Source organism: Achromobacter sp. 2789STDY5608621 (assembly GCF_001299375.1).
Lineage (GTDB): Bacteria > Pseudomonadota > Gammaproteobacteria > Burkholderiales > Burkholderiaceae_B > Achromobacter > Achromobacter insuavis.
In genome coordinates this window covers 56044-113374 of record NZ_CYTU01000010.1, presented here as the reverse complement: position 1 = coordinate 113374, position 57331 = coordinate 56044, and the positions used below count along the sequence as shown (strand labels likewise).

Here is a 57331-nt window from a genome sequence, read left to right as displayed (position 1 = left end):
GACCCCTACCGCGCCGCGCCGCTCGAGACCCGCGCGCAATTCCTCGAAAGCATCGCCGAAGGCATCCTGGCGCTGGGCGACGCGCTGATCGAACGCACCCACCTGGAAACCGGCCTGCCGCTGGCCCGCCTGCAGGGCGAGCGCGGCCGCACGGTCGGCCAGCTGCGCCTGTTCGCGCGCGTGGTGCGCGACGGCTACTTCCTGGACGCCACCGTCGACCCCGCCCAACCCGACCGCCAGCCGCTGCCGCGCGCCGATCTGCGCCTGGCCAACGTGCCGCTGGGCCCGGTGGCCGTATTCGGCGCCAGCAACTTCCCGCTGGCGTTCTCGGTGGCGGGCGGCGATACCGCGTCGGCGCTGGCCGCCGGCTGCCCGGTGATCGTCAAGGCCCACAACGCCCATCCCGGCACCTCCGAAATGGTGGGCCGCGTGATCCAGCAAGCGGTGGCCAAGCACGGCCTGCCCGAAGGCGTGTTTTCGCTGCTGTTCGGCGCCGGCAACGAGATCGGCACCGCGCTGGCGACGCACCCGGCCATCACCGCGGTCGGCTTCACCGGCTCGCGCCGCGGCGGCCTGGCCCTGGTGGCGGCCGCCAACGCGCGCCCGGTGCCGATCCCGGTGTATGCCGAGATGTCCAGCATCAACCCCGTCTTCCTGCTGCCCGCCGCCCTGGAAGCGCGCGCCGAGACCATCGCCAAGGGCTTCGTCGAATCGCTGGTCATGGGCGTGGGCCAGTTCTGCACCAACCCCGGCCTGGTGATCGGCATCGAAGGCCCGGCGCTGGAGCGCTTCCGCCAGGCCGCCGGCCAGGCGGTGCAGGCCAAGGGCGCCGCCACCATGCTGACCCCCGGTATCTTCTCGGCCTACGCGCAAGGCGAACAGGCCCTGGCCGGCCACGCCAGCGTCGCCACGCTGGGACGCGGCGAAGCCTCGCGGCCCGCCGCCAACGCCGCCGGCCCCGCCGTCTTCGGCACCGACGCCACCCGCTTCCTGGCCTCGCCCGAGCTGGAGGCCGAAGTGTTCGGCCCCGCCTCGCTGGTGGTGGCATGCCGCGACGCCGCGCAGATGCGCGCGGTGGCCGAGCACCTGGAAGGCCAGCTGACCGCGACCCTGTTCGTGGACGACGCCGACGCCGACGTCGCGCGCGGTCTGCTGCCGGTGCTCGAACGCAAGGCCGGCCGGATCCTGGCCAACGGCTATCCCACCGGCGTCGAAGTCAGCCATGCGATGGTGCACGGCGGCCCGTTCCCGGCCACCTCCAATCCCGCCTCGACCTCGGTCGGCGCCACCGCCATCCGCCGTTTCCTGCGTCCGGTCTGCTACCAGGACCTGCCCGACGCGCTGCTGCCCGACGGCCTCAAGCGCGCCAATCCGCTCGGCCTGCCGCGCATGACCGACGGCGTGCTGTCGGCCTGACGGCACGCCCACGGGACGGCGGCGCCGGCGCCGCCGTTCATTCACCCCTGCCTCGGTCCGATTTACCGACCCCGCGCCTCTCCGGGTGGGGGGCCGGCGCCACACGCCTTAACGAGATCTTGAGATGGGCCTTCCTAGAATCGCTAACGATTCTCATTGGCACTTTTCCTGGAACCCGACGATGGCGCAGTACAAACCCTCTCATCCCGGCGCGATGGCGCTCAAGACCCTGGGCGTGGCGCTTGGCGCCGCCGCCAGCGCGCAGGCGCAACCCGCCAACGACAACGCCACGGTGCTGGCGCCGGTGACGGTGCAGGCCGACAGCCCCGCGCCCTACAAGACGGAACGGGTGCAATCCGGCAAGTTCACCGAGCCGCTCCTGAACACCCCGCAGAGCATCACCGTGGTGCCCCGCGAGGTGCTGGAGGAACAACAGGCCCAGAGCCTGCAGGACGTGCTGCGCAACGTTCCCGGCATCACCTTCAGCTCCGGCGAGGGCAACCTGGGCTGGGGCGACATGTTCACCATCCGCGGCTTCTCGGCGGAACAGAGCATCACCGTGGACGGCATCCGCGACGCCGGCATGTCCAGCCGCACCGACATCTTCAACCTGGAGCGCGCCGAGGTCTTCAAGGGCACCGGCTCGATCGAGTCCGGCGTCTCCGCGGTAGGCGGCAGCGTCAACCTGGTCAGCAAGGAAGCCCGGCTGGGCTCGTTCTACAAGGCGTCCGGCGGCCTGGGCACCGACCACTACCGCCGCATCACGGCCGACCTCAACCAGGAACTGACCGACAGCTCGGCGCTGCGCATCAATCTGATGCGCCACCACAACGGCGTGGCCGAGCGCGACGTGACCGAGTTCGACCGCTCCGGCATGGCGGCCTCGCTGGCGATGGGGCTGGGCACGCCCACCCGCGTCACCCTGAACTACCTGCACCAGGAAGACAACAACATTCCCGACGGCGGCGTGCCGATCCAGCGCGGCACCGGCGGCCAGCGCATGCCGAACGTGTCGCGCAACGCCTGGTACGGCGATCCGTCGCTGTACACCGAACAGACCCGCACCGACCAGGCCACCCTGAAGGCGGAACACGATTTCAACGACCGCGTGCGCCTGTCCAACATCAGCCGCTGGGAACAGACCGACCGCATCGGCGTGCTGTCGCCGGCGCGCCTGAACAGCACCTCGCGCACCTCCTACGGCTACGCCGGCGCCGGACCGCTGGTCAACAGCGCTGACGGCATCCCCTCGTACAGCGGCTATGTGCCGCTGGACAACCCCAGCCCCTATGGCCAGCTGCGCGGCAACGACTTCGGCACCTCCAAGCGCTACACCATCCTGGCCAACCAGACCAACCTGAGCCTGGATTTCCAGACCGGCGCCATCAAGCACCAGCTGGTGACCGGTGTGGAGTTCTACAAGGAAACCTACGGCGACCACGAACGCACCATCAAGGCGCCGTCGACCAACCCGACCTTCGACCTGCGCAACAACGGCGGCGTCGACATGGGCGGGGTCGACACGGTCAAGGGCGCCGACGGCAACCGCGCCGAGGTCTTCAACACCGGCCTGTACGTGGGCGACACGCTGACGCTGACGCCGCAATGGCTGCTGCAGGGCGCGCTGCGCTATGACCGGTTCCGCGTCACGCAGGTCACCGGCTCCGCCGGCAAGCACAGCACCAACCGGGTCGAGGACGGCGCCTGGAGCGGCCGCCTGGGCGTGACCTACAAGCCGGCGCCCGAAGCCAGCCTCTACGCCGCCTACAGCCAGGCCGCGCAGCCATCCGCGCTGGGCGCCTCGACCAACAACAACATCTACGGCGCCACCGGCGGCGACAGCTACAAGCCGGCGGTGTCCAAGACCTACGAGCTGGGCGGCAAGTGGGACCTGGCCCAGGGCGACCTGTCGCTGACCGGCGCGGTGTTCCGCACCGAGCTGTCCGACTCCTGGGAGTATGGCGACGACGCCACCGACGTGGTGCGCGCGCTGCCCGCCAAGCGGGTCGACGGCATCGAACTGGGGCTGGCCGGCAACCTCACCCCGCGCTGGTCGGCCTTCGCCGGCGTCAGCGCCATGAAGAGCCGCATCACCAAGGGCGCCAACAGCGGCGAGGAAGCCAAGAACGTGCCCGACCTGACGTTCAACCTGTGGACCACCTATGCCGCCACCGACAAGCTGTCGCTGAGCTACGGCGCGCAATACGTGGGCAAGCGGCGCTACACCGACAACAAGTACGTGGGCGGCAAGAACAACAACAGTTCCACCGTGTCGGGCCCGTCCGGCACCCATCCCATCTGGGTGCGCGACGACGAGAAGGCGCCGTCCTACTGGCTGCACTCGGTCGCCGCGCGCTACCGCGTCGACAAGTCGCTGACCCTGGGCATGAACGTGGAGAACCTGTTCAACAAGTTCTACTACAGCCGCGTCGGCGCCTCGCTCGACGGCTTCCAGCTCTATGGCGTGCCGGGCGCGGGCCGCACCGTGACCTTCACGGCCGACCTGTCGTTCTGAGGTCCACCCGGAACACGCTGCCCTGCCCTGGCGCCGACCGCAGCGAGACGCGCCAGCCCTGGTGCTCGCAGATGCGCCGCACCAGGGACAGGCCCAGCCCCAGGTTGCCGGCATCGGGCTGCGCGCCGCGCACGAACGGGCTGAAGACGGCTTCCTGCCGTTCCAGCGGGATGCCCGGGCCGTCGTCAGCCACCTGCAGGTAGTCGGGGCCGGCGCTGATCGTGACCCGCGCGCCGGGGCCGGCGTACTGCAGCGAGTTGCGGATCAGGTTGGACAGCAGCGCGCGCAGCAAGGGCGCGGGATAACGCGGCGCGTCGGCCTCTCCGGCCGCCGCCGGCGCATCGCCTGGACCCGCCATGCTCGCCTGCGCCGGCGCTTCGAGCACCAGCGACATGCCACGCCGTTGCGCCATCGCGCTCCAGGCCGCCAACTGTTCGCGCGCCGCGCCGCCGGCGCTGTCGCGCGCGAACTGGTCGCCGGCATCGCGGCCGCGCGCCAGCATCAGGTAGGTGTCGAGCCGTTCCCCCATGTCGGCCGCGGCCGCGGCGATGCGCCGCACGCGGGCGCTGCCGTCGGCGTCCAGGCCGGGCTCGTCCAGCAGCAGCTCGCAGGAGCTGGAAATCACCATCAGCGGCGTGCGCAGTTCATGGCCGACGTCGGCCGTGAACAGCTGTTCGCGCCGCAACGCCTGTTCGAGCTGGTTGTAGGTGGCGTCGAAGGCGTCCGCCAGCCGGCCGATCTCGTCCGGCGGATAGTCCGCCGCCAGGCGGGTCTGGGGCGGCTGCGCGCCGCGCGCCGTGACCTGCGCCGCCAGCCGCGCCAGCGGCCGCAGCATGCGCCGGGTCGCCAGCGTGCCCAGCACGAACGCCAGCACCAGGCCGCCGGCCAGGCCGCTGACCACGGTCCAGTGCGAAGTGGACTGGTTGCGTTCGTACTCGGTGTAGTCGCGCAGCAGCATGTAGCGCTGGCCGTCCTTGTCGTCCACCATCACGTGCCAGACGCGGCCGTCGCGCTCGATCTTGTGAAAGCCCGGCGCCAGCCCGCGCAGCCATTGCGGAAACGCCGCGCCGCCCGGTTCGCCGTGGAAGAACCGGTGCGGCCGGCCCGGGTCGATGCCGGCCAGGAAGTCGCTGCGGACGCGCTCGACCGCCATGCCCATGTCGATGCGCTGCAGGTGGACTTCGAGCGTGTTCACGCTCCAGATCGAGACCCAGGTCAGCACGCCGCCGACCAGCAGCGCCAGCAGCAGGTAGGTGCGCACCAGATAGCGCGCCAGCCCGCGCCGCGCGCTACGCATCGTCAACGGCCCGCAACTGGTAGCCGATGCCATGCACGGTGTGCAGCAGCGGCGTGGCGAACGGCTTGTCCACCACCTGGCGGATCTGGTGGATATGGGTGCGCAGGCTGTCGCTGTCCGGCGGCGAATCGCGCCACAGCGCCTCTTCGAGCCGGCCGCGGTGCACCACCGCGGGACTGGCGCGCATCAGCAGCATCAGCAGTTGCAGCGGCGACGGCGGCAGCCGCAGCGCCTGCCCGCCGCGCGCCAGCGCCAGCGTGCCGGTATCCAGCGTCAGGTCGCCGACCCGCAGCACCCGCGCCGCGCCGGCGCCGCTGGCGCGGTGCAGCAGCGCCTTGGCGCGCGCGGCCAGCTCAGCCAGGGCGAACGGTTTGACCAGGTAGTCGTCGGCGCCGGCGTCGAACCCCGTCAACCGGTTGTCCAGGGTATCGCGCGCGGTCACCATGATGACCGGGGTATCGCAGCCGGCCTCGGTGCGCAGCCGCCGGCACAGGTCATAGCCGTCCAGCCGCGGCAGCATCAGGTCCAGCACGATCAGGTCGAAGCCGCCCTCGGCCGCCATGGCGTAGCCGCGCAGCCCGTCCTCGGCGCAGTCGACGATGTAGCCGCGGCGCGTCAGGTGGTGCGTGATGTTGGCGAGGATATCGGGGTCGTCTTCGATGACAAGAACGCGCATGGGGCGGAGCCGGGAATGGAAATCAATCTCAGATTGTAAGCGCGACCGCGATCCGGCCACGCACGCGAACCGTTTCGCGGCGGGGCCGCCACAGCCTGGCGAGCGTCTTAACGAATTCTTGAACCCCGATGGCGGAGACTGCCTGCCGATAGGAATGGTTCGCGTTACCCGCAAGCCCGCGGGGCGTGTCGTGGCCACTGGATCGGGATCTCCCATGCGTTTGAAAATCATGTTCCGCGCGGCGCTGGCCGCCACCGCCCTGCTCTGCGCCCTGCCCGGCGCCCAGGCCCGCCAGGTGACCGACCTGGCCGGCCGCGTCGTCACCGTGCCCGATCATCCGCAGCGGGTGCTGCTGGGCGAAGGCCGCTTCGTCTTCGCCATGGCGCTGCTGGATCGCGCCGACCCGGTGGCGCGCGTGGTCGGCTGGCAGGGCGAACTCAAGCAGCAGGATCCCTATTCCTGGCAACAACTGATCAAGCGCTTCCCCAAGGCGGCCGACGTGCCGCTGATCGGCACCACCTCGGAAGCCAGCGTCAGCCCGGAGAAGATCGTCTCGCTCAAGCCGGACGTGGCCATCTTCAGCCTGAGCGGCCATGGCCCGGGCCGCAACAACCCGATGATCGCGTCGCTGCAGCAGGCCGGCATCCCGGTCGTGTTCATCGACTTCCGCCAGCATCCGGTCAAGAACACCGTGCCCAGCCTGCGCATCCTGGGCCAGGCGCTCGACCGCCCGGAACAGGCCGAGCGCTACATCGCCTTCTATGAGTCGCACCTGGCCAAGGTTCGCGAGCTGGTGCAGCCGGTGCCGCAGGCCGAGCGTCCGCGCGCATTCGTCGAGATGCTGGCCGGCGTCTGGCCCGCCTGCTGCCACACCACCGGCAACGGCAGTTTCGGCGACCTGCTGGAAGCCGCCGGCGGCGTCAACGTCGCCGCCCCGGTGCTGCCGGGCGCGATCGGCGACGTCAGCATGGAGTTCCTGCTCAAGGCCCAGCCGCAGGTCTACATCGCCACCGGCAGCCGCTCCGACCCCGGCCGCCCAGGCCTGCTGGTCGGCCCCGGCGCCGCGGCCGAGGTCTCCGCCGCCAGCCTGTCCACCGTGCTGCAACGCGACGGCATCCGCGACCTGGACGCGGTCAAGCGCGGCCGCGCCTTCGGCATCTGGCACGCGTTCTACAACTCGCCCTACAACGTCGCGGCGATCGAAGCGATGGCCAAGTGGCTGTACCCCGAACGCGCCGCCGCGCTGGACCCGGACGCCACGCTGGCCACGCTGTACCGCGACTTCCTCGACGTGGACGGCGCCGGCACCTACTGGACCGCACCCTCCGCCCGTTGATGGCAAGCAGGCACGCCATCATGCAGACTTCCGCTACCGTCCTCGCCGCCGACGGCGTCCTGGACGATCCCGTCGCCCGCTACCATCGCACCCGCCGGCGGCGGCTGGCGCTGGCCCTGGCGCTGGCCGTGGCCATCGCCATCAGCCTGCTGGCCGACATCGCCACCGGCCCGGCCGGCCTGGCGCCGCTCGACCTGCTGCGCACCCTGCTGCACCCCGACGCCGCCGACGCCGGCACCCGCGTCATCGTCTGGCAATTCCGCCTGCCCTACGCCCTGATGGCGCTGCTGGTGGGCCTGGCCCTGGGCCTGGGCGGCGCCGAGATGCAGACCATGCTGGACAACCCGCTGGCCAGCCCCTATACGCTGGGCGTATCCGCCGCGGCCGCGTTCGGCGCCTCGCTGGCCATCACCCTGGACTGGCACGTGCCGGCGCTGCCGCCCGGCATGGTGGTGTCGCTGTCGGCCTTCGCCAGCACCCTGGTGTCGGTGCTGATCCTGGAGCGCGTGGCGCGCTGGCGCGGCGGTTCGACGCTGGGCGTGGTGCTGTTCGGCATCGCGCTGGTGTATTCGTTCCAGGCGCTGGTCATGCTGCTGCAGTTCATCGCCAGCGAGGAAGCGCTGCAAGGCATCGTGTTCTGGACCATGGGCAGCCTGGCGCGCGCCACCTGGACCACCGTCGGCGTGATGGCGGCCGCGCTGGCGCTGGCGCTGCCGTTCTCGTTGCGCGACGCCTGGAAACTCACCGCCGTGCGCCTGGGCGAGGAACGCGCCGCCAGCTTCGGCATCGACGTCAAGCGCCTGCGCCTGGTGAGCCTGCTGCGGGTCAGCGCGCTGGCGGCGCTGGCGGTGTCGTTCGTCGGCACCATCGGCTTCGTCGGCCTGGTGGCGCCGCACATCGCCCGCCTGCTGCTGGGCGAGGACCATCGCTACTACCTGCCCGGCAGCGCGCTGGCCGGCGCCCTGATCCTGTCGCTGGCCTCGGTCGCCTCCAAGACCGTGCTGCCCGGCGCCCTGATCCCGGTCGGCATCGTGACCTCGCTGGTCGGCATTCCCTTCTTTCTCACCATCGTCATCCGCGCCCTCAAGCGCGGCTGACGCCTTTCCCTGTCCCCGGAGACGCCTCCCCATGCAATACCGTTACCCGCTCGCCCTCGTCGCCCTGCTGGCCACCGGCGCCGCCCACGCCGCCGATCCCGCCTGCAGCATCGACGTCGAAGGCCAGCCCGGCAAGAAGTTCGCGCCCAACCACATCGTGGTGCCCGCGACCTGCAAGGACTTCACGGTGCGCCTCATCCACACCGGCAAGAACAGCAAGGAAAAGGCCGGCCACAACTGGGTGCTGACCAAGACCGAGGACATCGACGCGGTCATGGTCGACGGCATCAAGGCCGGCGCGGCGCACGACTTCCTGGCGCCCGGCGACGGCCGCATCCTGGCCAAGACGCCGATGCTCGGCGGCGGCGAAACCGCCACCGTCACGTTCCCGGTCAGCCGCCTGGCCGCCGGCCAGTCGTACACCTTCTATTGCTCGTTCCCGGCCCACGCCCAGCACATGCGCGGCACGCTGGCGCTGCAGCCCTGACGCCATGGCCTCGCTGGAGATCCGCTCGCTGACCGCCGGCTACGGCAACCGCCCGGTGCTGCGCGGCCTGCGGGCGGCGCTGCTGCCCGAAGGCACGCTGACGGCCCTGCTGGGACCGAACGGCAGCGGCAAATCGACGCTGCTCAAGACGCTGGCGGGGCTCAATCCCATGCTGGGCGGCGACCTGCGGCTGGACGGCGCGGATTTCGCCGGCCTCTCTCCGGCCCGCCGCGCCGAGCACGCCATGTACATGCCCCAGGCCCTGCCCAAGGGCGTGCACATGACCGTGCTGGAGTCGGTGCTGGTGGCGGCCCGCTCGGGCCGCGCGCGCCAGGGCGGCGACGCCTTGATGCGCGAGGCCATGCAGGTGCTGGCCGAACTGGGCATCGGCCATCTCGCCAGCCGCTACCTCGACGAGCTGTCCGGCGGCCAGAAGCAGCTGGCCTCGCTGGCGCAGGCGCTGGTGCGGCGGCCGCGCCTGCTGCTGCTGGACGAGCCGCTGTCGGCGCTGGACCTGAACTACCAGTTCCATGTCATGGACGTGCTGCGGCGCCAGACCGTCCGCCACCGGCTCATCACGCTGGTGGTGCTGCACGACCTGAACATCGCGCTGCGCCACGCCGACCATGCGCTGCTGCTGCACGGCGGCGTCCTGCTGGCCGAAGGCCCGCCGCGGCACGTGGTCACGCCCGATACGCTGCGCCGCGCCTATGGCGTGCTGGCGCGCGTGGAGCGCTGCCCGCAAGGCCAGCCCCAGGTGCATGTGGACGGGCTGGCCCATCATGGGTTGGCCCATCATGGGCTGGCCCATCAGGGGTTGGCCCATCATGGGCAGGCCGCCGCCTAGATCAGGAACTGCCGGTACGCCTCGTTCGCCGTCTCTTCCCAATGCGCGTAGCCCAGCTGCGCCAGGAAGCGGTCCAGCGCCGCGTCGTCCGCCAGCGGCGCCTGGATGCCCACCAGCACCGAGCTGAAGTCCGCGCCCTGGTTGCGGTAGTGGAACAGGCTGATGTTCCAGTTCGGCGCCATCGCCGACAGGAACTTCATCAGCGCGCCCGGGCGCTCCGGGAATTCGAAACGGAACAGCCGTTCGCCGCCCGCCAGCGGCGAGCGTCCGCCCACCATGTAGCGGATGTGCTGCTTGGAGACTTCGTTGTGGCTCAGGTCGCTGACCGCGAAGCCTTCCTGCTCCAGGCCGCGCATGATGTCCGCGCCCTCGCCGCGGCGCGCGATCTGCACGCTGACGAAAATGCGGGCGGTGTTGGCGTCGGCGATGCGGTAGTTGAACTCGGTCACGCTGCGCGCGCCCATCACGGCGCAGAAGCGGCGGAAGCTGCCGCGTTCCTCGGGCAGCGTCACGGCGAACACGGCTTCGCGCGCCTCACCCACCTCGGCCCGGTCCGCCACGAAGCGCATGCGGTCGAAATTCATGTTGGCGCCCGAGGTGATCGCCACCAGCGACTGGCCCTGCGCGCCTTCGCGCTCGACGTACTGCTTGAGCCCGGCCAGCGCCAGCGCGCCCGCCGGTTCCAGCACGCTGCGGGTGTCCAGGAACACGTCCTTGATCGCCGCGCAGACCGCGTCGGTATCCACCAGGATGACCTCGTCCAGATACTGGCGGCACAGGCGGAAGGTCTCCTCGCCCACCAGCTTGACCGCCGTGCCGTCCGAGAACAGCCCGACCTCGGCCAGGCTGACCCGCTCGCCCACCTGGATCGACTGCGCCATGGCGCTGGAATCGACCGTCTGCACCCCGATCACCTTGACCGACGGATCCACCGCCTTCATGTACACCGACACCCCCGCCGCCAGGCTGCCGCCGCCGATCGGCACGAACACCGCGTCCAGCCGCCCCGGGTGCTGGCGCAGGATCTCCATGCCCACCGTGCCCTGGCCGGCGATGACGTAGGGATCGTCGAACGCCGGGATGAAGGTCAGGTCCTGGTCGCGGGCCAGCGTCTGCGCGTAGGCATAGGCATCGCTGTAGGAATCGCCCGCCAGCACCACCTGCACCGTCGGGCCGCCGAAGGCGCGCACCGCGTCCACCTTCACCTGCGGCGCGGTCTGCGGCACCACGATGGTGGCGCGCACGCCGAGCCGGGCGGCGGAGATCGCCACGCCCTGGGCGTGGTTGCCGGCCGAGGCCGTGATGACGCCGCGTTCCAGCGCCGCCTGCGGCGTGTTGCGCATCTTGTTGTAGGCGCCGCGCACCTTGAACGAGAACACCGGCTGGTTGTCCTCGCGCTTGAGGTGCACGCGGTTGCCCAGGCGGCGCGACAGGCCCTGGGCCAGGTCCAGTTCGGTCTCGCGGGCGATGTCATAGACCCGCGCCGTCAGGATCTGGCGCAGGTATTCCATGGGCGCGGCATGGCCCGGAGTGAAGGGGTCGGTCTCGGACGTCTTGGCGGTGGCGGCTTGCGGTTGTTGCATGAAAACTCTCTGCGGCGTGGGGGCTGGGCCCGGCAGAGGCGGCAACAAAAAACCCGCCTCGTGGGGCGGGTTTGTTTGACTGACTGCGGTCGCGCGTTAACCCACCATTCCAGGAATGATGGTAATAATCAGCGAAATGCGGACGGCGCGGGAAGTCATGGGCCGTAGCTTCCCGCATGCGCGGCCGTTTGTCAAATCGGCCTTTCCGGCGCGCTTGCGGCCGGCCTGCACGGATGCGGGCTTGGGAGGTGCCCGCACAGGGCGCCTGCACCGGGGGCCTACAGATAGGCGCCCACCTGCGGCGGCAAGTCATCGATCGGCCGGTGCTTCGCCAGCTGCGCCAGCACGCCGCGGAACATGTTCTTCCTGCCGGCCGCGTCCGGCACCCGCCGCACGAACAGGTATTCGAAGTGCGCCAGCAGCCGGCGCAGCAGGCCCGCGTCCAGCGTCAGCAGGATCTGGCGCAGGTCGTCCGGCAGCACCTCGTCGGGCGAGGACAGGAACAGGCCCATCTGCGCCCGCGTCAGGGGCTTGGTCCGGTACAGCGTCTCGCAGGCCGTCAGGCAGGCCTGGCGGTCGTCCAGCGCCAGCAGCGTGGTGCACTTGAGCACCATCAGGAACACCTGGAACTCCGAGCCGGCCTCGGCCAGCTCGATGCCCTGGTCGAAGTAATCGATGGCCTCCCGCAGGCGCCCGCGGTTCAGCCGCAGCTGGCCCAGCACCGCGAAGGCCGACGCGAACGCGGTGCTGCGGGCGAAGGCCTCCTCGGCCAGCGCCTCGGCCAGTTCCAGATGCCCGTGGCTGACGAAGCACAGCAGCTTGGCGGCCGCCAGCGCCAGCATCGGGTTGTCGCGCACGTGCGGCAGCGCCTGGAACACCAGCGCCTCGATCTGCGGCTCCAGCGCGGCCGGATCGGCCGACAGGTCCAGCACCAGCCGGGAATACAGGTGCGAAGCCCACATCAGCGCCGTCTGCGGATCCTCGGGCTGCTCGGCGCGCAGCTTGCTGAGCTCGGCCTCCGATTCGAGCCAGCTCTGCGGAGTGCGCGACAGGAGCACGGCGGCGCGATGCAGGCGCAGCTCGATCGGTTCGTCGGTGGGGCCGGCCACGCCGCCCCGGGCGCGCGCCAGGTTGCGCCAGATCTCGCTCTTGATGGCGGCGGCGAACGTCGCGGCGGCGGTGCGGCCGACCTCGGCCTCGTCGGTCGGCGCGATGGTCCAGCGCTCGGCGCGCAGCGCGGCGCCGCTGGCGGCTTCGCGCAGCACCACGGCGCAATGCACCCCGGCGTCGTCCTGGCGCAGCCCGACCTCGACACGGAACGGCGCGCCGGCTTCGTTGGCGGCCGCCAGCGACAACAGGCTGACGCCGCGCTCGCTCGGCAGCCGCGCCCGCAGGGCGCCGGCCAGATCGGTCAGGAAGGCCCGCACGCGCGGCTCGGCGCGCAGGGCCTCGGGGCCGGCCGCCGGGCCGATGGCGACGTAGACGTCGCCGCCCGGCCCCGCCTCGCGCGCGGCGACCCAGCTGTAGCCCTCGCCATAGCTGGTGGCGATGAAGCGCGGCGCGCGGGCCGAATCGCCAAGCTTGCCGCGCAGGCGGTTGATGAGCAGGTCCACGCTGCGCTCGAGCGCTTCGGCGTCACCGCGCTGGGTCGCGTCCAGCAGGCGCTGGCGCGGCAGGATCTGGCCAACGTGTCCGGTGAGCAGCGACAGGGCCGCGCTCTCGACCGGCGTGAAATGGATCGTCTTGCCATCGGTACGGCTGGCGTAGCGAAACTTCGGATCGAACAACAGATTGCCAAACCGCATGCATCCCTCCACGCCGGGGCTGTACAACGCCCATCGTCATCCGGCGCCCCGCGCTTTCCCGCCCGCCAGGCGGCGCGGGAAGTTGCCGAATATTAGCCAATACTTGCAGGCCGATACCAGCAGGTTGCGCCGATTTGGCGCCATTCCTGGGGGAAAAATCCGGTTTTTCGGCCCCAAACGCACGGCCCGCGGACGATTGGCGCCCATTTCCGCGCCCGCCGGGCGGGCCACAGTATTACAATGTTTGGTTCGTGGCACTCGCACTTTCCAGGCGGTCGGGCAATTGGACCAGCAATAAAGGACGGGCGGCGCCATGTTGAGCCGATCGGGGCCTGGCCCGGGTCTGCCCATACGAACCCACTCTCGACAACATCTACCGGCTGACGCCGCATAGCATGTTCGGGTTTGCGCCTAGCGCCACCGCCGAACAGATTCAAGGATCATGTCTCTTACTCCGAAGATTATCTATACCCTCACCGACGAAGCTCCGGCGCTTGCAACCCGTTCCCTGCTGCCGATCGTCCAGACCTTCGCGAAGTCCGCTGGCATCACGGTCGAGACCCGCGACATCTCCCTGGCGGGCCGCATCATCGCCCTGTTCCCCGACTACCTGGATGACAGCCAGAAGCTGGGCGACGCCCTGGCCGAGCTGGGCGCCCTGGCGGTGCAACCCGAAGCCAACATCATCAAGCTGCCGAACATCAGCGCCTCGATGCCGCAGCTGAAGGCCGCCATCAAGGAACTGCAGGAACAAGGCTACAAGCTGCCCGACTACCCGGACGCCCCGGCCAACGACACCGAGCGCGACGTCAAGGCGCGCTACGACAAGGTCAAGGGCAGCGCCGTCAACCCCGTGCTGCGCGAAGGCAACTCCGACCGCCGCGCCCCGCTGTCGGTCAAGAACTACGCCCGCAAGCACCCGCACAAGATGGGCGCCTGGACGGCTGACTCCAAGTCGCACGTGGCGCACATGGACAGCGGCGACTTCTACGGCACCGAAAAGTCGGCCCTGATCGCCGACGCCGGCGACGTCAAGATCGAACTGACCGCCGCCGATGGCGCCAAGACCGTCCTGAAGGAAAAGACCCCGGTCAAGGCCGGCGAGATCATCGACGCCGCCGTGCTGTCGACCGCCAAGCTCAAGACCTTCCTGCAGGCCCAGATCGACGACGCGCGCGCCCAGGGCGTGCTGTTCTCGGTGCACCTGAAGGCCACCATGATGAAGGTCTCCGACCCCGTCATCTTCGGCCACGTGGTGTCCGTGTTCTACAAGGACGTGCTGGCCAAGCACGCCGCCGTCCTCAAGCAGGCCGGCTTCGATCCCAACAACGGCATCGGCGACCTGTACGCCAAGATCCAGTCGCTGCCCGCCGACCAGCAGGCCGCGATCACCGCCGACATCGACGCCGCCTACAAGACGCTGCCGCAGCTGGCCATGGTGAACTCCGACAAGGGCATCACCAACCTGCACGTGCCGAGCGACGTCATCGTCGACGCCTCCATGCCCGCCATGATCCGCGACTCGGGCAAGATGTGGAACGCCGAAGGCAAGCTGCAGGACGCCAAGGCCGTCATCCCCGATCGTTGCTACGCCGGCGTCTACCAGGCCGTCATCGACGACTGCAAGCAGCACGGCGCCTTCAATCCGGTCACGATGGGCAGCGTGCCCAACGTCGGCCTGATGGCCCAGGCCGCCGAGGAATACGGCTCGCACAACAAGACCTTCGTCATCCCCGCCGCCGGCACCGTGCGCGTCACCGACGCCTCGGGCAAGGTGCTGCTGGAGCAGGCCGTCGAGGCCGGCGACCTCTGGCGCATGTGCCAGACCAAGGACGCCGCGATCCAGGACTGGGTCAAGCTGGCCGTCACCCGCGCCCGCGTCAGCCAGACGCCGGCCGTGTTCTGGCTCGACGAAAAGCGCGCCCACGACGCCCAGGTCATCGCCAAGGTCAAGCAGTACCTGAACGACCACGACACCAACGGCCTGGATCTGCGCATCCTGCCCCCGGTCGAGGCCACCAAGTTCTCGCTCAAGCGCATCCGCGAAGGCCTGGACACCATCTCGGTGACCGGCAACGTGCTGCGTGACTACCTGACCGACCTGTTCCCCATCATGGAACTGGGCACCAGCGCCAAGATGCTGTCGATCGTGCCGCTGGTCGCCGGTGGCGGCCTGTTCGAAACCGGCGCCGGCGGTTCGGCGCCCAAGCACGTGCAGCAGTTCCTGGAAGAAGGCTTCCTGCGCTGGGACTCGCTGGGCGAGTTCATGGCCCTGGCCGCTTCGCTGGATCACCTGGGCCGCGCCTACGACAACGCCCGCGCCCTGGTGCTGGGCAAGACGCTGGACCTGGCCACCGCCAAGTTCCTGGACGAAAACAAGTCGCCCGACCGCAAGGTCGGCGGCCTGGACAACCGCGGCAGCCACTTCTACCTGGCGACGTACTGGGCCCAGGCCCTGGCCGAGCAGACCGACGACCGCGCGCTCGCCGCGCTGTTCGCCCCGGCCGCGGCCGCCTTCGTCCAAGGCGAAGCCAAGATCCTGGAAGAGCTCAAGGCCGCCCAGGGCAAGCCGGTCGACATCGGCGGCTACTACCAGCCGAACGAAGACAAGGCCAGCCGCGCCATGCGCCCCAGCGCCACGCTGAACCAGGTGCTGGCCAACATCGGCTAAGCCCCCCGCCCCGGGCCGCCTGGCCCGGTGGCGCAAAAAAGCCGGCGGTTCCGCAAGGAACCGCCGGCTTTTTCTTTGGCCCGCGTTTTATGCCGGGCCGCTCAGGCCTGCGACACCCTGCGCGCCCGGCGGATCTGCAGCCACTGCAGCGCCACCGGAATCAGCGACAGGCCGATGATGATGACCGACACCCAGTGCAGATTGGCGCGCACCCAGGCGATCGAGCCGAGCCAGTAGCCCGCCAGCAGCATCGAGCCGCACCAGAGGATGGCGCCGACCACGTTGTAGATGAAGAAGGTGCGGCGCGGCATCTGCGACAGCCCGGCCACGAACGGCGCCAGCGTGCGCACGATCGGCACGAAGCGCGCCACCGTGATGGTCATGGCGCCATAGCGGGCGAAATAGTCGCGCGCGCGCTCCAGGTGGTCCGGCTTGACCCAGCGGCTGTGCGCCAGTTTTTGCCCCCAGCGCGACGAAGCGATGGCGTAATTGAGCGCGTCGCCAGCGATGGCGGCAAAGGTGATCGCCGCCAATGAAATCATGGGATCGATGCCGGCCAGGCCCAGGAAGGCGCCGGCGGCGAACAGCAGCGAGTCGCCCGGCAGGAACGGCATCACCACCAGTCCGGTCTCGATGAACACGATGGCGGCGATGATGCAGGTGCCCAGCACCCAGTTCTGCGCCAGCAGCGCCATCAGGCCCTGCTCGCTGGTCAGCCACGAGAACAGCTCGGTAATACTCATGCGGATCCGGTCCTAGTTGCGGCGGCCGGCGCTGCCGGCCCGCGGATGAAAACGCCGAGTATGCCGCGGGCCCCGTCGATATTTCATCAAATTTGGCCGGCTCGGCCGCCATGGGGCCGGCCTGCGGACCCGCGCGCGGGCTAGCGCTCGGCCAGCAGCCGGTCCAGCCGCAGGCGGCCGCGCTCGTCGGTGAGCCGCCGCATGGCGCCGTAGGCCGCGCCCATGGCGGCCATGCCGCTGGCGCCGCACAGCAGGAACATCAGCAGGATCTGGTACTTGGCCGCGTCGATCGGATCCATGCCGGCGATGATCTGCCCGGTCATGATGCCGGGCAGCGTGATGATGCCGGCCGCCGACATCTGGTTGATGCTGGGCACGATGCCGCGCCGCACCGATTCGCGCAGCAGCGCGGCGAAGGCCTGGTGCGCGGTGGCGCCCAGCGACAGGCGCGCCTCGATCGCCAGCCGGTCGCGCCGCACCCCCGACAGCACGCCGTCCAGCGCCAGGCTGGCCGCGTTCAGCACGCTGCCGAGCACGATGCCGACCAGCGCAATGGTGTAGCGCGGGTCGTACCAGGGCTCGGGCCGCAACGCCGTGCTGAGGATGAACAGCGCGGTCACCACCGTGGTGGCCACCACCGCCATCGCGCCCACCTGGCCGTTGCCATGGCGCGCCAGCCGGGCCTTGGGCCGGGCCGCGACCTCGCGCGCCGCCAGCGCCATCATCACGGCGACCACCAGCGCGGTCAGCCACGGCGCCGCGTGCGCGAACACGATGCGCAGGATGTGGCCGACCAGCAGCAGCTGCACCACGGTGCGCAATGCCGCCCACAGCACCTGGCGTTGCAGGTTCAGCCGCAGCGCGAATGAGATGCCGGCCGACAGCAGCACCAGCAGCGAGGCGATGACCAGGTCCAGCGCCTGCAGCTTGATCACGTCCATTGCGGCTCCAGCCTGCCCTGCTCCATGCGCCAGCCGCGCCGCGCCATGCGCCGCGCCTGCTCGGGATTGTGCGTCACCATCAGGATGGCGGCGCCGCCGTCGAGGTAGCGCCGCAGCTCGGTCTCGACCCGCGCGGTGGCCTCGGGATCGAGCGCGGCGGTGGGTTCGTCCAGCAGCAGGGCCCGCGGCGCCAGCGCCAGGGCGCGCGCCAAGGCGGCGCGCTGGCGCTCGCCGGTGGAGAGCTCCTGCACCAGCGCGTCCATTTTCCCGGGCGCCAGGCCCAGCCGCTGGAACAGCTCGGCCGCGCGGGCCGCATCGGTGTAATGCGGCGCGACGTGGTCGTCCCACCAGCCGGCCTCGGCCTGACAGTAGATCACCTGGCGGCGCCAGGCATGGCCGCGCATGCCCGAGCGCGGCGCGCCGTCCAGTTCCACTTCGCCATGGCCGGGATCGAGGTCGGCCACCTGGCGCAACAGCAGGGATTTGCCCGAGCCCGAGGGGCCGGTGATGGCGGCGCACTCGCCCGCCGCGAGGTCGAGGCTGACGGGCGACAGGCGTTCGCTGTAGACGCCGCGCAGCCTGAGCACAGGAGGTTTATCTGACATGGCGGCAAGCATAACCCGCCGGCATGGCGCGGGCAGGCGCGCCGCATGAGCTTATGCGCGGCGGCCATGTCCCTATGCGCTTCGCCACCCTGCATATGGTCGCCGCCTGCTTGGCTTTGGCAACGCATCACGCCAAAAAACCATTTGCTAGAGTGTCTATATTGCAAATGAAAATCATACCTACTCAGATGTTTGATTCGTGCAATACCGGCGCTGGAAATCCTTTGTTGATGCGGTGGACGGATGGGCAGGCCCGCTCGTCGTGTCCCGTGCCGCCTGATTAGGCGCCACGGCCGGCCCTGTCCCGCGGCGCCCCGACCGGGCGCCGCCTGTGAAACGCAGACTCAGCAAAAGGCGTCAGCATCATGAACCGTGAAATCTATGACTTCGTCGCGATCGGCCTAGGCCCCTTCAACCTCAGCCTTGCCTGCCTGTCGGCCCCGCTGCCTGGCGTGCGCGCCCTGTTCCTGGACAAGAAGCCCGGCTTCGACTGGCATCCCGGCATGCTGATCGAGGCGTCCACGCTGCAGAATCCGTTCCTCGCGGACCTGGTCAGCCTGGCCGATCCGCGCAGCGAATACAGCTACCTGAACTACTGCAAACAGACCGGCCGCATCTACTCGTACTACATGCGCGAGAACCACTACCTGACGCGCGCCGAATACAACCGCTATTGCAAGTGGGTCGCCGCGCGCCTGCCCAACCTGCGCTTCAACAGCGACGTGCAGAGCGTGCTGCACGATCCCGAGACCGACACCTACCTGGTCACCGGCCAGCACAGCATCAATGGCGAGCGCTTCATGGTCCGCTGCCGCAAGCTGGTGCTGGGCCTGGGCTCGCAACCGGTGCTGCCGGCCTGCTGCGACCGGCGCGAGGCGCCCTATGTGCACAGCGCCGAGTACCTGCGCCACAAGGAGGCGTTGCAGCGCCGGCAGTCGGTCACCATCGTCGGCAGCGGGCAGAGCGCGGCCGAGGTCTTCCACGACCTGCTGCGCGACAGCGACGAGCACGACTACAGCCTCACCTGGATCACGCGCTCGCCGCGCTTTTTCCAGATGGAGAACACCAAGCTCACGCTGGAACTGATTTCGCCGGACTACACCAACTACTTCTACGACCTGCCCGAAGCGCGCCGCCGCCAGATCCTGGCCGAACAGAGCAGCCTGTACAAGGGCATCAACGCCTCGCTCATCAACCAGATCTACGACCTGCTGGACGAGAAGATCCACAACGGCGACCGCCGCTACACGCTGCTCACCAACGCCGAACTGCGCGCCAGCCGCTACGACCGCCACGCTGCACGCTACCACCTGGAGTTCCGCCACGTCGACACCGGCCAGGCGTTCTCGCACGCCGCCGACGGCCTGGTGCTGGCCACCGGCTACACCCGCAGCATCCCCGCGTGCGTCAACCCGATCAACGACCGCATCGCCTGGGCCGAGGACGGCGGCTACCGCATCGCGCGCAACTACACCATCGACCACGGCGGCAACGAGATCTTCGTGCAGAACAGCGGCCTGCTCAGCCATGGCGTGACCAATCCCGACCTGGGTTTCTGCTGCTACCGCAACTCGCAGATCCTGCGCGAGCTGACCGGCCATGAACACTATGCGATCGAGCCGCGCACCGCGCTGCAGGATTTCCGTCCGCCCGCCAGCGGCGTGCTCGGCCATCGCGCGCCGCAGCCGGCGGTGGCGGCGTGCCGCGGCGGCGTGGCGCCGGAACTGATGCCCATGCTGGACGGCCATCGAGCCGCCACGGTCTGACCCGCGACCGCACGAGGAGCCGCCATGATCACCATGACCGCCGCCTTCCTGGGCGAGATCGACCGCCACGCGCGCAACCACTATGACGAGGGCCACGGCCTGGCGCTGCGCCCGCTCGATCCGGCCACCGACGCCGCGCTGCTGCGCCAGTGGTTCGCGATGGACTACGCCCATTTCTGGTCGATGCAGACCTTCACCGACGCGCAGGTGCGCGAGTTCTATGAAGCGCTGGCCGACAGCGGCCACGCCGGCGCCTGGCTCGGCAGCCACGACGGCCGCCCGGCGTTCCTGGTGGAATGCTACGACCCTGCCTACGACCAGGTCGGCGATCACTATCAGGTGCGGCCCGGCGACCTGGGCATGCACATCTTCATCGGCCCGCCGCGGGTGCGCATCCCGAATTTCAGCCGCAACGTGCTCGCCTTCGTGATGCGCTTCATGTTCGAGCGCCTCCAGGCCCGCCGCGTAGTGGTGGAACCCGACAGCAACAACCGCAAGATCCATGCGCTCAACCTGGCCATGGGTTTTGTCTACGCCGGCCAGGCGCGTTTTCGCGAGAAGACCGCCAGCATCGCCTTCTGCACCCGGCAGCAGTTTGAACAGGCCCAACTCCAGGAGTCATCCCTATGAGCACCCAGCCCCACCCCGCCCAGATCGCCAGCCACCTCGCCCCCGAGGTCTGGGAGAAAGTGAACCGCCTGCTGGTGAAGAAGGCCATCTCGGAATACGCCCATGAATGGTTGCTGGAACCCGAGCGCCTGGGCCCGGCCGAGGCGCCCGGCTTCGACCGCTACCGCCTGGTGCTGGCCGACGGCCACGCCGAATACCGGTTCGACGCGCAGCTGATGGCCATGCGCCACTGGCGCATCCCGCCCGAGTCCATCAGCAAGACCATGGCCGGCACGCCCGCGCCGCTGGACGCGCTGCAGTTCGTCATCGAGATCCGCGACAAGCTCGGCATGCCCGAGGACCGCCTGCCGATCTACCTGGACGAGATCACCAGCACGCTGCACGGCAGCGCCTACAAGCACACCCGCGCCGCGCCCCCGGCCGCCGAGCTGGCGCGGGCCGACTACCAGACCATCGAGACGTCGATGATCGAAGGCCACCCCAGCTTCGTCGCCAACAACGGCCGCCTGGGCTTCGACGCCGAGGACTACCACGTCTACGCGCCGGAATGCGCCAGCCCGATCCGCGTCATGTGGCTGGCGGTGCACAAGGACAACGCCCACTTCGCGTGCCTGTCCACCATGGACTACGACAGCCTGCTGCGCGACGAGCTGGGCGCCGATACCGTCGCCCGCCACACCCAGACGCTGCGCGACCAGGGCCTGGATCCGGCCGACTACTTCCTCATGCCCTCGCATCCGTGGCAATGGTTCAACAAGCTGTCGCTGGCCTTCGCCCCCTATGTGGCCACGCGCAAGATCGTGTGCCTGGGTTATGGCGATGACGACTACCTGGCGCAGCAGTCGATCCGCACCTTCTACAACATCAGCCAGCCCGGCAAGCACTACGTCAAGACCTCGCTGTCGATCCTGAACATGGGCTTCATGCGCGGGCTGTCGCCCTACTACATGTCCGGCACCCCGGCCATCAACGAATACCTGCACGGGCTGATCTCGGCCGATCCGTGGCTGCGCCGGAACGGCTTCACCATCCTGCGCGAAGCGGCCTCGCTGGGATTCCGCAACTACTACTACGAGGCCGCCATCTCGGTCGACACGCCGTACAAGAAGATGTTCTCGGCGCTGTGGCGCGAAAACCCCACCGCGCTGATCGGCGCCAACCAGCGCCTGATGACCATGGCCGCGCTGCTGCACGTCGCCCCCCAAGGCGGCGCGCTGCTGCCGGAACTGATCCGCGCCTCGGGCCTGGACGCCGCCGCGTGGCTGGAGCGCTACGTCGACGCCTATCTCACGCCGCTGGTGCATTGCTTCTACGCCCACGACCTGGTGTTCATGCCGCACGGCGAGAACGTCATCCTGGTGATCGAGGACCATGTGCCGGTGCGCGCCTTCATGAAGGACATCGCCGAGGAATCGTCGATCCTCAATCCGCACGCCGCGCTGCCCGAGAACGCCCGCCGCCTGGCCGCCGACGTGCCCGAGGAATACAAGCTGCTGACCATCTTCGTCGACGTGTTCGAAGGCTACTTCCGCCATCTGGCGCAGGTGCTGGCCGACAGCGGCGTGATGGCCGAGGACGCCTTCTGGAAACTGGTGGCCGGCCGCATCACCGCCTACCAGGAGGCGCATCCGGAACGGCTGGAGAAGTACCGCCAGTACGACCTGTTCGCCCCCGAGATGATCCATTCGTGCCTGAACCGCCTGCAATTGGCCAACAATCTGCAGATGGTCAACCTGGCCGACCCCATCGGCAGCTTCCAGATGGCGCCCAACCTGGCCAACCCGATCGCCCCCTACCGGCCGCAATGGCTGGGCCAGGGCCAGGGCCAGGCCGACACCGCGCGGGCGCTTGCGTGAACCGCGACCTGGACGATCTGCTGGACCTGACCGGCCGCCTGGTGCCCGGGCTGTCGGGCCAGGTCGCGCCGGCGGCCGGCCCGGGCATCCGCCCGGGCGCCGACAACGCCCAGGCCATCGCGCAATTGCGCGATGTCTGGGGGCAGCGCTATCCGGAAGCGGGGCCGCACTATCTGGCCCTGCGCTGCTGGGGGCTGCTCATCTGGCAGCCCGTCTACCTGAGCGTGATCGCCGCGCATCGCAGCGCGATCGTGCCCGACCTCTCGAGCATGACCCAGCCGGTGCCGGACGACGGCTTCATCATCGGCTACACGCTGGACCGCCACGAACCCCTGCGCGCCTGCCTGCGCCAACGCATGCAGGCCGCCGCCGCGCAGCTGCGCAACATCTGCGCCACCTTCTACCGCGAGCTGACCCAGGTGCTGCGGGTCAGCCCGCGCGCCGCCGAGAGCATGCAGGCCGACTGCGTGCTGTATGCCCTGCTGGCCGCGCGCCACGACGATGGCGCCGAGGCCAATGACTGGGCGCGGCGCCAGGCCATCGAATGGATGGACCTGCTGGGCCTGCAGGGCCGCAGCGGCTACCTGACCTGGCAGCGCGCGGCGCAGCCGGTCATCGCCGTTGACCGGCAGGTCTGCTGTCACTACTTCCGCAGGCGCGATGGCGACTATTGCAGCACCTGCCCCAAACTGGATCTTGCCGAACGCATTGCCCGGATCGACGCCGAGAGCGCCATGCCCGCCTGACAGCGGCCCGGGGCCTTGCGGGACGGCACAAGGAGTCGGATATGACGGACATTGGCCGCCTCGAGCATGTGCAGCAGGCCCTGAGCCCGCTGCACGTTCGGGCCTATTTCGACGAAGCCCTGTTCGCGCGCGAACAGGAACGGATATTCAAGCAATCGGCCCTGTACGTGGGCCACGAGAAAGGCGTGCCCGAGCCGGGCGACTGGCGCCGCCTGCCGCACGAGGAAGGCGGCCGCGTGCTGGTGCGCAACGCGCGCGGGGTGGAACTGGTGTCGAACGTCTGCCGCCACCGGCAGGCGTTGATCCTGGGCGGCGAGACCGGCGCGGTGACCGGCCCGGGCAATCCCGCCGGCAACCTGTCGGCCAGCGGCGGCAACATCGTCTGCCCGCTGCATCGCTGGACCTACGACAACCAGGGCCAGATACTGGGCGCGCCGCAGTTTCCCAGCACGCCGTGCCTGAACCTGCCGCGCTTCCCGCTCAAGAACTGCCACGGCCTGCTGTTCGAGGGCCCGCGCGACCCGCGGGACGACCTGGGCCACCTGTTCGCCCGCCCCGAGTTCGATTTCTCCGACTATGTGCTGGACCACGTCGAGGTGCACCAGTGCAACTACAACTGGAAGACCTTCATCGAGGTCTACCTGGAGGACTATCACGTCGGGCCGTTCCACCCGGGCCTGGGCCGGTTCGTCACCTGCGACGACCTGAGCTGGGAGTTCGGCCGGCAGCACAGCCTGCAGCGGGTGGGCGTGCACGACTCGCTGGAGAAGCCCGGCTCCGACGTCTACCGCGACTGGCACGATACGCTGATGCGCTACCGCGGCGGCTCGGCGCCCGATTACGGCGCGATCTGGGTGACCTATTTCCCGACCCACATGATCGAGCTCTATCCGCACGTGCTGGTGCTGTCGACCCTGTACCCCAAGAGCCCGCAGGAGACCATCAACATCGCCGAGTTCTACTACCCCGAGGAAATCGCGCTGTTCGAGCGTGAATTCGTCGAGGCCCAGCGCGCGGCCTACATGGAAACCGCCATCGAGGACGACGAGATCGGCGAGCGCATGGATGCCGGCCGGCTGGCGCTGCTGCGCCGCGGCACCTCGGAAAGCGGCCCCTACCAGTCGCCGATGGAGGACGGGATGCAGCATTTCCACGAGTGGTACCGCGACGTCATGGGCGACGAACTGGGAGATTGCGCGGCGCCCTGAGGCGTTGGTGGCGGGAGGCAAAGGCCCGGGCAGATAGCGGTGCCGGAACACTACGGCAAAAAACCGCAACAATGAGAACATATGCTATTCTCATTCTCACATTTGGCGAGGCTTTTCGCCCCGCCAAAGGGCTCATCCCGTAACGCGAGTGACGATCTTGAACCCATCTGCCTCCCCCGCCCAATTCACCGTCGCCGACTTCAACCGCATGGGCAGCCAGAGCGGTTTCCGCTACCGCCTGCCGCAGCTCTCGGGCGCGGTCCGCGCGGACCCGGAAACCCTGTGCATCGCCGAAGGCCGGGTCGACACCTATGCCATCCGGCCCGGCCTGACGCTGGTGCTGTCCGACGTGCGCGTGCACCAGCACTACGAAGCCACCTCGATGATGTCGCCGCGCTTTTCGGCCATCGTCATGCTGCAGGGCCACGCCCAGACCCGCATCGATCGCCATGACGACGTCCGCCTGGCGGCGCACAGCGGCGTCAGCGCGCTGTACGGCGACACCGTCGCCATGACCGGCACCCATGCCGCCGGGCAGCGCTTGCGCAGCGTCAACCTGTCGCTGTCCGATCCCGACGGCGCCGGCGACGACCAGACCAGCGAGATGATCTGGAAGGCGCTGCGCTCGCCGTCACTGCGGCTGCGCCGCTGGCAGGTGCAGGGCCATCTGCTGCAGGCCATCGAGCATCTGCTGGACTGCGGCTGGGACGGACCGCTGCAGAACATGCTGCGCGAAGGCGTCGGCACCCAACTGCTGGCCCATGCGCTGGCCACGCTGGAGCAACGCGCGCCGGCCGAGAACGCCGTGTCGGAACGCGACCGCCAACTGCTGGAACGGGTGCGCGAGCGGCTGCACAGCGCGCCCGGCGAAGAGCACACGCTGGACGACCTGGCGCGGCTGGCCTGCATGAGCCCCAGCACGCTGCGCGCCAAGTTCCAGGCCACCTACCAGCGCTCGGTCTTCAGCTGGCTGCGCGAACGCCGGCTCGAAGTGGCCCGCGAGCAGCTGGCCCAGGGCTGCAGCGTGCAGCAGGCGGCGCACTTCGTCGGCTACCGCCACGCCACCAACTTCGCCACCGCGTTCCGCGAACGCTACGGCATCGCCCCCAGCGAACTGAACTGAGCGCCGGCCGTGGACGGCTTCCGGCGGCGCCCATTGGTCTTACGGCATTGCCCATTCCTGCAATCCGCGGTGACGGGCGACCATGCGGCAGAGCTTCCCCTCCCGGGAAGCGCCCGCCCTGGATGCTCCCGTGTCACGCCCCCAACCCCTGCCCTCGTTTCCCGTCATGGTGCTGATGCTGGGACTGCTGTCCTGTGTCGCGCCCGCCACCATCGACGCCTACCTGCCCGCCTTCGGGGCGCTGGGCCGGGAATTCGACGTGCCGCAGGAAACCGTGCAGCTGACGCTGGGCGTCTACATGGCTTGTTATGCGTCGATGCTGCTGCTGCACGGCACGCTGTCGGACTCGCTCGGCCGGCGGCGCATCGTGCTGGCGGCGCTGGCGGTGTACGTCTGCGGCTCGCTGATGGCGGCGCTGGCGCCCGGCTTCGGCTGGCTGCTGGCCGGGCGCGCCGTGCAGGGCCTGTCGGCGGGCGCCGGCATCGTGGTCGGCCAGGCCATCATCCGCGACTGCTACGACGGCGCGGTGGCGCGCCGCGCCATGTCCTACCTGATCCTGGTGTTCAACCTGTCGCCGGCGCTGGCGCCCATCCTCGGCGGCTACCTGGCGGCGCACCAGGGCTGGCGCGCCGTCTTCCTGCTGCTGACCGCGCTGGCCGGCGCGGCCTGGCTGCTGTGCGCGCGGCGCCTGCCCGAGACCCTGCCGCCCGAACGCCGCCAGCCGCTGGCCTGGCGCACACTGGCCGCCAACTACGCCCGCGTGCTCGGCAACCGGCGCTACACCGCGCTGGGCCTGGCGTTCAGCCTGCTGTTCGCCGCCCAGGGCTTCCTGATCGGCGCCGCGCCCGACTTCATCAGCAATGTGCTGGGCCTGCCGGAGACCGACTTCGCCTATCTGTTCGTGCCGCTGGTGGTCGGCGCCATGGCGGGCGCCCTGGTGGCGGCCCGCAAGGCCGGCCGCTGGTCGGATGGCCGCATCACGCTGCTGGCTTTCGTGCTGATGGGCGGCAGCTGCCTGGCCTACGTGCTGTACATGGCCGCGGCCGAGCCGCCGCGCCTGCCCTGGGCGGTGCTGCTGCCCGGGCTGTTCACCTGCGGACTGGCCATGGGGGTGCCGGCCATGACCCTGCGCATCCTGGGGCATGTGCCGGACCTGTCGGGCACCGCCGCCTCGGTGCTGGGCTTCATGCAGATGCTGACGTTTTCCGTGGCCAGCGGCTGGGGCGTGCCGCTGGTCTATGGCCAGCCGTTGCGGCTGGCGGCGGCCATGCTGGTTTTCGTGGCGGCCAGCGCGGCCGGCTGGGCCTGGCTGCACCGCTGCGCCGCGCCGCTGGCGGAGGCGCCGGCCAAGGCAGGATAGCCCGGCGGCATTTGTCATACGCATCCCATCGCGGCGCATACATTAACCCAACGGTAAAAATCAATAATTCTCATTACCAAACCTTACCGCTGGAGCTTGTCCTCATGCTGTCCGTTCCGCCTTCGCCCGCCGCGCAGCCGCGCCGGGTGCGTCCCCTTGTCCACGCGATCCAGACAGCCCTGCTCTGCTCCGCACTCGCCCATCAGCAAGCCGGCGCCCAGACCGCGGCTTCCGCCGGTTCGTCCGGCGACGTGGCGCAACTGCCCGCCGTCACCGTCAGCGGCGCCGGCATCCCGGGCACCACCGAAGGCACCCATTCCTACACCACCGATGCCATGAACACGGCCACCGGCCTGACGCTCTCGCCGCGCGAGACGCCGCAGTCGGTCAGCGTGGTCACGCGCCAGCAGATCGAGGACCAGGGCCTGCGCGACACCGGTTCGATCCTGGCCAGCGCGCCGGGCATCTCGGTGACCCGTAGCGACAGCAACCGGCTGTCGTTCTCGTCGCGCGGCTTCTCCATCGACAACTTCCAGTTCGACGGCCTGAATTCGCCCATCCTGAGCCAATGGAACTACGGCGCCACCGACATCGACGCGGCCATCTACGACCGGGTCGAGATCGTGCGCGGCGCCACCGGCCTGATGACCGGCTCGGGCAACCCCTCGGCGGCAGTCAACTTCATCCGCAAGAAGCCGCTGCGCGAATTCGCCCTGTCCGGCAGCGCCAGCGCTGGCAGCTGGGACTACGTCGGCGGCGACCTGGACCTGTCGGTGCCGATCACGCCGGACGGCCGCATCCGTTCGCGTTTCGTCGCGGCCTATAACCAGGGGGACGACTACGTGACCTTCCTGGACTCGCGCAAGCGCACCTTCTACGGCGTGGTCAGCGCCGACCTGACGCCGGATACCGTGCTGACCGCCAGCGTCGAATACTTCCGCAACCAGAGCAACGGCTTCGGCAGCGGCTTCCCGCTGTTCTACAGCGACGGCTCGCGCACTGACTTCAACCGCTCGGTGGCCAACAACACCCGCTGGGCCCGCATCGACACCGAGTCCACCACCACTTTCGTCGACCTGACGCACCGCTTCGCCAACGACTGGAAGGTGCGCGCAGCCTACAGCCACACCGACGGCGACTACCGCATGAAGCAGCTGTACCGCGGCGGCTACCCCAACAAGGTGACCGGCGCCGGCATGACCAGCTCGTTCAACAACTACGACGGCGACCGCTCGCGCGACGACATCCACCTGACGGTGTCGGGTCCGTTCCAGCTGCTGGGCCGCAAGCACGAGCTGGCGCTGGGCTGGATGAGCGTGAACGACCACAGCAACATCGGCCAGTACCTGATGACGGGCGCCAAGCCGGCAATCGGCAGCTTCCTCGACTGGCGCCAGGACCATATCGCCGAGCCCACCTGGTCCGGCACCAAGACGCCCGCCGACGACCTGCGCGTCAAGCAGACCGGCGCCTACGCGGTCGGCCGCTTCTCGCTGGCCGACCCCCTGCACCTGATCGTCGGCGGCCGCTGGAGCAACTGGGAAACCAACCAGACCTACTTCGGCAGCAAGCGCGCCTACAAGATCAACGACCAGTTCACGCCCTACGCCGGCCTGCTGTACGACATCAACAGCACCTACACGGCCTACGCCAGCTATACCGAGATCTTCCAGCCGCAGAACGCCCGCACGCCCAACGGCTCGATCCTGCCGCCGATCGACGGCAAGAGCTACGAGGTCGGCCTGAAGGCGGCCTACCTGGAAGGCCTGCTGAACGCGTCCGCCTCGCTCTACCAGACCCGCCAGAACAACCTGGCGCAGGCCATTCCCGGCGAGTCGGTCAGCGGCATGCCGGGCACCCAGGCCTACCGCGCCGCCACCGGCGCCAAGGTCGAAGGCTTCGAGCTGGAGACCAGCGGCCAGCTGAGCCCGGGCTGGAACATCGGCGCCAGCTATACCCATTTCACCTCCAAGGACGCCGACGGCAAGCCGATCAACACCAGCCATCCGCGCAGCCTGTTCAAGGTCTACACCACCTACCGCCTGCCGGGCGACCTGCACCGCCTGACCGTGGGCGGCGGCGTCGACTGGCAGAGCCGCATGTACCAGTCCGCGCCCAGCCCGCGCGGCAACGTGGATGTCGAGCAGAGCAGCTACGCGCTGGTCAACCTGATGGCCCGCTTCGATTTCAGCAAGCAGGTCTCGGCCACCCTCAACCTGAACAACGTCTTCGACCGCAAGTACTACGACCAGATCGGCTTCTTCAGCCAGGGCTGGTACGGCGCGCCGCGCAACGTCATGCTGACGGTCCGCGCGCAATATTGACCGGACGAACAGGCGGCAAGATGCCCGGGAGTACCGCAACACAATGCGTTTGAATCTGGCTATCGCGGCACGCCTGCGCCGCCACGTCCTGACTGGCGCGGCGGCGCTGGCCCTGGTCATGACCCTTGCCGCCTGCGAGCGCGCGCCAGCGCTGGTCGCGGCCGAACCCGCTTCCAACGCCGCCCCGGCAGGCCAGCCGGGGCCGACGGCCACGGCGCCGGGATTTCCCGTCACGCTGCGCAGCACCCTGGGCGAGGCGGTGATCGCCGCGCCGCCCCGGCGCGTCGTCACCCTCGGCCTGGGCGCCGACGACCTGGCGCTGGCGCTGGGCGTGGTGCCGGTGGGCGTGGGCCGGGCCGACTGGGGCGGCGATCCCGACCACTACTGGCCCTGGGTGCGCGCCGCCATCGAAGCCCGCGGCCAGCCGCTGCCCGAGCGCATCACCGTCTACCCCGAACTGGACATCGAAAAGATCATCGCCCTGCGTCCGGACGTGGTGCTGGCGCCCTTCTCCGGCGTCAGTCCCGAGGCCTACGCCCAGCTGTCGCGGCTGGTGCCGGTGGTGGCGTATCCCGAACAGCCGTTCCTGACCCCGGTGCAGACCCAGGTCGACCTGATGGCCGCGGCCCTGGGCAAGCGCGACGCGGCCGCCGCGCTCAAGGCCGGCATCCACGACGCGCTGGCCCAGGCGGCGCGCCGCCACCCGGAACTCTCCGGCAAGACCTTCGCCTACGTGCGCGCCGACCTGGGCTCGGGCAATTTCGCCGCCTACGTGGCCGGCGACCCGCGCGTCGACACGCTCACGGCCATGGGCCTGACGCTGGCGCCCTCGGTGCGCGGCCTGCATGCCAGCGCCGGACATTTCGCCCACTACCTGGGCTTCGAACATGCCGACGCGCTGGGCGACGCCGATATCCTGGTGTCCTGGTTCTATACGCCCGAGGAGCGCGACCGCACCGCGGCCCTGCCCCTGTATGCGTCCATCCCCGCCGTGCGCCGGGGCAGCTACGTGGCGCTGAGCGATCCGGCGCTGGTCATGGCGTCGTCATCGGGCACGCCGCTCGCGGTGGCCTGGATGCTCGACCGGCTGGCGCCGCAACTGGCCGAGGCGGCGCGGCGCGCCCAGGCGGGCCGCTGATGCCGCCGCGCCAAGCCCCGGCCGACACCCGGCCCGACGACGCGATGCCGCGCCTGCGGGCGCCGCTGTTGCTGGGCGCCTGTATGCTGCTGGCGGCCGCCGCGCTGGCCAGCCTGTGGCTCGGCTCGCGCGGCCTGTCGGCCGCCACGGTCTGGCGCGTGCTGCTCCAGCCCGACGACAGCCACGCCGCGCTGGTGGTCGCCTCGCGCATCCCCCGGACTCTGCTGGCCCTGCTGACCGGCGCCGCCCTGGCGGTCGCCGGCGCCTTGATCCAGGCGCTGACCCGCAACCCGCTGGCCGAACCCGGGCTGCTGGGCGTGAACGCCGGGGCGGCCGCTTCCATCGTGACCGCGGCGCTGCTGCTGGGCGGCCTTCCCGCGCATCCCTTCTGGGCGGCGCTGCCCGGGGCGCTGGGCGCCGCCGCCGCGGTATATCTGATCGGCGCCGGTGGCCGCGGACTGCAGCCGGTGCGGCTGATCCTGGCCGGCGCCGCGGTCAATGCCGTCCTCTTCGCCTATGTGCAGGCGGTGGCGCTGCTGCGCGACGACATCTTCGACGCCTACCGTTTCTGGGCCGTCGGTTCGCTGGCCGGCCAGTCGCTTGACGCCGCATTGCGCGCGGCGCCCTACATCGGCGCCGGCCTGCTGCTGGCCGCCGCGCTGGCGCGGCCGCTCAATCTGCTGGCGCTGGGCCACGCGCTGGCGCAGGCGCTCGGGCTGCGGGCCGGCCTGTGCCGCCTGCTGGGCCTGCTGTGCGTGGCGATACTGGCGGCGGCCGCCACCGCCGCCGCCGGCCCGATCGCCTTCGTGGGCCTGGCGGTGCCGCACATGGCCCGTCGCGTGGCCGGACCGGACCTGCGCTGGCTGCTGGCCTACTGCGTGGTGCTCGGGCCGCTGCTGATGCTGATCGCGGACATCCTGGCGCGGCTGCTGCGCGCGCCCGCCGAACTGCTGACGGGCGTGGTCGTGGCGTTCATCGGCGCGCCCTTCCTGTTGGCGGCGCTGCGCAGCCGGCCGCGGAGCCTGGCATGACCCGCGGAACGCCGCGCCTGATCGCGCAACCGCCGCGCCTGCTGCGCGCCGGCAACTGGCTCGCCTGGCCCGTCGCGCCGCGCGCGCTGGCCTATGCGGCGCTGCTGCTGGCGCTGGCCGGCGTCGTGCTCGCCACGACGCTGCGGGCCGGCGATCCCGGGTTGTCCTGGAGCGCGCTGTGGCTGGCGCTGCAAGGCGCCGGCGGCGCCGTGGAGCAATGGCTGGTGCATACCGTGCGCCTGCCGCGCGCCCTCTCGGCGCTGGGCGCCGGCGCCGCGCTGGGCCTGTCCGGCGCGCTGTTCCAGAGCCTCACCCGCAACCCCCTGGGCAGTCCCGACGTCATCGGCCTGACGGCCGGCGCGTCCGCGGGCGCGGTGGCCGTGGCCATGGTCTGGCCCGGGCTGATGCCGGTGGCATGGGGCGCGGCGGCGGGCTCGCTGCTGGCCACGGCCGGCGTCTGGTTCGGCTCCGGCGCCGGCTTCGCCGCGCCCCAGCGCATGGTCATCGCCGGCATCGCCGTGGGCGCGATCGCCTTCGCCTTCGTGCAATACGGCCTGTCCAATCTGCGGCGCGAACAGGCCTACCTGGCCGCGGCCTGGCTCAATGGCAGCCTGGCCGGCAAGACCTGGACCGACGTCGCCCTGATCGGGGCGGCCGGCGCCCTGTTGCTGCCGCTCGGGCTGGCGCTGTGCGCTCGCCTGCGGCTGCTGGAGATGGGCGACGATCTGGCCCAGGCCCTCGGCGCCACGCCGTCGCGCAGCCGGCTGGCCGCCACGCTGGTGGCGGTGCTGGCGGCCGCGGCGGCGGTCACGGTGGCCGGCCCGGTGGCCTTTGTCGCGCTGGCGGCGCCGCAGATCGCGCGGCGCTGCGTGCCGGCCAGCGGTCCGCAACCCCTGCTGGCGGCCCTGACCGGCGCGGTGCTGCTGGCTGGCGCCGACCTGTTGACCCGCCTGGCCGGTCCCAACGGCCTGCCCGTGGGCGTCCTGACCGCCGGCATCGGCGGTGTCTATCTCGCATTTCTGCTGGTACTCGAATGGCGCAAGACCTCCACCTGAACGATCCGGCCGACGCCCCGTCGGCCCTGCAACTGCGGCAGGTCAGCCTGTCCTATGGCGACACGGCCGTGCTGCGCGACCTGTCGCTGGCGGTCGCGCCGGGCGCGTTCACGGCGGTGGTCGGCCCCAATGGCTGCGGCAAGTCGACGCTGCTGCGCGTGCTCGGCGGCGCGCTGGCGCCAAGCCAGGGCCAGGCGTTCCTGGACGGCGCCAGCCTGGCCGGCCTGCGGCGCAAGGCGGTGGCCCGGCGCCTGGCCTATCTGCCGCAGAACCCGGTGGCGCCGGAAATGATCACGGTGCGCGACCTGGTGGCGCGCGGCCGCTATCCGCACCAGACGCTGTTGCGGCAGTGGTCGCCGGCCGACGCCCGGGCGGTCGAGGCGGCGCTGGCCGACACCGACCTGGCGGACCTGGCCGACCACCCGGTGCACACGCTGTCCGGCGGCCAGCGCCAACGCGCCTGGCTGGCGCTGGTGCTGGCGCAGGACGCGGGCATCATGTTGCTGGACGAGCCCACCACGTTTCTGGACATCCGCCACCAGATCGACCTGCTGGAGCTGTGCGCGCGCCTGCAGCGGGGCGGTCGCACGCTGGTGGTAGTGCTGCACGACCTGAACCTGGCGTTCCGCTACGCCGACCGCGTCGTCATGATGCGGTCCGGCCGCATCGCCGCGCAGGGCGAGGTGCGGCAGGTGGTCACGGAGGACGCCATGCGGCAGGTGTTCGATCTGGAATGCCGGGTGCTGCCGGATCCGGAGACCGGCAGCCCGATGGTCGTGCCCCGGCGCGGCGGCCAGGGCTGAGCGGCAAGCCGCCGCCCTGCCCCTGGTTACAGCATGTGCGCCAGGAACTCGCGGCTGCGCGGGTGCTGCGGGGCGCGGAAGAAGTCGGCAGACGGCGCCTCTTCGACGATGCGGCCCTCGTCCATGAAGATGACGCGGTGCGCCACTTCGCGGGCGAAACCCATTTCGTGGGTCACGACCAGCATGGTCATGTGCTCGTCGGCCAGCTGGCGCATGGTGCGCAGCACTTCGCCGGTCAGCTCGGGGTCGAGCGCCGAGGTCGGCTCGTCGAACAGCATGATGTCGGGTTCCATCGCCAGCGCGCGGGCGATGGCCACGCGCTGCTTCTGGCCGCCGGACAGGCGCGTGGGATAGTTGTCGCGCTTGTTCAGCAGGCCGACCTTGCGCAGCAGTTCCTCGGCCTTGGGCACGATGGCGGCGCGCGGCATGCCCTTGACGATCATGGGCGCTTCGATGATGTTCTGCAGCACGGTCATGTGCGGGAACAGATTGAACGACTGGAACACCATGCCCATCTTGCGGCAGATGCGGCGCACGTCGCCGTCGCTGGCGTAGCGGCTCTGGCCGCCCGGCACCGCCGTGGCCAGGGCTTCGCCCTCGATCTCGATGGTGCCGTCGTCGATGGTTTCCAGGTGGTTCAGGCAGCGCAGGAAGGTGCTCTTGCCCGAGCCCGACGGGCCGATCACCGCCACCACCTCGCCCTTGCCCAGTTCCAGCGAGACCTGGTCCAGCACCCGGTTGGCGCCGAACGACTTGACGATGCCGCGCGCCGAGATCATGGCGCCGCGACCGCCGGCGGACGGATTACTGGTCGTATTTGGCATAGCGCTTTTCCATACGCTGGAAGAACCACGTCAACACCAGCGTCATGATGAGATAGAAGGCCGCCGCGACCAGGAACGGCGTGGTGGTGAAGTCGCGCTGCACGATGCCGCGCGCGGTGCGCAGGATGTCGTTGAGCGCCAGCACGTAGATCAGGGAGGTGTCCTTGACCAGCGTGATGGTCTCGTTGCTCATGGGCGGCAGCACCCGCTGCACCATCTGCGGCAACACGATGCGGCGCAGCGTCTGCAGGTAGGTCATGCCCAGCACCTTGCTGCCCTCGTACTGGCCGCGGTCCACCGACTGGATGCCGGCGCGGAAGATCTCGGCGAAATACGCCGCGTAGTTCAGCGCGAACGCCACCACCGCCGCCGGGAAGTCGGGCAGGCGCACCCCCACCACCGGCACGAACGGCAGCGCGAAGTAGATGAACAGCATCTGCAGCATCAGCGGCGTGCCGCGCATCAGCCAGATGTAGCCATTGACCAGCTGGCTGACGAAGCCCCATTTGGAGATCCGCAGCAGCGCCAGCACCAGGCCCAGCGGCACGGCCAGCGCCAGCGTGATGAAGAACAGCGTCAAGGTCACTTTCGCGCCTTGCGCCAGGGGTCCCAGGAGGGAGAGTACGTAGTCCATGCGGATGGGTGAGCGTCTTGCCGACGGGAGGAATCAGGAGCGGGCGTGCCGGCGCGGAAAAGCGCCGGACTGAAAAACGCCCGGACCGCGGCGCGGTCCGGGCGTTTCCCGGGAGCTTACTTGACGATGTTGGCGCCGAACCACTGGGTGGCGATGCGGCCGGCGGTGCCGTCCTGCTTCATCGAGTCCAGGGTCTTGTCGAGCTTGGCCAGCAGTTCGGTGTCGTCCTTGCGCACGCCGACGCCGTAGTCTTCGGTGCCGAAGTTGTCGTCCAGCACGCGGTATTCACCGGCGCGCTTGCTGATCAGGTAGCGGCCCACCACTTCATCGACCACGATGGCGTCGAGGCGGCCGGCGGCCAGGTCCATCAGCGCGGTGACGTTGTCGCCGAACTTCTTGACTTCCTTGATGCTGCCGGCGACCGGGTCCTTGGCGATGGCGTCGGTGGCGCTGCTGCCGTCCTGGGCGCCGACCACCTTGCCGGCCAGATCGGCCTTGGCCTTCACCGGCGAGGCGTTGCCGACGATGATGATCTGGTGGTTGGCCATGTAGGGGGCGGTGAAGCTGATGTTCTTCTTGCGCTCTTCGGTGATGGTCAGGCCGTTCCAGAGCACGTCGACGCGCTTGCCGTTCAGCTCGGCTTCCTTGGCGCTCCAGTCGATCGGCTTGAATTCGACTTCCAGGCCCAGGCGCTTGCTGGCTTCCTTGGCCATGTCGACGTCGAAACCGACGATCTGGTTGTTGGCGTCGCGGAAACCCATCGGCGGGAAGTTGTCATCCAGGCCGACGACGACCTTGCGGGCGGCGGCCGGGGCCTGCGCGCTGGCGGCCGGCGCGTTGTCGGACGGGCCGCAAGCGGTCAGCATCGTGGTGGCGGACACGAGAAGAACAGCAGTCAGTTTTTTCATATTTATCGAGGGCGCGAGGCGCAGGAATGAAGAAGGCCGGAAGGCTCGACGGAAGCCGCGAGCCGGTTATTTTAGCGTTCCTGGAAATATGTGTTTCATCTTGGCCATATATAGGGCCAAGCGATAGCGCACGACAAGATCCCGCCGGGGGCCGGGCTGCCCTGCCCCGGCCGAGCCAACGCCCTTGGCGCGGCCCGCCAGGACCTCGGCCAACCCGGACAGAGGCCGTGAGGGCCTAGCCGGCCCGCGCCGCCATGCCCGCGCGCAGGCCGGCGGCGCAGTCGAGCGCGTCGTCCCACAGCTGGCGGGTCAGCGCCTCGGCGTCGGTCTCGCGCGCCAGCGCGGCGGCCTCACCCGACCACAGCAGCGAAAAGTCGCCGCTGCCGGTCTTTTCCACCGCCGCCCGCAGCGGGTCGACGGCCCCGGTCGCCAGTGGAAACGCGGGCGCCACCGGGCTCATCGGCCCCTGTTCGCGCATGAATCGCGTCAGCAGCCCGCGCGCCGGGCGGCCCGTGTACAGGTTGGTCAGGCGCGTGGCGTCGTCGCGCGCCGCCCGCACCGCCTGCCGGTGAATGGCCGAGCGGCCGGCCTGCGGCGTCAGCAGATAGGCGGTGCCCAGCTGCGCCGCCGCCGCGCCCAGCGCGAAGGCCGCGGCAATCCCGCGCCCGTCGGCGATGCCGCCGGCCGCGATCACCGGCACGCCCACCGCGTCCACCACCTGCGGCAGCAAGGCGTACAGGCCCGGCTGGGCGCCGATGTCATCGGTCAGGAACATGCCGCGATGGCCGCCGGCCTCCACGCCCTGGGCGATGATGGCGTCCACGCCGCGGGCGTCGAGCCAGCGCGCCTCCTCGACCGTGGTGGCGGACGACAGCACCAGGGCGCCGGCGCGGCGCACCCGCTCCAGCAGCGCCTCGTCGGGCAGCCCGAAATGGAAGCTGACCACCGCCGGCCGCAGTTCCTCGACGACCTGGCACATGGCGTCGTCGAACGGCGCGCGGCCCGGGCCGCTGCCGGCGGCCGACAGGTCCAGCCCGGCCTCGCGGTAGTACGGCGCCAGCGTCTCGCGCCAGCGGGCCTGGGCCGCCTCGTCCGGCGCGGGCGGCGTGTGGCTGAAGAAATTCAGGTTGAACGGCGCATCGGTTTCGGCGCGGATCGCGGCAATCTGTTCACGCAGCGCGTCCGGGCCCAGCGCGGCACAGGCCAGCGACCCGAGAGCGCCGGCTCGGCAGGCGGCGATCGCCAGCGGACTGAAGGAGCCGACCATCGGCGCCTGGATCAGAGGCAACAGAGAAGGCAACGATTTCATCTCGGGCACACGACGGCAATGAGGGAGACCCGAGCATATCGCAACCGCATGCTAGGCTTGGGCCTTCCCCCTACTCGCATCACGCCATGGAATTTCGCAGCATCGGCCGCCTCGGCGCGGCCGCGCGCCGGGAGCGCGCCGCATGAGCCCCGCCCTCCGTCTTGGCCCCCTGGTGTTTCCGATCGAGCTCGCGCTGCTGGTCGCCGCCGTCGTCATCGGCCTGATCGCCGGCCGCCTGCTGGCCGGCGCGCGCGCCGAGGACGCCAGCCGCGTCTTGTGGCGTTGCCTGTTGCTGGCCCTGCTGGTGGCCCGACTGGCCTTCGTCTGGCAATACCGCGATCACTTCCTGCAGAATCCGCTCAGGATCCTGGACCTGCGCGACGGCGGCTGGACCGGCCTGGCCGGACTGGCCGCGGCGCTGCTGTATGGCGCCTATGCCGTGCTGCGCGACCGCGCCCCGCGCCGCGCCGTGCTGGTCGCGATGGCGCTGGGCGCGGCGGTCTGGCTCGGCGGCGGCCGTCTGCTGGCGCCATCGGCGCAGCCGCAGCCACAGTTGGCGGCCCTGTCGCTGCAACAGCTGGATGGCGCGCCCGCCACCCTGGACGCTTTCCACGGCAAGCCGATGGTGGTGAACCTGTGGGCCAGCTGGTGCCCGCCGTGCCGCCGCGAGATGCCGGCATTCGAGCAGGCGCAGGCGGCCAACCCCGACATCCATTTCGTCTTTCTCAACCAGGGCGAAGCGGCGGCCACCGTCCGCCAATACCTGGACGAGCACGCGCCCTCGCTCGCCAATGCCCTGCTCGATCCGGCCGGCGACGCCTCGCGCCAGATGAGCAACCGCGGCTTGCCCGCGACCCTGTTCCTGGATGCCCAGGGCCGGTTGATGGACGTGCGGGTCGGCGAACTGTCCAGCGCCACGCTGGCGCAGCGGCTGGAATCGATCCGGGCGGACGGCGCGCAGCGCTGAAGGGCCAGGCCGGTGCGCGCCAGCCGCGGCCGCTGCGCTCAAGCCTCGCCGTTGGCCGCGTCGTCGCCGGGCAGCGCTTGCGCCCAGGGCAACGCCGCCCCTTGCGCCGCTCGCGCGAACAATCGCAGGCGCTGTCCCGCCGCCTGCGGCGCCCCGGGCAGGCGCACCACCAGCAACGGCCCGCGCGGCAGCGCATTGACGGTGGCGAAGACGCTGTCACCGTCGCCCGCCTTGCCGGGCACCCGGGTCCAAGCCAGCAGCTCGGCCTCCTCCAACGCCACCTCGACGGCCCGGTCATGGCCGCAGGCCGGACACCAGAGCCGCGCCGGATAGACCCGGTGCCCGCACTGCGCGCATTCCATCACGTTGAAACTCATGCGTCCTCCCTGGCCAGCACCGCGGCGTTGGCGCACATGCCGTAGCGCAGCTGCACCATGCCGTAGCCGGTCGCCACGCCATGGCGGGCCCTCGCCACCTGGCGCGCGCCGGCGCGGCCCAGCAACTGGCGCGCCACTTCCGCCAGTCCGTGCATGCCGCCCGCCGTGCCCGCCTGCCCCGCCGACAATTGTCCGCCCGCGGTGTTGACGGGCAGTTCGCGCGTGGCGATGCGGCGCGCGATGAAGCCCGCCAGGTCGTCCGCCGGCGCCAGGCCCAGGTTGCACAGTTGCGCCACCGCCATCGCCGGGTAATCGTCGTACACGCCGACCACGTCCATGTCTTGCGGCCCGAGGCCGGCCTCGGCCCACAGCGCGGGCGCGAACCCGGCGATGCCGGTCACCAGGCCGTCGCCCTCCTGCTGGTCGGCGTTGTAGCGCGCGCCGCTGGCCCGCAGCGTGACGTGCACGCCTTGCGGCCGCGCCTGCAGCACCAGCGCGCAGGCGCCGCTGACCACCGGCACGCAATCGAGCCGGCCCAGCGGCTCGGCCACCATCGGCGCCTCCAGGTATTGCGCCAGCGTCAGCGGCTGGCGGTAGGCGGCGTTGGGATTGGCGCCGGCCCAGGCGCGCTGCGCCACGCACAGCGCGCCATAGTCCTCGCGCCGCAGGCCGGTCCGCGCCATCTGCCGCTGCGTCAGCATGGCGAACAAGGGATTCGGCCCGACGCAGCCCAGCGGGCTCAGGTAATCCTGCGCGCTGCGGTTGTAGCGTCCCACCAGCGCGGCGAAATCGGCGCCGGCGAAATGGTCTCCCGCCACCAGCACGATGGTGCGCGCCTGCCCGGCCCGCAGCGCCAGCCAGGCGTGGCGCAGCAGGTTGATGGCGCTGGCGCCGCCCATCTCGTCCTGCATGCACCAGTCCAGCGTCAGCCCCAGCCGCCACGCCATGTCGATGGCGCGATCGGGGCGCAGCGTGAACGAGGCCAGCCCCAGGCCGTCGACGTCCGCGGGCCGCAACCCGGCGTCGTCCAGCGCCAGCCGCACCGCCCGCGCGATCAGGGTGGCCGTGTCGCAGCCGGGCTCGGGATGGCGCAGCGCGGGTGTCTCGCCCACGCCGACGATGCCGGGACCGCCGCTCATGCCGATTCCTGCCGCGGCGGCTCGCGCGTCAGCAGCAAGGTGATGACCGTGATGGCGGCCATCCCCACCAGGAACCACGCCACCGGCGTGGCCGATTCATACTTGCGCAGCAGCGCCATGGCGATCAGCGGCGACAGGCCGCCGGCGAACACCGAGGCCAGCTCGTGGCCCAGCGCCAGGCCGGTGTAGCGCACCTCGGCCGGGAACAGCTCGGCGAAATACGCCGGCTGGGTGCCGATCATGGCCGCGTGGCAGACCGTATTGCCCAGGAAGAACGCCAGGAAGATCCACACCGGCTCCTTGGTCTGCACCAGCCAGAAGAACGGAAACGCCGCCAGCATCAAGCCGGCCGAGCCGATCAGGTAGACGGCGCGCCGGCCGATCCTGTCCGACAGGTGGCCGAACCACACCAGCGTGCCCAGTTCGATGAACATCGACGCCAGCACCCCGCCCAGCATCACGTCATTGGGAATGTCCAGGAACTTGCCGTAGGCCAGCGCGAACGCCAGGAAGATGTACGAGCCGCCGTTCTCCGCCACCCGCAGCCCCATGGCCGTGAACACCTGGCGCGGATAGCGGCGGAACACTTCCACCGCCGGCATGCCGCGCTTGGCGGTCTTCTTGGCCTGCACGAACTCGTCGCTTTCCGGGATGTGCTTGCGGATGTACAGGCCGATGCCGAAGATCAGCACGCTCAAGAGGAACGGCAGTCGCCAGCCCCAGCTCATGAAGGTCTCCTGCGGCAATTGCTGCGCCAGCATGAAGACGCCCGACGACAGCACGAAGCCGCCCGCCACGCCCAACTGGCTGAACGACGAGAAATAGCCGCGGCGCTTGCCGCCCACCGCCTCGCTGATGAGCAGCACGCCGCCGCCCCATTCGCCGCCAGCCGCCGCGCCCTGCAGGATGCGCAGCACCACCATCGCCACCGGCGCCCAGATGCCGATCTGTTCGTAGGTCGGCAGCAGCCCGATCAGGAAGGTGGCCGCGCCCATGATGCCCAGCGTCCATTCCAGCGCCAGCTTGCGGCCGTAGCGGTCGCCGATGTGGCCAAAGATCACGCCGCCCAGCGGCCGCGCCAGAAAGCCCACGGCAAAGCCGGCGAAGGCGCCCATGGTGCCCAGCAGCGGATCGGTGCCCTTGGGAAAGAACAGCTCGCCGAACACCAGCGCCGCCGCCGTGCCGTAGATGAAAAAGTCGTACCACTCCATCGCGTTGCCGGCGACGGACGCCATCACCACCCGCCGCGTGCGCTTCCTGCGGGCCTGCTCCTCGGCGCTCTGCGCCGCGCCCTGGTATGCCAACGTCATGTTCTTGCCCCTTGTTTTATATGGACGGGATTCAGCGCGCCACGCGGTAGCCGGCGGCGTCGCGATCCCAGGTGTCACCCGTCACGCCCTCATCGCGCAACCGGAACTTGCGGACCTTGCCGTTCTCGGTGCGCGGCAGGTCATCCAGCACGCGCAGATAGCGCGGCACGGCGAAATACGGCATGCGCGGCTGGCAGAAGTCCAGCAGGGCCTCGGGCGTGAGCGCGCAGCCCGGCTTGCAGACCAGCGCCGCCATGACCTCGTCCTCGGCCAGCTCCGAGCGCACGGCGTAGACCGCCGCCACGGCCACCGACGGATGCGCCAGCAGTACCTGCTCGACCTCGTACGACGAAATGTTCTCGCCGCGCCGGCGGATCGCGTCCTTCATGCGGTCCAGGAAGCGGAAGTAGCCGTCGGCGTCGCGCACCACGCGGTCCCCGGTGTGGAACCACAGGTTGCGCCAGGCCTCGACCGTCTTGTCGGCCATGCCGAAGTAGCCGGTGGCGATGGCGAACGGCGGCCGCGCCCGCAACAGCAGCTCGCCGGCCTCGCCGTCCGGCAGCGGCGCGTCATCGGCGTCGGCGACGATGGCGTCGAATTCGGGCGCGGCGCGGCCCATGCTGCCGGGGCGCTGCTCGGCCAGCGTGCCGCCGAGCGCGAAGTTGGTTTCGGTGGAGCCGTAGCCTTCCAGCAGCGCGATGCCGGTGCGCTCGGTGAACACGCCATGGAAACGTTCGGGCACGCCCGGCGCCAGCGCGATGCGGGTGCGATGGCCGCGCTCGGCCGCCGACGTTTCGCGCGCCAGCAGCATCGGCACCATTGCGCCCAGCAGATAGGTGACGGTGGCGCCGGTGGCCGCCAGCCGCTCGAAATAGCGGCTGACCGAAAAGCGCTCGTCGCAGACGATCGAGGCGCCGGTCGCCAGCGCCTGGAAGCAGGCGTTCAGCGCGTTGGTATGGAACAGCGGCAGGCTGGTGTAGAGCACGTCGTCGGCGCCGATCTCCAGGTTGCGGGCCGCGATGACGCCCCACCAGTGGAACTGCGCATGCGGGCAGCACACGCCCTTGGACAGGCCCGAGGTGCCGGAGGTGTAGAGAATCGCCAGCGTATCGCCGGGGCCGAGGTCGGCCTCGGGCGCGAGCGCATCCGGCAAGGGCGGCAGCGCGGCGGCGGGGGCCGGCAGGCCGGACGCGGCGGCGGCCGTGCCGTCTGCGCCATCGTCCAGCAGCCAGATCTGGCGCAGGGCCAGGCCGGCGGCGTCGAGGCCGGCCAGCGCGGGACAGGAGGCCCGATCCGCCACCAGCAGCACGCAACCGCTGTTGGCCAGGATGTGCTGCAGCTGCATGCCGCGCGACGCGGTGTTGATCGGCACCACCACCGCGCCCAGCCAGCCGCAGCCCAGCACCAGCGACATGAACTCGATGCGGTTGCCCGCCATCAGGCCGACGCGGTCGCCGCGGGCCACGCCGGCCCGAGCCAGCAGCGCCGCCCAGCGGGCCGCGTGCTCGGGCGCCTCGGCGTAACGCAGCGCGCCGCCCGGCGCCTGGATCCACGGCCGCGTCCCCTGGCGTGCGGCCTGGTCGCGCAACAGCGACGGCAAAGTCAATGCATGCATGACGTGCTCTTCCCCTTGTTGTCGGCGGCCGCCTGGTCACTGCCACGGCTCGTGAAAATTAGTCTAGGAATCAACTATTTATGTGTCAAATTTATGGGTATTATTCATTGCATAAACCAGACTAATAACAAGGGCGGGCGTGGACTTCGACTTGAATCTCATGCGGGTTTTCCTGACCGTGCTGCATGAACGCAGCGTCACCCGCGCGGCGCAGCGGCTGCAGCTGACGCAGCCCGCGGTCAGCTATGCCCTGGCCCGGCTGCGCGAGAAATTCGACGACCCGCTGTTCGTGCGCACGCCCTCGGGCATGCGGCCCACGCCGGTGGCCTTCGCGCTGGCCGGCCCGATCGAGCGCGGCATGAACAGCTTTGCCGAGGCGGTCAGCCTGCGGCAGCATTTCGAGCCGGCCAGCAGCACGCGGCGGTTCCGACTGTCGATGTCGGATATCGGCGAGATGGTGTTCCTGCCCAGCCTGATGGAACGCGTGCACGCGCTGGCGCCGCGCCTGCAGGTCGAGGTGGTGGAGGTGCCGCTGGAGCAGCTGGCGCAGGCGCTCAAGGACGGCGACATCGACCTGGCGATCGGCAACCTGGCCGGCCTGGGCCGCCACACGCGCCACGCCGACCTGTTCAGCGAGCGCTATGCCTGCATGGGCCGGCGCGGCCATCCGGTGCTGTCGGCGGGATTGACGCGCGGCCAGTTCAAGCGGCTCGACCATATCCTGGTGGCCTCGCGCGCCAGCGCCCACCGGCTGCTGGACGACGTGCTCGGCGAGGCCGGCCTGCACCGCCAGCCCTACCTGACGCTGCCGCATTTCTCGGCCGCCGCCGAGATCGTGCGGCGCACCGACCTGACCGTCACCCTGCCGCACCGCGCGGCGGTCTGGTTCAACCGCGACAACGCCTTCGAGATCCGGCCGCTGCCGCTGACGCTGCCGCCCCTGAGCGTCACGGTGCACTGGCATCCGCGCTTCGAGAGCGATCCCGGCACGCGCTGGCTGCGCACGCTGGTGGTGGACACCCTGGCGGACCGCGATGCGGGCGGCACGGCGGCGGGCGCCTTGATTTGATCGAAGCAAGCAACAGACTCACGCACGGGATCGGGTTTATCTGGCCGGATGACGCAACTAGACTGCCGTCACTCCCTCTTTCCAGGAAACCGCCATGCCCACCCTGCCCGCCCTGCGCCGCCTGATTCCCGCCCTCGCCCTGGCGCTGGCCGCCACGCCAGCCCTGTCCGCCGAGCTGACCCTCACCCCCTACAACCCCGGCAACGACGCCATCTTCCAGGTCGCCTCGGTGCTGGTCAGCGGCGAACGCGACGCCATCCTGGTCGACGCGCAGTTCGGCAAGTCCCAGGCCGAACAGGTCGTGGCGCTGGTGCGCGCCAGCGGCAAGCGCTTGACCACCATCTACATCAGCCACGGCGATCCCGATTTCTACTTCGGCCTGGATACCATCCTGGCGGCGTTCCCCGACGCCAAGGTCGTGGCCACCGCGCCCACCGTGCGCCACATCCAGGAGACGGTCGACGCCAAGCTGGCGTTCTGGGGGCCCAAGCTGGGCGCCGACGCGCCGCGCAAGGCCGTCGTGCCGCAAGTGCTGCAGGGCGACACGCTGACGCTCGAAGGCCAGGCCCTGAAGATCACCGGCCTGGATGGCCCGCAGCCCGACCGCACCTTTGTCTGGATCCCCTCGCGCAAGGCCGTGGTCGGCGGCGTGGTGGTGTTCGGCAACCTGCACGTCTGGACCGCCGACACGCAGTCGCCGCAATCGCGCGCCGACTGGCTGGCCACGCTCGCCCGCATCGACGCCCTGAAGCCGGCTACGGTGGTGCCCGGCCACTACGCGCCGGGCGCGCCGCTGACCCTGGAATCGGTGCACTACACCCAGGGCTACCTGCGCGCCTTCGAGACCGAGGCCGCCCGGGCCCCGGACAGCGCCGCGCTGATCCAGGCCATGCGCGCCCGCTACCCGCAGGCCGGCGCGGCCGCCTCGCTGGAGATCAGCGCCAAGGTCGCCAAGGGTGAAATGAAGTGGTGATGCGGCGGTAGCCGCTACGCGCAAGCATCACGGCCGGTCCCGCCGGACAACGCGTTCGGCGGGCGCCCGCGCTGTCAGCGCCGCGCCAGCGGCGGCAGCGCCAGATGCCGCAGGTGCCACACCTGCGACAGCGTGCCGCCCCAGAACATGCCGTCGATCAGCCCGGACACGCCGCCGAATGCCGCCGAGAACGCGGCGTCGGCGGCCAGCCCGTGATCGCGCGCCAACATGGTCATCAGCACGAACTTGGACGCGAAGGCCAGCACCAGCAGGACCAGCGTGATCGGCGACCCCGGCCGCTCGATCATGCGCGTCTGCGGGTGATAGGTGGCGCGGCCGGCCCGCGACCACAGCATCCAGCCCAGCACGCCGCCCGCCACCATGCCGGCGGCGAACGCCTCGTAGGCGGCGCGCAGGTCGGTCACTTCGCCGTGGATCGACACCAGCACCCAGACCAGGAACAGCACCGGCAACAGGAAGGTGCGCGACACCGACAGCTGGCGCGGCCGCAGCGCGCGGATGCCGCGATACAGCAACAGCGCGAACAGCGCCCATACCCAAAGCGGCGTGCGATGCAGGATTTCCAGGCTCATGAGGATTCCAGGCAAGGGATTCCGGGCAGGCGCGACCGGAACGGCAGCGCCCGCCCAGTTGAGCAGAAATCACCTGACAAACCGCTGGCGATTCAGGCCTCGGCCAGGGCCAGCGCTTGCAGCATCAGGTCCAGGTTCTGCACCGCCGCGCCCGACGCGCCCTTGCCGAGGTTGTCGAACACCGCGCTCAGCAGCACCTGGCCGTGTTCCGCGTTGCCATGCACGGCCAGCCGCAGGTCATTGGTGCCGTTGAGCGCCTGCGGATCCAGGAACGTCTGCGCCGCCGCGTCCTGCGCCGCCACCACCTGCACGTGGCGGGCGCCGGCATAGTGGCGGGCCAGGCATTGCTGCAGTTGCGCGGCGCTGACGCCGGCGGGCAGCAGCCGCAGCTGCAGCGGCACGGTCAGCACGATGCCCTGGCGGAACGCGCCATACGACGGCACGAACACGGGCCGCTGGGTCAGGCCGGCGTGGCCCTCGATTTCCGGGGTGTGCTTGTGCGCCAGGCCCAGGCCGTAGACCTGGAAGGCCAGCCCGCCGGTGGCGCCCGGCCCTTCATAGGCATCGACGCTGGCGCGGCCGCCGCCCGAATAGCCGGACACGGCGTGCACGCTGAGCGGATAGTCGGCCGGCACCAGGCCGGCCTGCACCAGCGGCCGCAGCAAGGCGATGGCGCCCGTGGGATAGCAGCCCGGGTTGCTGACGCGCTTGGCCTGGGCGATGCGCTCGGCCTGCCCTGCCGCCATTTCCGGAAAGCCGTAGACCCAGCCCGCGGTGGTGCGGTGCGCCGAACTGGCGTCGATCACCCGTACCTCCGGATTGACGATGGACGCCACCGCCTGGCGCGCCGGCTCGTCGGGCAGGCACAGGATGGCGATGTCGCTGGCGTTGATGGCCTCGGCGCGCCGCCGCGGATCCTTGCGGTCGCCCTCGGCCAGCGTGAGCAGGCGCAGGTCGGCGCGGCCGCGCAGCCGTTCGTGGATCTGCAGACCGGTGGTGCCCTGGTCGCCGTCGATGAATACTAGGGGATGAGTCATGTGCGTGGCCTTGCGAAAAAGCCGGCGCGGCGCCGGCGGATGGGGTCGAAAGTGGATCCGGGTGTCCATCATTGCCCAACGCTCCGCATACGAAAAGTCGAATATCATGACGACGAGATTCAAAATTCCTGAACGAAACCGCCATGCGTGAAATCAACCTCGACCGGCTTCGCACCCTGGTCGCCATCGCCGACCTCGGCTCTTTCGCCGACGCCGCCCGCGCCCTGCACCTGGCGCCGCCCACCGTCAGCCTGCACGTGGCCGACCTGGAGGCGCGCGTCGGCGCGCCGCTGCTGACGCGCAAGCGCGGCCAGGTCCGGCCCACGCCCATCGGCGACACCCTGTTGGAGCGCGCGCGCCGCATCCTGGCCGAGGCCGACCAGGCGCTCGACGACGTACAGCGGCAGGTGCAGGGCCTGGCCGGCCGGGTGCGGCTGGGGGCGTCGACCGGCGCCATCGCCCACCTGCTGCCGCAGGCGCTGGAAGCGCTGGGCCGCGAACACCCCGGCATCGACGTCCAGGTGGCCGTGCTGACGTCGCAGGAAACCCTGCAGCAACTGGGCGACGGCGCGCTCGACGTGGGCCTGGTGGCGCTGCCGCAGCCGCCCGTGCCGGGCCTGGTGCTGCGGCCCTGGCGGCGCGATCCCATCATGGCCTTCCTGCCCGCCGCCTGGAACCCGCCGGCCCGCGTCACGCCCGCGTGGCTGGGCGACCGGCCGCTGATCCTGAACGACGCCAGCACCCGGCTGTCGCGCCAGACCGGCGAATGGTTCGCCGCCGCCGGCCTGCAGCCGCGGCCGCGCATCCAGCTGAACTACAACGACGCCATCAAGAGCCTGGTCGCCGCCGGCTACGGCGCCACGCTGCTGCCGCACGAGGCCACCGCGCCGCAGGCCGACCCGCGCATCGCCATGCGGCCGCTGCGTCCGGCGCTGTGGCGGCCGCTGGGCATCGCCCATCGCGACGGACAGGTCGAGCGCGCCACCCAGCACGTGCTCGACGCCCTCTGGCAATTGCGCGCGGCCGACGATCGCGCCTAGCCTGGCGACCGGGCCGCGCGGGGTGCCTTTCCCTGCCAACCGATCCTGGCCGGCCGGCGCCTCGGCCGCCGGCGCGGCCCCGGGATTCAGCCTGCCCCGGACGACGCCCGCCGCAGGAACGACGCGCGCTCGGCTTCCTCGCGCAGGCGCCGGGCGCGGCTGCGGAACAGGTCCTTGCGGCCGACGATGCCCAGCACCCGGCCGCTGTCGCGGTCCAGGATCGGCACGCGGCCGGCGCCGGACAGCGCCATGCGGTCGGCGATCTGGCTGGCCAGTTCCTCCGGAAAGCCATGGACCAGCTCGCGCCCCTGCAGCGCCTGCGCCAGGGTCTGTTCATGCAGCGCCGGTTCCAGCGCCCAGGCCAGGCTGTCTGCGCGCGTCACCTCGCCCACCGCCACGCCGGCCTCATCGACCACGGGGTAACTGGTGTGGACCGGCTGCGCGGTGGTGAAATGCGCGATCGCCTGCGCCACCGTCAGGCTGTCGGGCAGCGTCTGCACCGGCGTGGTCATCACCTGGCTGGCGCGCAGCAGGTCGAACGGATCGACCCGGTATTCGCGGCTGATGTGGTGGCCGCGGCGCGCGATCTTTTCGGTCAGGATCGAGCGGCGCAGCAGCAGCACCGTCACGCCGTAGGCGAACACGCAGGCCGCCAGCACCGGCAGCAAGGCCCCCAGGTTGCCAGTCAGCTCGACCGCGAACAACGTCGCCGTCAACGGCGCCCGCATGGTGCCGCCCATCATCGCCGCCATGCCCACCAGCGCCCAGAAACCCGGCGCGGCCTGCGGCAGCAGCGGCGTGGCCAGCGCGCCGAGCGCGCCGCCGAAGATCAGCAAAGGCGCCAGCACCCCGCCCGAGGTGCCCGAGCCCAGCGCGATCGACCAGATGGCCACCTTGACCACCAACAGCAGCAACACCGCCTGCAAGGCCAGGTCGCCCGCCAGCAGATGGCGGATGTTGTCGTAGCCCACGCCCAGCGCGGCCGGATCGATCAGGCCGCCGATGCCGATGGCCAGGCCGCCCAGCGCCGGCCACCACATCCAGTGCAGCGGCAGTTTCTCGAACAGATCCTCGGCCGCGTAGACCAGCGCCGTCAGCACGCCGGAGCCCAGCCCCGCCAGCACGCCCACGGCGGCGCAGGCCACCAGGTGCCACGGGGTGAATGCCATCATGCCGGCATAGCTGAAGACCGGCCCGTCATCGAGCGCGAAGGCGCGCGCCACGGCCGCCACCAGCGCCGCGGTGGCGACCGGCAGGAAGCTGCGCGGCTTCCACTCGAACAGCAGCAGTTCCACCGCCAGCAGCACCGCCGCCAGGGGCGTGGCGAAGATCGCCGTCATGCCCGCGGCCGCGCCGGCCACCAGCAGCGTCTTGCGCTCGCCGTCGTTCAGGTGGATGGTCTGCGCCAGCAGCGAGCCGATGGCGCCGCCGGTCATGATGATCGGGCCTTCCGCGCCGAAGGGACCGCCAGTGCCGATCGAGATGGCCGACGACACCGGCTTGAGCACCGCCACCTTGGGCGCGATGCGGCTCTTGCCGATCAGGATGGCTTCCATCGCTTCCGGAATGCCGTGGCCGCGGATCTTCTCCGAGCCGTAGCGCGCCATCAGGCCGATGATAAGGCAGCCGATGACGGGAATGGCCACCGACGCCGGCCCCAGGCGGCCGCTGGTGATGGGCAGGTCGGCGAACGAGAACAGGCCGTGGTAGGCCAGGTTGGTGCACAGCGCGATCAGGCGCAGCAGGGCCCAGGCGGCGGCCACGCTGGCCAGGCCGGTCGGCACGGCCAGCGCCATCAGCAGCACGACACGCTTGTCGGTGGTGAAGTCGCCCAGCCGCAAGGCGCGCACGGAAGAGGAAACGGGAGGCATGGTTCGAGATGAGGAGAGGGAAACGGAACGCGCGGCCGCCGCGTCCACGGGGACGGTGATCGGCCGCTGTTTGCGAAAAATCAAATATATCGTATCACGACATATATTAGAATCGGCCGGGTGAAACGTTCCCCTGCCCCCGACCTGCCGTCCGCCACCGACTACGAACTGCTGGCCGATTTCCGCTACGCGCTGCGCAAGTTCGCCGCCTTCAGCGAAAACGCCGCGGCCGGCCTCGACTTGATGCCGCAGCAGCACCAGGCGTTGCTGGCCATCAAGGGCAGCCGGCCCGGCGCGCCCGGCCGCCGCGGCCTGTATGTCGGCGAGATCGCCGAACGCCTGCTGGTGCGTCCGCACACCGCCGCCGAACTGGTCAATCGCCTCGAACGACTCGACCTGGTCAGCCGCGAACCCGATCCCGAAGACGGCCGCCGCGTCGAGGTGGTGCTGACGGACAAGGCCGAGCGCATCCTGGCCAGCCTGTCGGCCTCGCACCTCGAAGAACTGCGCGCCATGCGGCCGTTGCTGACCCGCCTGCTGGCCCGCATCGGCGACGACGCCGAGCGCTGATTCCGCCCGCCCCTCATGACCCGGCGGCATAAGCTCATGCCGCCGGCCGGCGCGCCGCGTGATAAATTGTCGTCCCCCGATATATCTGAAGCGGCGAGGTAAAGGTTTTGGCTGTGGCTATCAAGCGCTGGCTCGGTGCGTTCGCGCCGGCGCCGGTCGGCGTCAATCTGCGCGAAAAGCTCTATGGCGCATTGGGCGCGCTGGTCGGGCTGTTCTGCACCGAATGGGTCGGCCACCACGCCCTGGGCAACGCCAACCCCTGGTTCATCGCGCCGATGGGCGCGTCCGCCGTGCTGCTGTTCGCCGCGCCGGCCAGCCCGCTGGCGCAACCCTGGTCGATCATGGCGGGCAACCTGGTGTCGGCCCTGATCGGCGTGTTCTGCGCGCAGGCGATAGCCGATCCCGGCGTGGCCGCGGCCACGGCGGCGGCGCTGGCCATCGCCGCCATGTTCTCGCTGCGCTGCCTGCATCCGCCCAGCGGCGCGGTGGCGCTGACCGCGGTGCTGGGCGGGCCGCAGGTCGCGGCGCTGGGCTATGGCTTCGTGCTGTGGCCGGTGGCCTTGAATTCCGCCATCCTGCTGGGCATCGCCGTGGTCTTCAACGGCCTGCTCAGGCGCAACTATCCGCGCCGCCACGTCGAGCCCGCGCCCGGCCACCAGACCCGCGACCCGGCGCCCAGCGCCCGTCTGGGCTTCTCGCGCGCCGACCTGGACGAGGCCCTGGCGCAGCGCGGCGAGCTGCTCGACATCAGCAAGGAAGACCTCGAGGACATCGTGCTGGCCGCCGAGCTGCGCGCCAGCCGGCGGCGCTTCGGCGACGTGCGCTGCGCCGACATCATGTCGCGCGACGTGGTCGTGGTGCAGCAACAGGATCCGCTGGACTACGCCGTGCGCCTGTTCGACAAGCACCGCCTGCAATGGCTGCCGGTGCTCGATTCCGCCGGGCACTACGCCGGCATGCTGGCGCAGGCCGACGCGCTGGCCCGCCGCGGCCGTCCGGCCCAGGTCGCGGTCGCGGGCGGCGCGCCGGCCGACCTGCTGGTGGCCGACTGCATGCGTTCCGAGGTGCCGTTCGCCACGCCCGACCTGCCCGCGATCGAGCTGGCTCGACCCATGTCCGACAGCCTGCACTGCGTGCCGGTGCTGGGCGAAGGCCGCGTGCTGGCCGGCCTGGTCACCCAGTCGGACCTGGTGGCCGCCCTGCATCAGATGGCGCTGTCGGCCGCCGCCCAGGCCGCGCCCGGCCACGACGGCCGCCTGGCGGCGTGAGCCGCGACGCCTCCGTAGCCCTACGGATTCCGCGCCGGATCGGCCACGGGGCATAATTCCAGCGTGAATCCCCCGCTGCGCCACCGCGCCTTCCTCGCCTGGCTGGTCCTGTTCTGCCTGGGCGCCCTCTGGATCGGGCGCCAGCACTACGTCGACCAGTACGAACGCTTCTTCCAGGACACCAGCGTGGCGCAGCGCATGCTGAGCCAGAAGACCGTGCAGCACGAAGCCGTATTGGCGACGCTGTCCGCGCTGTCGCACCCGCCCGCGCCCGAACGGCTGTTCCCCAGCCTGCGGCCGGCCATGCCGCAGTTGCAGGCGCTCGGCTACCTGCCCGACGGCGCCTGGGCCGGCAGCACGGCCGAACCGCCCGGTCTGCGCGCCGCGGTCGAGCAGGCCCGCACGCTGGGCCGCCCCGTGACACTGCCGCTGGATGCCGCCCGCTACTGGCTGGTGGCGCCGTCCAGCTGGAGCCTGCTGGTGGACGCCCGCGAACTCGTGCCCGCCGCCGACTTCCCCGCCAGCCTGGCCAACCTGACCCTCGCCATCGGCCAGCAGCCGCTGCCCCTGCTGCAACGGCAGCCGGACCCGGCCGGCCCCGGCTGGCCGCTGACGCTCGCCAAGCCGCTGGGCGCGGCCAGCCAGCCGTTCGCGCTGCACAGCACCCGCACCCTCACGCCCGCCTCCTGGCCCTGGCTGCCCTGGGGACTGTGGGGCCTGACCAGCGCGCTGCTGGTGGCCGGCGTCACCGCCATGCGGCGCTCGCGCGCCGAGGCGCGGCGCCAGCAGGAACAGGCGCGGCTGGCATCCATGGCGCGGCTGAGCACGCTGGGCGAAATGGCCGCCGGCATCGCCCACGAACTGAACCAGCCGCTGACCGCGATCCTGGCCCAGACCCGCGCCGCGCAACGCCTGCTGGACGACGAGGAAGAACGCCCCAGCGTGCGCCGCGCCCTGCTGGCCAGCGCCGAACAGGCCAAGCGCGCCGCCGACATCATCAGCCGCATGCGGGCGCTGGTGCAGCCCAGCGCGCCCGGCCGACGCGAGGCGCTGGACGCCGACGCGCTGGCGGCCTCGCTGCGTTTCCTGCGCGAACCCGAACTGGCGCGCCAGGGCATCCGCCTGCATTGGCACAACGCCAGCCCGCAGGCGCGGCCCCTGGCCGAGCGGGTCGCGCTTGAACAGATCCTGCACAACCTGGTGCAGAACGCGGCCGACGCGCTGGCCGATGCCCCGGGGCCGCGCCAGATCACGCTCGAAGGCCGCGCCGACGGCGCCACCTACGTCTTCAGCGTCAGCGACAACGGACCGGGCATCGCCGCCGATGCGCTGCCCCGGCTGTTCACGCCGTTCTACACCACCCGCGCGCAGGGCATGGGCCTGGGGCTGGCGCTGTGCGAAACGCTGGCCGGCGCGATGGACGGCCGCCTGGCCGCGCGCAACCGGCAGCCCTCGGGCGCCTGCTTCAGCCTGACCCTGCCCCTGGCCGGAGGCCCCGCATGAACCTGCCCGACCAATCGCCGCTGGTCTACCTGGTGGACGACGACGACGCCGTGCGCGACGCGCTGGCGCTGCTGCTGCGCAGCGTCGGCCTGCGCAGCGCCGGCTACGGCGATCCGCAGCAATTCCTGGCGCAGCTGGCGCCGCAGACCATCGGCTGCGTGGTGCTCGACATCCGCATGCCCGGCATCAGCGGACTCGATGTGCTGGCGCGCCTGGCCGAGGCCTCCGACCTGCCGGTGGTGATGCTGACCGGCCACGCCAACGTCGACCTGTGCCGTCGCGCCTTCAAGGGCGGCGCCATGGAATTCCTGCAGAAGCCGGTGGACGACGACATTTTCCTGGACGCCGTGCAGACCGCCGTGCGCGGCCACATCGCCAGCCGCGAACGGCTGGCCGTGACGCAGGCCGCCGCCGAACGCCTGGCGCGCCTGTCCACGCGCGAACACGAGGTCTTCGAGCGCATCGTGCAAGGCCTGAGCAACAAGGAGATCGCGCGCGAATTCGACCTGTCGCCGCGCACCGTCGAAACCTACCGCGCCAATGTCTTCGCCAAGCTCGAGGCCGACTCGCTGGCGCAGCTGATCCGCCAGTACGCCACGCTGCTCGACTGAGGCATCGCCCGGCCGCCTCCGTAGCGCTACGGAGGCGCGTGGGTAATCGGGCGTATACCGCGCTGCGCGCCTTTTGGCCACACTGACTGCTCCTGATCCCCACACGAAAATAGGACGCAGACCATGACCCGCCATCCGCTCGCCGCCCTGGTTGCCACGCTCGCCGTCAGCGGCGCCGCCCACGCCGCCGTGCTCACCGAAAGCAATATCTCGACCGCCGACGCCCAGAAGCTGGCCACCGCCGCCGTCGCCGCCTGCCAGGCCAAGGGCTACAACGTCAGCGCCTCGGTGGTCGACCGCGCCGGCCTGCTCAAGGCCTTCGTGCGCGCCGACAACGCCGGCCCGCACACCATCGAGGCGAGCCGCGCCAAGGCCTTCACCTCGGCCTCGGCCAAGGCGCCGACGCTGGCCATCATGGAGAACGCGCAGAAGAACCCCGGCGCCGCCAACCTGACCGACATCCCCGGCTACCTGCTGCTGGGCGGCGGCGTGCCGATCAAGGCCGGCAACAACGTCATCGGCGCCATCGGCGTGGCCGGCGCGCCCGGCGGCAACCTGGACGCGCAATGCGCGGACACGGTTCTGGAAGAGAACGCGGCGTTGTTCAAGTAAGCGGCGAGCGGAACTGGAGCGTCTTCCCACCCTGCGCCACAACCCAGCACATCCCCCGCTGGAACTCCAGGCCTGAATAGCTATAATAGGAACCATTCCCATTATTCTTTCAGGTTTGGAGTCCCCGTGCCGCCCGGCGACCTCCCGGCTCCCCACGCCGTCGACACGCTCTACCGCTCGCACCACGCCTGGCTGACGGCGTGGCTGCGGCGTCGCCTGCGCGACGACCACGACGCCGCCGATCTGGCCCAGGACACCTTCGTGCGCCTGATCGCCGCCCGCGACACGCCGGGCCTGCGCGAGCCGCGCGCCTTCCTGACCCGCATTGCCCAGGGCCTGGTAGTCAACCTGTGGCGCCGCCGCGACCTCGAACACGCCTACCTGCAAGCCCTGGCCCAGCGTCCCGAGGCCAGCGCGCCCTCACCCGAGCGGCGCGCGCTGGTGCTGGAAGCGCTGGTCGAGATCGACGCCATGCTGCAGCGCCTGCCGGCCCGCGCCCGCGAGGCCTTCCTGCTGGCGCAGCTGGGCGGCTACACCTATGCCGAGATCGGCCGGCGCCTGGACGTGTCCGAGCGCATGGTGAAGAAATACATGGCGCAGGTGATGCTGCAATGCCTGTTGATCGCGGACGGCGTCTGGTGAGGCCCGCCACGCTGTCCGCCCCGCCCGACCGCCGCGTGCTCGAAGCCGCGGCCGACTGGTTCGCGCGCCTGGGCGACGAGCGCGCCAGCGCCGACGACACCCGCCAATGGCAGGCCTGGCTCGATGCCCGGCCGGAACACCGCCGCGCCTGGGATGCCGTGGCCGCGATCAGCGCGCGCTTCGAATCCGTGGCCGGCCAGCCGGCGCTGGAGGCACTGACCGGCGCCGGACGCGGCCGCCGCCGCGCGCTGCGCACGCTGATGCTGCTGGCCGGCGTCGGCGGCCTGGGCGCCGCCGCCTGGAACCAGCCGGCCACCCGCCGCCAGCTGGCCGACCTGCGCACCGACGTCGGCCAGACCCGCCAGGCCACGCTGGAGGACGGCTCGCGGCTGTGGCTGAACACCGCCAGCGCGGTCAATCTGCGCTTTGACGCGCAGGCGCGCCGCGTGGTGCTGGTGGACGGCGAAACCCTGATCGACACCCATCCCGATTCCCGCGAGCCGGCCCGGCCGTTCCTGTTGGACGTGGGCTATGCGCAACTGCGGGCGCTGGGCACCCGCTTTGCCGTGCTGCGCGACGGCGGCCGCGCCTGGCTCGATGTCTATGCCGGCGCGGTCGAGATCCGTCCCGACGATGCCCCCGTCCGCATCGCGCAGGCCGGCACCCGCACCGGGTTCAGCGGCCGCGCCATCGACGCGGCAGAACCGCTCGACCCCGCCCGCGACGCCTGGACCCGCGGCGAACTCGTGGCCGATGGCCTGCCGCTGGCGCGCTTTGCCGCCGAGCTGGCGCGCTACCGCCGCGGCTTCGTCACCTGTACGCCGGAGGTCGCGCGGTTGCCGTTGGTGGGCGTGTTCCCGCTGGCCGACACCGACCGCATCCTGCGCGCGCTGGAAGCCACGCTGCCCGTGCGCGCCCGGCGCGTGCTGCCCGGCTGGGTCCGGCTGGAGGCCGCCTAGCGCCGGCCGGCGCGGGCGGCTTGCCCAACTATTTTGTAACAGCCGCGCGTTTCCGGTTCCCCTTTCTTCTTTTCGCTTGGCACTGCAGATGTACGACGCGTTTCGCGCGTCCGCCGCCAAGGAACCCCATGCACGTCCCTCCCTTCCGTTATCCGCTCCTGGCCCGCGCGCTGGCCACCGCGCTGACCGCGCCAACGGTCCTGCTGGCCGCCACGCCCGCGCAAGCCCAGGCGCCCGCCGGCTTCCAGGTCGCGCCCGGCCCGCTGTCGCAGGCGCTCAGCCAGTTCGCCAGCCAGGCCGGCGTGACGCTGTCGCTGGACGGCCGCCTGGTGGCCGGCAAGCAGAGCCCCGGCCTGTCGGGCGCCTACAGCGTGGACCAGGGCTTCGGCCGCTTGCTGGACGGCACCGGCCTGCGCGCCGAGCGGCGTTCGGACAACGTCTACACGGTGCGGCCGGTGGCCAGCGGCGACAATGCCGCCCAGCTGGAGCCGGTGACCGTGGTGGGCGCATCGACCGCCGAAGGCGCCTACCAGCCGGAGCCGGTGGCCTCGGTGACGCGCTCGCCGCTGGCGGTGCTGGACCAGCCGCAGGCGGTCAACGTGGTGCCGGCCCAGGTGCTGCGCGACCAGCGCCCGCGCAACCTGGACGACGCGCTGGCCAACGTCAGCGGCATCACCCAGGGCAACACGCTCGCCGGCACCCAGGACACGCTGATGAAGCGCGGCTTCGGCGCCAACCGCGACGGCTCGATCATGCACAACGGCATGCCGCTGGTGCAGGGCCGCGGCCTGAACGCCGCCGCCGACAGCGTCGAAGTTCTCAAGGGTCCGGCGTCGCTGCTGTACGGCATCATGGATCCGGGCGGCGTCATCAACATCGTCAGCAAGCGGCCGCAGCTCACGCCGTACCACGCCATCACGCTGACGGGTTCGACCTATGCCCAGGGCCGCGACGGCGTCGGCGCCACGCTCGACAGCACCGGGCCGATCGGCGATTCGCGGCTGGCCTACCGCCTGGTGGTCGACACCATGAACGAAGACTACTGGCGCGATTTCGGCCGCCGCCGCGACACGCTGGTGGCGCCGTCGCTGGCCTGGTATGGGCAGGACACGCAGATCGTGGCCTCCTATGAGCACCGCGACTACCTGTATCCGTTCGACCGCGGCACCGCGCTCGATCCCACCACCGGCAAGCCGCTCGACATCCCCTCGCGCCGCCGCCTGGACGAACCCTACAACAACATGTGGGGCAGCACCGAACTGGCCCAGGTCACCGTGGACCAGCGCGTCACCGACAACTGGAAGGCGCACCTGGGCTACAGCTGGAACCAGGAACGCTACGACGCCAACCAGGTGCGCGTGACCGCCATCGATCCGGTGGCCGGCACCGTCAAGCGCAGCAACGACGGCACTCGCGGCGCGCTCTCCACCGACCACTACGTGATCGGGTACGTCGATGGCCGCGTCGACATCGGCGGCCTGCGCAACGACCTGCAGGTCGGCGCCGACTACGAGCGCCGCAAGATCTTCCGTTCCGACCTGATCCGGCAGAACCTGTCCAAGCCGTTCAGCTACGTCAACCCGGTCTACGACCAGCAGGACCCCGGCAACACCGTGGTCGCCAGCGACAGCGACCAGACCGACAAGCTGCGCGCCACCTCGTTCTTCCTGCAGGACTCGCTGCACCTGGGCGAACGCTGGATCCTGGTCGGCGGCCTGCGCTACCAGCACTATGAGCAGTTGGCCGGGCGCGGCCGGCCGTTCAGCACCAACACCGACATCGCCGGCGGCAAGTGGCTGCCGCGCGCCGGCCTGGTCTACAAATGGACGCCCGAGGTGTCGCTGTATGGCAGCTACACCGAATCGCTCAAGCCCACCTCGACCATCGCGCCGCTGACCAGCGGCACGGTGATCGACTCCGGCGTGGCGCCGGAACAGGCCAAGTCGTGGGAGCTGGGCCTGAAATGGGACATGCCGGGACAGACCACCGGCACGCTGGCGTTGTTCGACATCCGCAAGCGCAACGTGCTGGTGTCGCAGTACAACGACGTCACCAAGCTGACCGACTGGCGCACCAGCGGCGCGGCGCGCTCGCGCGGCGTCGAGCTGGACGTGAGCGGTTCGCTGTCGGCGCGCTGGGACTTCATGGCCAGCTATGCCTATCTCGACGCCCGCACCACCGACGATCCGCAGTATCAGGGCAACCGCCTGTGGAACGTGGCCCAGCACACCGGGTCGCTGGCGCTGGTCTACAACGCCGGCCAGATCGGCGAAGGCCGCCTGCGCCTGGGCACCGCCGCGCGCTACGTCGGCACCCGCCCGGGCGATTCGGCCAACTCGTTCGTGCTGCCGGCATACACCGTGGTCAACGCCTTCGCCACCTACGACACCCGCGTCGCCGGCCGCAAGGTGCAGTTCCAGCTGAACGTCAACAATCTGTTC

The 57331-nt window shown here is 70.5% G+C and carries 49 protein-coding genes (2 of these 49 running past the window's edge); 31 read left to right on the top strand and 18 right to left on the bottom strand.

Going from position 1 to position 57331, the window contains the following annotated elements; all coding sequences use genetic code 11:
* Both AOZ53_RS12785 and AOZ53_RS12780 read left to right on the top strand, forming a co-directional pair.
* On the top strand, positions 1-1416 hold the 3' portion of the coding sequence (locus AOZ53_RS12785; RefSeq protein ID WP_054430496.1) for an aldehyde dehydrogenase (NADP(+)). Its footprint begins 165 nt before the window's first position; 1416 of the gene's 1581 nt are visible here — the last part of the coding sequence; its start codon lies off the left edge, out of view; the stop codon is at positions 1414-1416.
* Between the two features lie 181 nt (positions 1417-1597).
* Entirely contained in the window at positions 1598-3931 is a 2334-nt protein-coding gene (locus tag AOZ53_RS12780; protein WP_054488051.1) for a TonB-dependent receptor, read from the top strand.
* Here AOZ53_RS12780 and AOZ53_RS12775 read toward each other — a convergent pair.
* Positions 3909-5228 carry a sensor histidine kinase gene (locus tag AOZ53_RS12775; protein ID WP_054488049.1) on the bottom strand — a complete coding sequence of 440 codons (1320 nt, stop codon included), beginning with the start codon at positions 5226-5228 and terminating at the stop codon, positions 3909-3911. The two genes, AOZ53_RS12780 and AOZ53_RS12775, sit on opposite strands and share 23 nt — an antisense overlap.
* Positions 5221-5904, bottom strand: coding sequence for a response regulator transcription factor (locus AOZ53_RS12770; protein ID WP_054430499.1), 684 nt, complete (start codon positions 5902-5904; stop codon positions 5221-5223). The genes AOZ53_RS12775 and AOZ53_RS12770 overlap by 8 nt, the downstream gene beginning before the upstream one ends.
* A 214-nt stretch (positions 5905-6118) precedes the next feature.
* Here AOZ53_RS12770 and AOZ53_RS12765 point away from each other — a divergent pair, with 214 nt between their 5' ends.
* From AOZ53_RS12765 to AOZ53_RS12750, 4 genes are read left to right on the top strand one after another with little or no spacing between them, the layout of a single operon-like run.
* Positions 6119-7240, top strand: a complete 1122-nt coding sequence (locus AOZ53_RS12765; protein WP_054488048.1) for an ABC transporter substrate-binding protein — start codon at positions 6119-6121, stop codon at positions 7238-7240.
* 20 nt (positions 7241-7260) lie between these two features.
* The gene (locus tag AOZ53_RS12760; protein ID WP_054430501.1) at positions 7261-8337 is read left to right on the top strand and encodes a FecCD family ABC transporter permease; all 1077 of its coding nucleotides are present in this window, start codon (positions 7261-7263) and stop codon (positions 8335-8337) included.
* Positions 8338-8368: 31 nt separating this feature from the next.
* Positions 8369-8824 carry an azurin gene (gene azu / locus AOZ53_RS12755; protein WP_054430502.1) on the top strand — a complete coding sequence of 152 codons (456 nt, stop codon included), beginning with the start codon at positions 8369-8371 and terminating at the stop codon, positions 8822-8824.
* Positions 8825-8828: 4 nt separating this feature from the next.
* Entirely contained in the window at positions 8829-9671 is an 843-nt protein-coding gene (locus AOZ53_RS12750; protein WP_054488047.1) for an ABC transporter ATP-binding protein, read from the top strand.
* Here the strand turns inward: AOZ53_RS12750 and ilvA are convergent.
* Together ilvA and AOZ53_RS12740 are read right to left on the bottom strand one after the other, a co-directional pair.
* The gene (gene ilvA, locus AOZ53_RS12745) at positions 9668-11254 is read right to left on the bottom strand and encodes a threonine ammonia-lyase, biosynthetic (RefSeq protein WP_082380311.1); all 1587 of its coding nucleotides are present in this window, start codon (positions 11252-11254) and stop codon (positions 9668-9670) included. The genes AOZ53_RS12750 and ilvA overlap by 4 nt on opposite strands.
* 278 nt (positions 11255-11532) lie before the next feature.
* Complete coding sequence (locus AOZ53_RS12740; protein WP_054488045.1) at positions 11533-13059, bottom strand: winged helix-turn-helix domain-containing protein; 1527 nt, start codon at positions 13057-13059, stop codon at positions 11533-11535.
* Between the two features lie 442 nt (positions 13060-13501).
* On the opposite strand from AOZ53_RS12740, the gene AOZ53_RS12735 reads away from it, so the two are divergent.
* Positions 13502-15730 carry an NADP-dependent isocitrate dehydrogenase gene (locus AOZ53_RS12735; protein ID WP_054430505.1) on the top strand — a complete coding sequence of 743 codons (2229 nt, stop codon included), beginning with the start codon at positions 13502-13504 and terminating at the stop codon, positions 15728-15730.
* A 101-nt stretch (positions 15731-15831) separates the two neighbouring features.
* Here AOZ53_RS12735 and AOZ53_RS12730 read toward each other — a convergent pair whose 3' ends face one another.
* The 3 genes from AOZ53_RS12730 to AOZ53_RS12720 all read right to left on the bottom strand — a co-directional run bounded on the left by AOZ53_RS12730 (position 15832) and on the right by AOZ53_RS12720 (position 18019).
* On the bottom strand, positions 15832-16473 hold the full coding sequence (locus tag AOZ53_RS12730; RefSeq protein WP_054430506.1) for a VTT domain-containing protein: 642 nt from the start codon (positions 16471-16473) through the stop codon (positions 15832-15834).
* A 140-nt stretch (positions 16474-16613) separates the two neighbouring features.
* Positions 16614-17414, bottom strand: a complete 801-nt coding sequence (fetB, locus tag AOZ53_RS12725) for an ABC transporter permease (protein WP_054488044.1) — start codon at positions 17412-17414, stop codon at positions 16614-16616.
* Positions 17405-18019, bottom strand: coding sequence for an ABC transporter ATP-binding protein (locus AOZ53_RS12720; protein WP_231689832.1), 615 nt, complete (start codon positions 18017-18019; stop codon positions 17405-17407). Before AOZ53_RS12720 ends, fetB begins: the two co-directional genes overlap by 10 nt.
* Positions 18020-18384: 365 nt before the next feature.
* Here AOZ53_RS12720 and AOZ53_RS12715 point away from each other — a divergent pair, with 365 nt between their 5' ends.
* The 12 genes from AOZ53_RS12715 (at position 18385) to AOZ53_RS12660 (ending at position 33059) form a co-directional block, all read left to right on the top strand.
* On the top strand, positions 18385-19785 hold the full coding sequence (locus AOZ53_RS12715) for a lysine N(6)-hydroxylase/L-ornithine N(5)-oxygenase family protein (RefSeq protein WP_054488042.1): 1401 nt from the start codon (positions 18385-18387) through the stop codon (positions 19783-19785).
* Positions 19786-19809: 24 nt separating this feature from the next.
* Positions 19810-20415, top strand: coding sequence for a GNAT family N-acetyltransferase (locus AOZ53_RS12710; protein WP_054430509.1), 606 nt, complete (start codon positions 19810-19812; stop codon positions 20413-20415).
* Complete coding sequence (locus tag AOZ53_RS12705) at positions 20412-22271, top strand: IucA/IucC family protein (RefSeq protein ID WP_054488041.1); 1860 nt, start codon at positions 20412-20414, stop codon at positions 22269-22271. Before AOZ53_RS12710 ends, AOZ53_RS12705 begins: the two co-directional genes overlap by 4 nt.
* A complete protein-coding gene (locus AOZ53_RS12700) occupies positions 22220-23017 on the top strand; it encodes a siderophore ferric iron reductase (RefSeq protein ID WP_054488039.1) in 798 nt (265 codons plus the stop codon). Before AOZ53_RS12705 ends, AOZ53_RS12700 begins: the two co-directional genes overlap by 52 nt.
* A gap of 41 nt (positions 23018-23058) precedes the next feature.
* Complete coding sequence (locus AOZ53_RS12695; RefSeq protein ID WP_054430512.1) at positions 23059-24225, top strand: aromatic ring-hydroxylating oxygenase subunit alpha; 1167 nt, start codon at positions 23059-23061, stop codon at positions 24223-24225.
* Between the two features lie 154 nt (positions 24226-24379).
* Complete coding sequence (locus tag AOZ53_RS12690; protein WP_369815789.1) at positions 24380-25348, top strand: helix-turn-helix transcriptional regulator; 969 nt, start codon at positions 24380-24382, stop codon at positions 25346-25348.
* A 130-nt stretch (positions 25349-25478) separates the two neighbouring features.
* A complete protein-coding gene (locus tag AOZ53_RS12685) occupies positions 25479-26708 on the top strand; it encodes a multidrug effflux MFS transporter (protein WP_054430514.1) in 1230 nt (409 codons plus the stop codon).
* A gap of 104 nt (positions 26709-26812) precedes the next feature.
* Entirely contained in the window at positions 26813-29032 is a 2220-nt protein-coding gene (locus tag AOZ53_RS12680; RefSeq protein ID WP_054488037.1) for a TonB-dependent alcaligin siderophore receptor FauA, read from the top strand.
* Between the two features lie 43 nt (positions 29033-29075).
* Positions 29076-30170 carry an iron-siderophore ABC transporter substrate-binding protein gene (locus tag AOZ53_RS12675; RefSeq protein ID WP_054488035.1) on the top strand — a complete coding sequence of 365 codons (1095 nt, stop codon included), beginning with the start codon at positions 29076-29078 and terminating at the stop codon, positions 30168-30170.
* Positions 30170-31201, top strand: coding sequence for a FecCD family ABC transporter permease (locus AOZ53_RS12670; RefSeq protein WP_054475140.1), 1032 nt, complete (start codon positions 30170-30172; stop codon positions 31199-31201). Before AOZ53_RS12675 ends, AOZ53_RS12670 begins: the two co-directional genes overlap by 1 nt.
* Positions 31198-32256 (top strand): FecCD family ABC transporter permease, encoded by a 1059-nt coding sequence (locus AOZ53_RS12665; protein ID WP_054488033.1) that lies wholly within the window; start codon positions 31198-31200, stop codon positions 32254-32256. Before AOZ53_RS12670 ends, AOZ53_RS12665 begins: the two co-directional genes overlap by 4 nt.
* The gene (locus AOZ53_RS12660; RefSeq protein ID WP_054488031.1) at positions 32235-33059 is read left to right on the top strand and encodes an ABC transporter ATP-binding protein; all 825 of its coding nucleotides are present in this window, start codon (positions 32235-32237) and stop codon (positions 33057-33059) included. Before AOZ53_RS12665 ends, AOZ53_RS12660 begins: the two co-directional genes overlap by 22 nt.
* A gap of 26 nt (positions 33060-33085) precedes the next feature.
* On the opposite strand, the gene AOZ53_RS12655 is transcribed toward AOZ53_RS12660, so the two are convergent.
* The 4 genes from AOZ53_RS12655 to AOZ53_RS12640 form a co-directional block, all read right to left on the bottom strand.
* On the bottom strand, positions 33086-33838 hold the full coding sequence (locus AOZ53_RS12655) for an amino acid ABC transporter ATP-binding protein (RefSeq protein ID WP_026383076.1): 753 nt from the start codon (positions 33836-33838) through the stop codon (positions 33086-33088).
* Between the two features lie 25 nt (positions 33839-33863).
* Positions 33864-34517, bottom strand: coding sequence for an amino acid ABC transporter permease (locus AOZ53_RS12650; protein WP_006384524.1), 654 nt, complete (start codon positions 34515-34517; stop codon positions 33864-33866).
* A 116-nt stretch (positions 34518-34633) separates the two neighbouring features.
* The gene (locus tag AOZ53_RS12645; protein ID WP_049073911.1) at positions 34634-35425 is read right to left on the bottom strand and encodes an amino acid ABC transporter substrate-binding protein; all 792 of its coding nucleotides are present in this window, start codon (positions 35423-35425) and stop codon (positions 34634-34636) included.
* 235 nt (positions 35426-35660) lie between these two features.
* Entirely contained in the window at positions 35661-36734 is a 1074-nt protein-coding gene (locus AOZ53_RS12640; protein WP_054488029.1) for an NAD(P)H-dependent flavin oxidoreductase, read from the bottom strand.
* 142 nt (positions 36735-36876) lie between these two features.
* Between AOZ53_RS12640 and AOZ53_RS12635 the strand changes: the two genes are divergently transcribed.
* The gene (locus tag AOZ53_RS12635) at positions 36877-37701 is read left to right on the top strand and encodes a TlpA family protein disulfide reductase (RefSeq protein WP_054488027.1); all 825 of its coding nucleotides are present in this window, start codon (positions 36877-36879) and stop codon (positions 37699-37701) included.
* 38 nt (positions 37702-37739) lie between these two features.
* Here AOZ53_RS12635 and AOZ53_RS12630 read toward each other — a convergent pair whose 3' ends face one another.
* Genes AOZ53_RS12630 through AOZ53_RS12615 form a run of 4 tightly spaced genes read right to left on the bottom strand, consistent with a single transcriptional unit; the run spans position 37740 to position 42142 of the window.
* On the bottom strand, positions 37740-38078 hold the full coding sequence (locus AOZ53_RS12630) for a zinc ribbon domain-containing protein (protein WP_054430521.1): 339 nt from the start codon (positions 38076-38078) through the stop codon (positions 37740-37742).
* On the bottom strand, positions 38075-39217 hold the full coding sequence (locus AOZ53_RS12625; RefSeq protein ID WP_054430522.1) for a thiolase family protein: 1143 nt from the start codon (positions 39215-39217) through the stop codon (positions 38075-38077). The genes AOZ53_RS12630 and AOZ53_RS12625 overlap by 4 nt, the downstream gene beginning before the upstream one ends.
* Positions 39214-40527 carry an MFS transporter gene (locus tag AOZ53_RS12620; protein ID WP_054488025.1) on the bottom strand — a complete coding sequence of 438 codons (1314 nt, stop codon included), beginning with the start codon at positions 40525-40527 and terminating at the stop codon, positions 39214-39216. Before AOZ53_RS12620 ends, AOZ53_RS12625 begins: the two co-directional genes overlap by 4 nt.
* 31 nt (positions 40528-40558) lie before the next feature.
* A complete protein-coding gene (locus AOZ53_RS12615) occupies positions 40559-42142 on the bottom strand; it encodes an ATP-dependent acyl-CoA ligase (RefSeq protein WP_054430524.1) in 1584 nt (527 codons plus the stop codon).
* A gap of 139 nt (positions 42143-42281) precedes the next feature.
* Between AOZ53_RS12615 and AOZ53_RS12610 the strand changes: the two genes are divergently transcribed.
* Together AOZ53_RS12610 and AOZ53_RS12605 are read left to right on the top strand one after the other, a co-directional pair.
* Positions 42282-43211: a LysR family transcriptional regulator gene (locus tag AOZ53_RS12610; protein WP_116520960.1), complete on the top strand. Its 930-nt coding sequence runs from the start codon at positions 42282-42284 to the stop codon at positions 43209-43211.
* A gap of 94 nt (positions 43212-43305) precedes the next feature.
* Positions 43306-44184 carry an MBL fold metallo-hydrolase gene (locus tag AOZ53_RS12605; protein WP_054488023.1) on the top strand — a complete coding sequence of 293 codons (879 nt, stop codon included), beginning with the start codon at positions 43306-43308 and terminating at the stop codon, positions 44182-44184.
* 74 nt (positions 44185-44258) lie between these two features.
* Here the strand turns inward: AOZ53_RS12605 and AOZ53_RS12600 are convergent, their stop codons facing one another.
* Positions 44259-44777 carry a DUF6622 family protein gene (locus tag AOZ53_RS12600; RefSeq protein ID WP_054488021.1) on the bottom strand — a complete coding sequence of 173 codons (519 nt, stop codon included), beginning with the start codon at positions 44775-44777 and terminating at the stop codon, positions 44259-44261.
* A gap of 92 nt (positions 44778-44869) precedes the next feature.
* Positions 44870-45814 (bottom strand): N-acetyl-gamma-glutamyl-phosphate reductase, encoded by a 945-nt coding sequence (gene argC / locus AOZ53_RS12595; RefSeq protein WP_054488113.1) that lies wholly within the window; start codon positions 45812-45814, stop codon positions 44870-44872.
* A gap of 143 nt (positions 45815-45957) precedes the next feature.
* Here argC and AOZ53_RS12590 point away from each other — a divergent pair, with 143 nt between their 5' ends.
* Positions 45958-46854, top strand: coding sequence for a LysR family transcriptional regulator (locus AOZ53_RS12590; RefSeq protein WP_054430528.1), 897 nt, complete (start codon positions 45958-45960; stop codon positions 46852-46854).
* Positions 46855-46940: 86 nt separating this feature from the next.
* On the opposite strand, the gene AOZ53_RS12585 is transcribed toward AOZ53_RS12590, so the two are convergent.
* Positions 46941-48725 carry a chloride channel protein gene (locus AOZ53_RS12585; RefSeq protein ID WP_054488019.1) on the bottom strand — a complete coding sequence of 595 codons (1785 nt, stop codon included), beginning with the start codon at positions 48723-48725 and terminating at the stop codon, positions 46941-46943.
* A 120-nt stretch (positions 48726-48845) separates the two neighbouring features.
* Here AOZ53_RS12585 and AOZ53_RS12580 point away from each other — a divergent pair, with 120 nt between their 5' ends.
* The 8 genes from AOZ53_RS12580 to AOZ53_RS12545 all read left to right on the top strand — a co-directional run.
* Positions 48846-49295 (top strand): MarR family winged helix-turn-helix transcriptional regulator, encoded by a 450-nt coding sequence (locus AOZ53_RS12580; RefSeq protein ID WP_054430530.1) that lies wholly within the window; start codon positions 48846-48848, stop codon positions 49293-49295.
* A gap of 107 nt (positions 49296-49402) precedes the next feature.
* The gene (locus tag AOZ53_RS12575; RefSeq protein WP_054488017.1) at positions 49403-50563 is read left to right on the top strand and encodes an HPP family protein; all 1161 of its coding nucleotides are present in this window, start codon (positions 49403-49405) and stop codon (positions 50561-50563) included.
* Between the two features lie 63 nt (positions 50564-50626).
* Complete coding sequence (locus tag AOZ53_RS12570) at positions 50627-52066, top strand: sensor histidine kinase (protein ID WP_054488015.1); 1440 nt, start codon at positions 50627-50629, stop codon at positions 52064-52066.
* The gene (locus AOZ53_RS12565; protein ID WP_054430533.1) at positions 52063-52677 is read left to right on the top strand and encodes a response regulator transcription factor; all 615 of its coding nucleotides are present in this window, start codon (positions 52063-52065) and stop codon (positions 52675-52677) included. The genes AOZ53_RS12570 and AOZ53_RS12565 overlap by 4 nt, the downstream gene beginning before the upstream one ends.
* A 123-nt stretch (positions 52678-52800) precedes the next feature.
* Complete coding sequence (locus AOZ53_RS12560; RefSeq protein WP_054430534.1) at positions 52801-53289, top strand: GlcG/HbpS family heme-binding protein; 489 nt, start codon at positions 52801-52803, stop codon at positions 53287-53289.
* A 126-nt stretch (positions 53290-53415) separates the two neighbouring features.
* Positions 53416-53931, top strand: coding sequence for a sigma-70 family RNA polymerase sigma factor (locus AOZ53_RS12555; RefSeq protein ID WP_054430535.1), 516 nt, complete (start codon positions 53416-53418; stop codon positions 53929-53931).
* Positions 53901-54890, top strand: coding sequence for a FecR domain-containing protein (locus AOZ53_RS12550; protein ID WP_082380387.1), 990 nt, complete (start codon positions 53901-53903; stop codon positions 54888-54890). The genes AOZ53_RS12555 and AOZ53_RS12550 overlap by 31 nt, the downstream gene beginning before the upstream one ends.
* Positions 54891-55018: 128 nt before the next feature.
* Positions 55019-57331 carry the 5' portion of a TonB-dependent siderophore receptor gene (locus AOZ53_RS12545; RefSeq protein WP_054488013.1) on the top strand. Its footprint extends 93 nt past the window's final position, so only the first 2313 of its 2406 coding nucleotides appear in the window; its start codon is at positions 55019-55021; the stop codon falls past the right edge of the window.

Bases quoted from the DNA above. Each gene is read 5' to 3' on its own strand.
- AOZ53_RS12640 (WP_054488029.1), bottom strand. From the start codon at position 36,734: ATGAAATCGTTGCCTTCTCTGTTGCCTCTGATCCAGGCGCCGATGGTC.
- AOZ53_RS12750 (WP_054488047.1), top strand. From the start codon at position 8,829: ATGGCCTCGCTGGAGATCCGCTCGCTGACCGCCGGCTACGGCAACCGC.
- AOZ53_RS12710 (WP_054430509.1), top strand. From the start codon at position 19,810: ATGATCACCATGACCGCCGCCTTCCTGGGCGAGATCGACCGCCACGCG.
- azu (WP_054430502.1), top strand. From the start codon at position 8,369: ATGCAATACCGTTACCCGCTCGCCCTCGTCGCCCTGCTGGCCACCGGC.
- AOZ53_RS12655 (WP_026383076.1), bottom strand. From the start codon at position 33,838: ATGATCTCGGCGCGCGGCATCGTCAAGTCGTTCGGCGCCAACCGGGTG.
- AOZ53_RS12760 (WP_054430501.1), top strand. From the start codon at position 7,261: ATGCAGACTTCCGCTACCGTCCTCGCCGCCGACGGCGTCCTGGACGAT.
- AOZ53_RS12585 (WP_054488019.1), bottom strand. From the start codon at position 48,725: ATGCCTCCCGTTTCCTCTTCCGTGCGCGCCTTGCGGCTGGGCGACTTC.
- AOZ53_RS12695 (WP_054430512.1), top strand. From the start codon at position 23,059: ATGACGGACATTGGCCGCCTCGAGCATGTGCAGCAGGCCCTGAGCCCG.
- AOZ53_RS12720 (WP_231689832.1), bottom strand. From the start codon at position 18,019: ATGTCAGATAAACCTCCTGTGCTCAGGCTGCGCGGCGTCTACAGCGAA.
- argC (WP_054488113.1), bottom strand. From the start codon at position 45,814: ATGACTCATCCCCTAGTATTCATCGACGGCGACCAGGGCACCACCGGT.
- AOZ53_RS12705 (WP_054488041.1), top strand. From the start codon at position 20,412: ATGAGCACCCAGCCCCACCCCGCCCAGATCGCCAGCCACCTCGCCCCC.
- AOZ53_RS12775 (WP_054488049.1), bottom strand. From the start codon at position 5,228: ATGCGTAGCGCGCGGCGCGGGCTGGCGCGCTATCTGGTGCGCACCTAC.
- AOZ53_RS12560 (WP_054430534.1), top strand. From the start codon at position 52,801: ATGACCCGCCATCCGCTCGCCGCCCTGGTTGCCACGCTCGCCGTCAGC.
- AOZ53_RS12680 (WP_054488037.1), top strand. From the start codon at position 26,813: ATGCTGTCCGTTCCGCCTTCGCCCGCCGCGCAGCCGCGCCGGGTGCGT.
- AOZ53_RS12780 (WP_054488051.1), top strand. From the start codon at position 1,598: ATGGCGCAGTACAAACCCTCTCATCCCGGCGCGATGGCGCTCAAGACC.
- AOZ53_RS12605 (WP_054488023.1), top strand. From the start codon at position 43,306: ATGCCCACCCTGCCCGCCCTGCGCCGCCTGATTCCCGCCCTCGCCCTG.
- AOZ53_RS12660 (WP_054488031.1), top strand. From the start codon at position 32,235: ATGGCGCAAGACCTCCACCTGAACGATCCGGCCGACGCCCCGTCGGCC.
- AOZ53_RS12645 (WP_049073911.1), bottom strand. From the start codon at position 35,425: ATGAAAAAACTGACTGCTGTTCTTCTCGTGTCCGCCACCACGATGCTG.
- AOZ53_RS12765 (WP_054488048.1), top strand. From the start codon at position 6,119: ATGCGTTTGAAAATCATGTTCCGCGCGGCGCTGGCCGCCACCGCCCTG.
- fetB (WP_054488044.1), bottom strand. From the start codon at position 17,414: ATGGACGTGATCAAGCTGCAGGCGCTGGACCTGGTCATCGCCTCGCTG.
- AOZ53_RS12675 (WP_054488035.1), top strand. From the start codon at position 29,076: ATGCGTTTGAATCTGGCTATCGCGGCACGCCTGCGCCGCCACGTCCTG.
- ilvA (WP_082380311.1), bottom strand. From the start codon at position 11,254: ATGCAACAACCGCAAGCCGCCACCGCCAAGACGTCCGAGACCGACCCC.
- AOZ53_RS12630 (WP_054430521.1), bottom strand. From the start codon at position 38,078: ATGAGTTTCAACGTGATGGAATGCGCGCAGTGCGGGCACCGGGTCTAT.
- AOZ53_RS12650 (WP_006384524.1), bottom strand. From the start codon at position 34,517: ATGGACTACGTACTCTCCCTCCTGGGACCCCTGGCGCAAGGCGCGAAA.
- AOZ53_RS12770 (WP_054430499.1), bottom strand. From the start codon at position 5,904: ATGCGCGTTCTTGTCATCGAAGACGACCCCGATATCCTCGCCAACATC.
- AOZ53_RS12600 (WP_054488021.1), bottom strand. From the start codon at position 44,777: ATGAGCCTGGAAATCCTGCATCGCACGCCGCTTTGGGTATGGGCGCTG.
- AOZ53_RS12665 (WP_054488033.1), top strand. From the start codon at position 31,198: ATGACCCGCGGAACGCCGCGCCTGATCGCGCAACCGCCGCGCCTGCTG.
- AOZ53_RS12735 (WP_054430505.1), top strand. From the start codon at position 13,502: ATGTCTCTTACTCCGAAGATTATCTATACCCTCACCGACGAAGCTCCG.
- AOZ53_RS12625 (WP_054430522.1), bottom strand. From the start codon at position 39,217: ATGAGCGGCGGTCCCGGCATCGTCGGCGTGGGCGAGACACCCGCGCTG.
- AOZ53_RS12615 (WP_054430524.1), bottom strand. From the start codon at position 42,142: ATGCATGCATTGACTTTGCCGTCGCTGTTGCGCGACCAGGCCGCACGC.
- AOZ53_RS12550 (WP_082380387.1), top strand. From the start codon at position 53,901: ATGCCTGTTGATCGCGGACGGCGTCTGGTGAGGCCCGCCACGCTGTCC.
- AOZ53_RS12740 (WP_054488045.1), bottom strand. From the start codon at position 13,059: ATGCGGTTTGGCAATCTGTTGTTCGATCCGAAGTTTCGCTACGCCAGC.
- AOZ53_RS12700 (WP_054488039.1), top strand. From the start codon at position 22,220: ATGGCTGGGCCAGGGCCAGGGCCAGGCCGACACCGCGCGGGCGCTTGC.
- AOZ53_RS12590 (WP_054430528.1), top strand. From the start codon at position 45,958: ATGCGTGAAATCAACCTCGACCGGCTTCGCACCCTGGTCGCCATCGCC.
- AOZ53_RS12730 (WP_054430506.1), bottom strand. From the start codon at position 16,473: ATGAGTATTACCGAGCTGTTCTCGTGGCTGACCAGCGAGCAGGGCCTG.
- AOZ53_RS12715 (WP_054488042.1), top strand. From the start codon at position 18,385: ATGAACCGTGAAATCTATGACTTCGTCGCGATCGGCCTAGGCCCCTTC.
- AOZ53_RS12565 (WP_054430533.1), top strand. From the start codon at position 52,063: ATGAACCTGCCCGACCAATCGCCGCTGGTCTACCTGGTGGACGACGAC.
- AOZ53_RS12620 (WP_054488025.1), bottom strand. From the start codon at position 40,527: ATGACGTTGGCATACCAGGGCGCGGCGCAGAGCGCCGAGGAGCAGGCC.
- AOZ53_RS12635 (WP_054488027.1), top strand. From the start codon at position 36,877: ATGAGCCCCGCCCTCCGTCTTGGCCCCCTGGTGTTTCCGATCGAGCTC.
- AOZ53_RS12670 (WP_054475140.1), top strand. From the start codon at position 30,170: ATGCCGCCGCGCCAAGCCCCGGCCGACACCCGGCCCGACGACGCGATG.